This is a genomic window from Escherichia sp. E4385 (genome assembly GCF_963883145.1).
Taxonomy (GTDB): domain Bacteria; phylum Pseudomonadota; class Gammaproteobacteria; order Enterobacterales; family Enterobacteriaceae; genus Escherichia.
The window spans coordinates 1-57,671 of sequence record NZ_CAWOOJ010000005.1; the positions used below are offsets into that span (position 1 = coordinate 1).

Annotated in this window: 46 protein-coding genes and 8 pseudogenes (1 of these 54 running past the window's edge); 43 read left to right on the forward strand and 11 right to left on the reverse strand. The window is 48.0% G+C overall.

What is annotated here, in order from left to right; all coding sequences use genetic code 11:
* Positions 1 to 227: 227 nt before the first annotated feature.
* From fliD to AACS80_RS05800, 4 genes are read left to right on the forward strand one after another with little or no spacing between them, the layout of a single operon-like run.
* Complete coding sequence (gene fliD / locus AACS80_RS05785; RefSeq protein WP_135411009.1) at positions 228 to 1,730, forward strand: flagellar filament capping protein FliD; 1,503 nt, start codon at positions 228 to 230, stop codon at positions 1,728 to 1,730.
* Between the two features lie 51 nt (positions 1,731 to 1,781).
* Positions 1,782 to 2,189, forward strand: coding sequence for a flagellar export chaperone FliS (gene fliS, locus AACS80_RS05790; RefSeq protein ID WP_135411008.1), 408 nt, complete (start codon positions 1,782 to 1,784; stop codon positions 2,187 to 2,189).
* Positions 2,173 to 2,517, forward strand: a complete 345-nt coding sequence (locus AACS80_RS05795) for a flagellar protein FliT (RefSeq protein ID WP_135411007.1) — start codon at positions 2,173 to 2,175, stop codon at positions 2,515 to 2,517. The genes fliS and AACS80_RS05795 overlap by 17 nt, the downstream gene beginning before the upstream one ends.
* Positions 2,489 to 4,003, forward strand: a complete 1,515-nt coding sequence (locus AACS80_RS05800) for a sigma-54 interaction domain-containing protein (RefSeq protein ID WP_240730927.1) — start codon at positions 2,489 to 2,491, stop codon at positions 4,001 to 4,003. Before AACS80_RS05795 ends, AACS80_RS05800 begins: the two co-directional genes overlap by 29 nt.
* Before the next feature lie 34 nt (positions 4,004 to 4,037).
* Here the strand turns inward: AACS80_RS05800 and AACS80_RS05805 are convergent, their stop codons facing one another.
* From AACS80_RS05805 to AACS80_RS05820, 4 genes are all read right to left on the reverse strand, one after another.
* Positions 4,038 to 5,336: an aromatic amino acid transport family protein gene (locus tag AACS80_RS05805; RefSeq protein WP_135490182.1), complete on the reverse strand. Its 1,299-nt coding sequence runs from the start codon at positions 5,334 to 5,336 to the stop codon at positions 4,038 to 4,040.
* A 94-nt stretch (positions 5,337 to 5,430) separates the two neighbouring features.
* Positions 5,431 to 6,627, reverse strand: coding sequence for a methionine gamma-lyase (megL, locus tag AACS80_RS05810; protein ID WP_138183694.1), 1,197 nt, complete (start codon positions 6,625 to 6,627; stop codon positions 5,431 to 5,433).
* A gap of 457 nt (positions 6,628 to 7,084) precedes the next feature.
* Complete coding sequence (locus AACS80_RS05815) at positions 7,085 to 8,218, reverse strand: glycosyltransferase family 4 protein (protein ID WP_135490184.1); 1,134 nt, start codon at positions 8,216 to 8,218, stop codon at positions 7,085 to 7,087.
* An 82-nt stretch (positions 8,219 to 8,300) separates the two neighbouring features.
* Entirely contained in the window at positions 8,301 to 11,048 is a 2,748-nt protein-coding gene (locus AACS80_RS05820; RefSeq protein ID WP_240727316.1) for an autotransporter outer membrane beta-barrel domain-containing protein, read from the reverse strand.
* 641 nt (positions 11,049 to 11,689) lie between these two features.
* Here AACS80_RS05820 and AACS80_RS05825 point away from each other — a divergent pair.
* A complete protein-coding gene (locus tag AACS80_RS05825) occupies positions 11,690 to 12,679 on the forward strand; it encodes a tyrosine-type recombinase/integrase (RefSeq protein ID WP_135411005.1) in 990 nt (329 codons plus the stop codon).
* Positions 12,680 to 12,818: 139 nt separating this feature from the next.
* Here AACS80_RS05825 and AACS80_RS05830 read toward each other — a convergent pair whose 3' ends face one another.
* Entirely contained in the window at positions 12,819 to 17,273 is a 4,455-nt protein-coding gene (locus tag AACS80_RS05830) for an autotransporter outer membrane beta-barrel domain-containing protein (protein WP_167852447.1), read from the reverse strand.
* A 402-nt stretch (positions 17,274 to 17,675) separates the two neighbouring features.
* Between AACS80_RS05830 and AACS80_RS05835 the strand changes: the two genes are divergently transcribed.
* The 33 genes and pseudogenes from AACS80_RS05835 to tssE all read left to right on the forward strand — a co-directional run bounded on the left by AACS80_RS05835 (position 17,676) and on the right by tssE (position 47,990).
* Positions 17,676 to 19,247: a hypothetical protein gene (locus AACS80_RS05835; protein WP_138183695.1), complete on the forward strand. Its 1,572-nt coding sequence runs from the start codon at positions 17,676 to 17,678 to the stop codon at positions 19,245 to 19,247.
* A complete protein-coding gene (locus AACS80_RS05840) occupies positions 19,216 to 19,863 on the forward strand; it encodes a hypothetical protein (protein WP_135411001.1) in 648 nt (215 codons plus the stop codon). The genes AACS80_RS05835 and AACS80_RS05840 overlap by 32 nt, the downstream gene beginning before the upstream one ends.
* 609 nt (positions 19,864 to 20,472) lie before the next feature.
* Positions 20,473 to 20,739 (forward strand): annotated as a pseudogene (locus tag AACS80_RS05845) (type VI secretion system contractile sheath small subunit); the annotation flags it as partial.
* A 53-nt stretch (positions 20,740 to 20,792) separates the two neighbouring features.
* On the forward strand, positions 20,793 to 22,142 hold the full coding sequence (tssK, locus tag AACS80_RS05850; RefSeq protein ID WP_135411000.1) for a type VI secretion system baseplate subunit TssK: 1,350 nt from the start codon (positions 20,793 to 20,795) through the stop codon (positions 22,140 to 22,142).
* Positions 22,139 to 22,828 (forward strand): type VI secretion system protein TssL, short form, encoded by a 690-nt coding sequence (gene tssL / locus AACS80_RS05855; RefSeq protein WP_135380928.1) that lies wholly within the window; start codon positions 22,139 to 22,141, stop codon positions 22,826 to 22,828. The genes tssK and tssL overlap by 4 nt, the downstream gene beginning before the upstream one ends.
* Positions 22,828 to 24,474, forward strand: a complete 1,647-nt coding sequence (locus tag AACS80_RS05860; protein WP_135410999.1) for an OmpA family protein — start codon at positions 22,828 to 22,830, stop codon at positions 24,472 to 24,474. Before tssL ends, AACS80_RS05860 begins: the two co-directional genes overlap by 1 nt.
* A gap of 119 nt (positions 24,475 to 24,593) precedes the next feature.
* A pseudogene (locus AACS80_RS05865) lies at positions 24,594 to 24,707 on the forward strand (type VI secretion system tube protein Hcp); the annotation flags it as partial.
* A gap of 160 nt (positions 24,708 to 24,867) precedes the next feature.
* Positions 24,868 to 25,011: pseudogene (locus AACS80_RS05870) on the forward strand (Clp protease N-terminal domain-containing protein); the annotation flags it as partial.
* 71 nt (positions 25,012 to 25,082) lie between these two features.
* Positions 25,083 to 27,440 (forward strand): type VI secretion system Vgr family protein, encoded by a 2,358-nt coding sequence (locus AACS80_RS05875; protein WP_135410997.1) that lies wholly within the window; start codon positions 25,083 to 25,085, stop codon positions 27,438 to 27,440.
* Positions 27,441 to 27,449: 9 nt separating this feature from the next.
* The gene (locus AACS80_RS05880) at positions 27,450 to 27,989 is read left to right on the forward strand and encodes a DUF3828 domain-containing protein (protein ID WP_138183697.1); all 540 of its coding nucleotides are present in this window, start codon (positions 27,450 to 27,452) and stop codon (positions 27,987 to 27,989) included.
* A gap of 13 nt (positions 27,990 to 28,002) precedes the next feature.
* Positions 28,003 to 30,681, forward strand: coding sequence for a glycoside hydrolase family 24 protein (locus AACS80_RS05885; protein WP_240730929.1), 2,679 nt, complete (start codon positions 28,003 to 28,005; stop codon positions 30,679 to 30,681).
* Positions 30,678 to 31,121, forward strand: coding sequence for a hypothetical protein (locus AACS80_RS05890; protein ID WP_135410996.1), 444 nt, complete (start codon positions 30,678 to 30,680; stop codon positions 31,119 to 31,121). Before AACS80_RS05885 ends, AACS80_RS05890 begins: the two co-directional genes overlap by 4 nt.
* Positions 31,122 to 31,191: 70 nt before the next feature.
* The gene (locus AACS80_RS05895; protein WP_135410995.1) at positions 31,192 to 31,620 is read left to right on the forward strand and encodes a hypothetical protein; all 429 of its coding nucleotides are present in this window, start codon (positions 31,192 to 31,194) and stop codon (positions 31,618 to 31,620) included.
* Between the two features lie 118 nt (positions 31,621 to 31,738).
* Positions 31,739 to 32,140, forward strand: coding sequence for a lysozyme inhibitor LprI family protein (locus AACS80_RS05900; RefSeq protein ID WP_138183698.1), 402 nt, complete (start codon positions 31,739 to 31,741; stop codon positions 32,138 to 32,140).
* A 59-nt stretch (positions 32,141 to 32,199) separates the two neighbouring features.
* The gene (locus AACS80_RS05905) at positions 32,200 to 32,463 is read left to right on the forward strand and encodes a PAAR domain-containing protein (RefSeq protein WP_135410994.1); all 264 of its coding nucleotides are present in this window, start codon (positions 32,200 to 32,202) and stop codon (positions 32,461 to 32,463) included.
* A gap of 2 nt (positions 32,464 to 32,465) precedes the next feature.
* Entirely contained in the window at positions 32,466 to 33,674 is a 1,209-nt protein-coding gene (locus AACS80_RS05910; protein ID WP_135410993.1) for a hypothetical protein, read from the forward strand.
* On the forward strand, positions 33,667 to 37,038 hold the full coding sequence (locus AACS80_RS05915) for an ImcF-related family protein (protein ID WP_135410992.1): 3,372 nt from the start codon (positions 33,667 to 33,669) through the stop codon (positions 37,036 to 37,038). The genes AACS80_RS05910 and AACS80_RS05915 overlap by 8 nt, the downstream gene beginning before the upstream one ends.
* Positions 37,039 to 37,148: 110 nt before the next feature.
* Positions 37,149 to 37,315: pseudogene (locus AACS80_RS05920) on the forward strand (type VI secretion system protein TssA); the annotation flags it as partial.
* Positions 37,316 to 37,348: 33 nt separating this feature from the next.
* A complete protein-coding gene (tssF, locus tag AACS80_RS05925) occupies positions 37,349 to 39,118 on the forward strand; it encodes a type VI secretion system baseplate subunit TssF (RefSeq protein ID WP_135410991.1) in 1,770 nt (589 codons plus the stop codon).
* Positions 39,082 to 40,164, forward strand: coding sequence for a type VI secretion system baseplate subunit TssG (gene tssG, locus AACS80_RS05930; RefSeq protein ID WP_135410990.1), 1,083 nt, complete (start codon positions 39,082 to 39,084; stop codon positions 40,162 to 40,164). Before tssF ends, tssG begins: the two co-directional genes overlap by 37 nt.
* Before the next feature lie 35 nt (positions 40,165 to 40,199).
* On the forward strand, positions 40,200 to 40,724 hold the full coding sequence (gene tssJ, locus AACS80_RS05935; protein ID WP_135410989.1) for a type VI secretion system lipoprotein TssJ: 525 nt from the start codon (positions 40,200 to 40,202) through the stop codon (positions 40,722 to 40,724).
* 4 nt (positions 40,725 to 40,728) lie between these two features.
* Positions 40,729 to 43,050: a type VI secretion system Vgr family protein gene (locus AACS80_RS05940; RefSeq protein WP_135410988.1), complete on the forward strand. Its 2,322-nt coding sequence runs from the start codon at positions 40,729 to 40,731 to the stop codon at positions 43,048 to 43,050.
* Positions 43,047 to 43,550: a DUF4123 domain-containing protein gene (locus AACS80_RS05945; RefSeq protein WP_135410987.1), complete on the forward strand. Its 504-nt coding sequence runs from the start codon at positions 43,047 to 43,049 to the stop codon at positions 43,548 to 43,550. Before AACS80_RS05940 ends, AACS80_RS05945 begins: the two co-directional genes overlap by 4 nt.
* Positions 43,544 to 43,888 (forward strand): hypothetical protein, encoded by a 345-nt coding sequence (locus AACS80_RS05950; protein ID WP_135410986.1) that lies wholly within the window; start codon positions 43,544 to 43,546, stop codon positions 43,886 to 43,888. The genes AACS80_RS05945 and AACS80_RS05950 overlap by 7 nt, the downstream gene beginning before the upstream one ends.
* On the forward strand, positions 43,888 to 44,658 hold the full coding sequence (locus tag AACS80_RS05955) for a Tox-REase-5 domain-containing protein (RefSeq protein WP_135410985.1): 771 nt from the start codon (positions 43,888 to 43,890) through the stop codon (positions 44,656 to 44,658). Before AACS80_RS05950 ends, AACS80_RS05955 begins: the two co-directional genes overlap by 1 nt.
* Positions 44,655 to 45,431 (forward strand): Imm52 family immunity protein, encoded by a 777-nt coding sequence (locus tag AACS80_RS05960; protein ID WP_138183699.1) that lies wholly within the window; start codon positions 44,655 to 44,657, stop codon positions 45,429 to 45,431. The genes AACS80_RS05955 and AACS80_RS05960 overlap by 4 nt, the downstream gene beginning before the upstream one ends.
* A 63-nt stretch (positions 45,432 to 45,494) precedes the next feature.
* A pseudogene (locus tag AACS80_RS05965) lies at positions 45,495 to 45,590 on the forward strand (type VI secretion system lipoprotein TssJ); the annotation flags it as partial.
* Between the two features lie 4 nt (positions 45,591 to 45,594).
* Positions 45,595 to 46,239, forward strand: a pseudogene (locus AACS80_RS05970) (type VI secretion system Vgr family protein); the annotation flags it as partial.
* A gap of 168 nt (positions 46,240 to 46,407) precedes the next feature.
* The gene (locus AACS80_RS05975) at positions 46,408 to 46,545 is read left to right on the forward strand and encodes a hypothetical protein (RefSeq protein ID WP_339374552.1); all 138 of its coding nucleotides are present in this window, start codon (positions 46,408 to 46,410) and stop codon (positions 46,543 to 46,545) included.
* On the forward strand, positions 46,546 to 46,842 hold the full coding sequence (locus AACS80_RS05980; RefSeq protein ID WP_135410983.1) for a bacteriocin immunity protein: 297 nt from the start codon (positions 46,546 to 46,548) through the stop codon (positions 46,840 to 46,842).
* Positions 46,843 to 46,871: 29 nt separating this feature from the next.
* On the forward strand, positions 46,872 to 47,153 hold the full coding sequence (locus AACS80_RS05985; protein WP_138183700.1) for a bacteriocin immunity protein: 282 nt from the start codon (positions 46,872 to 46,874) through the stop codon (positions 47,151 to 47,153).
* Positions 47,154 to 47,230: 77 nt separating this feature from the next.
* A complete protein-coding gene (locus AACS80_RS05990) occupies positions 47,231 to 47,530 on the forward strand; it encodes a bacteriocin immunity protein (protein ID WP_135410981.1) in 300 nt (99 codons plus the stop codon).
* A 7-nt stretch (positions 47,531 to 47,537) separates the two neighbouring features.
* Entirely contained in the window at positions 47,538 to 47,990 is a 453-nt protein-coding gene (gene tssE, locus AACS80_RS05995; RefSeq protein WP_135410980.1) for a type VI secretion system baseplate subunit TssE, read from the forward strand.
* Here the strand turns inward: tssE and hipA are convergent, their stop codons facing one another.
* Both hipA and hipB read right to left on the reverse strand, forming a co-directional pair.
* Complete coding sequence (gene hipA, locus AACS80_RS06000; RefSeq protein WP_138183701.1) at positions 47,991 to 49,322, reverse strand: type II toxin-antitoxin system serine/threonine protein kinase toxin HipA; 1,332 nt, start codon at positions 49,320 to 49,322, stop codon at positions 47,991 to 47,993.
* Positions 49,322 to 49,587 (reverse strand): annotated as a pseudogene (gene hipB, locus AACS80_RS06005) (type II toxin-antitoxin system antitoxin HipB). Before hipB ends, hipA begins: the two are co-directional and overlap by 1 nt.
* Positions 49,588 to 50,036: 449 nt before the next feature.
* Here hipB and AACS80_RS06010 point away from each other — a divergent pair.
* The 3 genes from AACS80_RS06010 (at position 50,037) to AACS80_RS06020 (ending at position 51,565) form a co-directional block, all read left to right on the forward strand.
* A complete protein-coding gene (locus AACS80_RS06010; RefSeq protein WP_167852446.1) occupies positions 50,037 to 50,198 on the forward strand; it encodes a hypothetical protein in 162 nt (53 codons plus the stop codon).
* 303 nt (positions 50,199 to 50,501) lie between these two features.
* Positions 50,502 to 51,008 carry a helix-turn-helix domain-containing protein gene (locus tag AACS80_RS06015; protein WP_339374553.1) on the forward strand — a complete coding sequence of 169 codons (507 nt, stop codon included), beginning with the start codon at positions 50,502 to 50,504 and terminating at the stop codon, positions 51,006 to 51,008.
* A gap of 56 nt (positions 51,009 to 51,064) precedes the next feature.
* A complete protein-coding gene (locus AACS80_RS06020; protein WP_130224418.1) occupies positions 51,065 to 51,565 on the forward strand; it encodes a DUF6622 family protein in 501 nt (166 codons plus the stop codon).
* 557 nt (positions 51,566 to 52,122) lie between these two features.
* Here the strand turns inward: AACS80_RS06020 and AACS80_RS06025 are convergent.
* The 3 genes and pseudogenes from AACS80_RS06025 to AACS80_RS06035 all read right to left on the reverse strand — a co-directional run bounded on the left by AACS80_RS06025 (position 52,123) and on the right by AACS80_RS06035 (position 53,412).
* Positions 52,123 to 52,605, reverse strand: a complete 483-nt coding sequence (locus AACS80_RS06025) for a GNAT family N-acetyltransferase (RefSeq protein ID WP_135410979.1) — start codon at positions 52,603 to 52,605, stop codon at positions 52,123 to 52,125.
* On the reverse strand, positions 52,593 to 52,859 hold the full coding sequence (locus tag AACS80_RS06030) for a type II toxin-antitoxin system TacA family antitoxin (RefSeq protein ID WP_130209503.1): 267 nt from the start codon (positions 52,857 to 52,859) through the stop codon (positions 52,593 to 52,595). Before AACS80_RS06030 ends, AACS80_RS06025 begins: the two co-directional genes overlap by 13 nt.
* Positions 52,860 to 53,089: 230 nt before the next feature.
* A pseudogene (locus AACS80_RS06035) lies at positions 53,090 to 53,412 on the reverse strand (omptin family outer membrane protease).
* Between the two features lie 471 nt (positions 53,413 to 53,883).
* Here AACS80_RS06035 and AACS80_RS06040 point away from each other — a divergent pair.
* Together AACS80_RS06040 and AACS80_RS06045 are read left to right on the forward strand one after the other, a co-directional pair.
* Complete coding sequence (locus AACS80_RS06040; RefSeq protein ID WP_130224424.1) at positions 53,884 to 55,089, forward strand: AAA family ATPase; 1,206 nt, start codon at positions 53,884 to 53,886, stop codon at positions 55,087 to 55,089.
* Entirely contained in the window at positions 55,086 to 56,057 is a 972-nt protein-coding gene (locus AACS80_RS06045) for a ParB family protein (protein ID WP_240725810.1), read from the forward strand. Before AACS80_RS06040 ends, AACS80_RS06045 begins: the two co-directional genes overlap by 4 nt.
* Positions 56,058 to 56,852: 795 nt before the next feature.
* Here the strand turns inward: AACS80_RS06045 and cadA are convergent.
* Positions 56,853 to 57,671 carry the 3' end of a lysine decarboxylase CadA gene (cadA, locus tag AACS80_RS06050; protein WP_135491320.1) on the reverse strand. The gene runs 1,314 nt beyond the window's last position, so only the last 819 of its 2,133 coding nucleotides appear in the window; its start codon lies beyond the right edge, outside the window; it ends in the stop codon at positions 56,853 to 56,855.

Consider the following 57,671-nt stretch of genomic DNA (forward strand, 5'->3'; position numbering starts at 1 on the left):
GCGTTATAAGTGGCGCATACCCTATATATCGGCGTGAAAATAAAGAGGCTAAAGCGTGTAAGATAAAAACTGAAAGCGCTTCGAAAATGTAACGGGGTAGATTAAAAAGAGGATTAATAATTTCACTCAGGTTTTGTTGGGGAAAAGTTAAATATTTATCCAGCCTGTTTTTATGCCGATATAAGGTAGAGATTCTTAAAAATCATAACCCCCTCGGGAGAAACTACATGGGTATATCATCACTGGGAATCGGTTCAGGGCTCGATACCGCAACAATGCTTGAGCAACTTAAAGCTAGCGAGCAGCAACGTCTTGTTCCCTATACCACCCGTCAGAACAGCTATAAAGCGAAGGTTTCCGCTTGGGGATTGATCTCCAGCCAGTTGGCTACACTACAGAAATCGGTAAAGTCATTAAGTAGTGAAGCGTTCAATACACTGACAGTCAGTGAGAATAAAGCCTTTACCGCGACAGCGGACGCAACTGCTCTGGCGGACACTCATGAAGTTACTGTAGAACAAATTGCCAAGGCACATAAACTGAGAACAGCAGCGCAGACCACTAGTGATCAGCCGCTGGGATCTACAACCGGAGCTACCAGAAAGGTCACCATCACTCAAAAAGATGGCAAAACCACAGAGGTTGAGCTTAAAGATGATGAGACTTCGTTAGACGACATTGCCAAAGCGATCAACAGGCAAAATGGCGAAGTCAGAGCCAGCGTTCAGCGTTCAGACGACGGTTATCAACTGGTTCTTAGCTCTAAAGATACTGGCACTGATGGCGAAATGACTGTTAAGGTCGACGGTGACCAGAAGCTGGGTGACATAATGAACACCTCGGCGGGCGGTCAGCATCTGGACGATTCAGGGAAACCTATCGCGGGTGATCCCGGTGCTGGCGATAAGATGGTCGTGGTGTCGGATGCTGAAGACGCTAAACTGCGTGTTGATGGCACTGAATTTACCCGTTCTTCTAACAGTATTTCTGACATCATTGAAGGCGTGACGCTGAATCTGAAGTTCGTTTCTGAAGCCGATAAAAACGATCCAAGCAAACTTCAATCAGAGCAGTTGACATTAACAACGGATCCGTCGGCCATTAAACCCGCTATTCAGGATTTTGTTAAGCAATACAATGCGCTGCTGAAATTGACATCTGCAGCCAGTTTATATGTCAAGAATGATAACTCCGGTCTGGGTGATGATGATGTCGCAACGCCCAACAGTAAGTGCGGGCCGCTGATGGGCGATTCAATGCTGCGGGGAATAGTGAGTCAAGTTCGTTCTACGACAAACGGCGTTTATGGTGCTCCTGGCGCAGAGTTTGGCGCGTTGGCTGATCTGGGCATCAAAGTTGATTCTAAATCCGGACAGATGACGCTGGATGAAGATAAGCTGGATAAAGCTATCGCTAAAAATCCGGAAGAAATAGCTGAAATATTTCACGGGCATGGTGGTAGTGACGGAATGGCGGCTAAGCTGGATGATATCATCACTACCTACGTTGGTAGCACTAAAGATGATATAACCAAAACCGGGCTGATAAAGACGACAACTGACTCCCTTGATTTGCAAACCAAAGCGCTTCAGGATCAAATCGATAAAACCCAGAAGCTCATTGATGCTCAGGTTGAACGTTATCGTATCCAGTTTCAGAATCTGGATACCGCGATGTCAAAAATGAACAGCATGAACTCGCAATTATCTTCTCTTTTATCAACTATTTGATAGAGAAAAAGTTGACGGAGGGTAACTCCGTCAATCCCACAGGAGTCTGATATGTACACTTCACAGGGCGCAGAAGCCTACAAACAAGTTTCACTACAGAGCAAACTGGCAGCGGCAACGCCACATCAGCTTATTTCTATGCTGTTTGAGGGTATTCATAGTGCCATCCAGAAAGCGATTATCTATTTTGGTCAGGGTAATATTGCTCGTCGCGGAGAGATGATCTCGAAAGCAATTAATATTATTGATAATGGTTTACGAACATCGCTCGACCATGAGAAAGGTCTGCATATCGCGGAAGAACTAGAACAACTTTATGAATATATGTCGCGTACATTGTTTCAGGCTAACCGGACGAATGATCCTGAATTGCTGAAACATGTCGACCAACTATTAATGCGGCTTGCCGATACCTGGGAAGAAATTGGCCCCAGGAAAAGCCGTGGACGTCGAGGTTAATATGATTTCAAATTATGACAACTTGTTCGATATGAACCAGTCAATGTTGACGATGGTGCGTGAAGAAAAATGGGAGGACTTTTTAGCTCTGCTGGATAAATTTCTGGCGAAAGCGGACAGTTTAATAACTGGTACGAGTGGATTAACCTTGTCAGAAAGTGAGCGCGAACGTATCAGAAGTCAGGTTCGTGGACTTATTAACGGCACGGAAGAGCTGATGAGTAAAGTAAAAGTCAGACTCGAAACACTCAAGAAGAGTATGTCTTCTCTGCATCAGGGAGCAAAAGTCAGTCAGATGTATGCAGGTTTTAGTATGGCAAGACGCTAATTTAAATTGGTTATATTGTATTTCCTGGATGGCAAATGTGCTGATCCGGCGTTGGTTAATGTCCATCGGAATAATGGGCATTAACAATATTTATTCCTCTCATCATTTATATCACCACTTTTTCTCTTTCATCTCCCGAATTTTACGTTACGCGACATATTGTAACGTTGTTCTCATTATGATTTTACTTAACTCTGTGAAGTCATTAGCAGAACATCGTTCTTCTTGTAGTAAAATAGCTGCTGAAGTATTCAATAAATGCAATGGAGCTAATGTGTTTACGATACGTTGGGACATAAAAACCATTGACCGTATTTCGATGATAGAAGACGTTTTAAAAGTATTTTCGTTTTACAATGTTAATATTATATCGATGAAGGTGATAACTAGACGTATTTTGATTAAGTCAATATGTTATAATGTAGAGGATGTTAAAAAAATCATAAAACGATTGAATAACCTTCATGATATTATTGATGTAGGGCATTTTAGTATTGGCCGCACTATTATATCTACATTAACGAAGCAGAATGATTATTTTAATGAAATTATTGGCGAGAGCCAGCATATGCGCTTACTCATTGAAAAAGCGATGAAGTTTGCGCAAAGCAATTTTACCCTATTAATTCGTGGAGAAACGGGAACGGGCAAAGAATTACTGGCGCGAGCTATTCATAATTGTGGACCACGACGTTTACACGCTTTTATCCCGGTAAACTGTTCGGCAATTCCGGAAGAACTGATAGAAAGTGAGTTTTTTGGATATGAGAAAGGAGCATTCACCGGAGCTGATGGAAAAGGGAAGAAAGGACTGTTTGAAATGGCAGATAAAGGGACTCTTTTTCTTGATGAGTTTGGCGAAATGCCGTTAAGCATGCAGGCAAAAATGCTACGGGTTTTGCAGGATAGTTGTATCCGGAGTATAGGTAGCTCTCAGATCGTCTCTTTAAATACACGGGTTATCGTAGCCACCAATGCCAACCTGGAGGAGATGATATTGAACCGTCAGTTACGTGCCGATCTCTATTATAGAATTAATATTCTATCTTTAACGATTCCACCGCTTCGGCAGCATCCGCAAGATATTACATTATTAATTGACCATTTCTTGAAAAAGCATGTCTGCGAATTTAATCGTGCTCTGGTATTTGATAAACAAAGTCTGGAAATTTTACAAAATTACGCATGGCCAGGCAATATCCGGGAGCTGGAGAATGTGATTATCCGCTTGATGCATATGTCGGAAAGGGGAATAGTGACAAAGGAAGAACTGGAATGGATGAATTATTCTTGCGAGGACAGTCTGCAAGGTCACAATGGGAATAATAGTCCTTTAAAAGAACAAGTTCGTTTAACTGAACGTAAAATTATTGAAAAGATGCTGGATTATAATGTTTCTGCACGCGGCATAGCCAAAGTGCTGGGGGTTTCTCATACTACAGTTTTGAATAAAATACGTAGCTACCAGGAGGACGCGGTAAGTTAACGCATCCATTTGAAAGATGGATGCGTCAAAAATATTACTCAATGAGTTTTAATAGTGGTGACAGGCAAAGCAAAATACCGTAGAGAAATATCAGCCAGCTTCTGAACCCACGCAAGTTTTCTAATGCTTTGACACTGTAAATTAAAAACACAGGGATCAGACAAGAGACGATACCATACAATGGGCTACCAAGCTGGAAAAACACCAATACAGATATACGAAACGATACCCAGATAACAAGTGTTGCAACAATAAAAACACCAATTCCTGTTGTGAGAATTTGTGGACTGATTTTCTCAATATTGAATTTTCGGCTTAGAACATTGAGTATAATTCCTTTCAATGCCTCATGAAAGCCGAGATAGATACCGAAGAAAGCCGTCAGCACTGCAAAAATATTTAATATCGTTGCAGCAAGATGAATAATGTTCCCCGGTATCACCTGAGTTGCCAGTGCCAGGGCGGAAATATTCTGCTCAAATGCGGAAACAGCTTCTTCATGGCTGATAGAAAAAGTGAATGAGAATGAAAAGAATAATATAATGCTTATCAGTGCAATGTAGCTGAGTCGATGCGTGCGGATGGCCATTCTGGTTGCCATAACCCTGTCTTTTTCTCTTCGTCTATATGCGATATTCATCGGATTCAATACCTGAATAAAAACGGCTGAAAAGAAACAGAACGGGATGGTTAGTAGTACATCGCGTAGAAAGTCACTCATCGGGGGAAATGCGCTGATATTATTAAAATTCCAGTGTGGGATCATGATGAAGCCAAGTATAACAATAATCCCCACTTTGATGATTACCATTGGGCCGGAAATTTTGAATAATATTTTTTCTCCACGAGAGGCAATGGCAACTAAAACAGAAAAGACAATGATCTTATAGATAACAGAATGAGATAAATCGCTATCAGTTAACCCAAAATGTCTGATGTACGATGCGCTGTCAAAAATAACTGAAAGAGAATAAATAAAAATTCCATGTACAATCATCAAAAAATAAACAACACCTAAGAAAATGCCAAAGTTTTTCCCCAGATAGTGACTTATAATATCCGTGTAATCATTGCATGTTTCACTTTTAGATAGTGTTTTAAGATACATATCCTGAACAATGTAAGTCGCAGGATAGGCAATAATAAATGCCGTAATAAAAACCCATATGCCTTTTAATCCAATCTGCACTGGCATTAATACTGTACCTGCACCAATTGCCATACCAATGCATAACAAAACCCAGCCAAAATCATAGCGTGTAAAGGGTAACTTGTCGGTTTGTGTCTGAGAAATATTTATATAATTATCCGATTGCTGCGTGGTGACTTGCATAATGCGCCTCCATCCCAATCCCTCAGCCAATAAGACAGAGGGCGGGAGTTGATTTTTATATGCTGTAGAATTCTCACGTTGATAAAAACTAATTTCAGGCAATGGCTTTTTCTATTGCCTGTTGAAGGTCCTCAATAATATCGTCAGGATCTTCAAGACCAACGGAAAGTCGAATTAATCCATCAGTAATCCCCGCTTTCAACCGTTCTTCCGGCGGCACGGGAGAGTGAGTCATGGATGCCGGATGCTGGATCAGTGTCTCTGTATCGCCAAGACTTACTGCCAGCAAACATAAATTGACAGCGTTAATCATCCGCCTGCCAGATTCAAAACCACCGGTTATTTCAAAGCTGATGACGCCGCCGGGCAAACTCATTTGCCGCTTATATAAATCGTACTGAGGGTGAGTCTGTAATCCAGGATAATAGACATGGGTAATCGCCGGGTGTTTCTCAAGGAACTGAGCAATTTTCATGGCGTTACTGGAATGACGTTCCATCCTGACGCCGAGTGTTTTGGCGCCACGTAAGGTCAGCCAGGCATTAAACGGACTCATACATCCGCCTGTAATATCCTTAAGTCCAACGTAACGCGCTTGATCGATAAACTCTTTTTTACCGATAATGACACCGCCAATCACATCACCGTGGCCATTTATATACTTAGTGACGCTGTGTACAACAATATCCGCCCCAAGACGTAACGGTTGTTGGCCATAAGGCGACATAAAAGTGTTATCGACAATCAACAATGCACCGTGCTGATGTGCAATACCTGCCACCGTTTCGATATCAACCAGTGTTAACGTTGGATTGGCTGGCGTTTCGATATAAACAACTTTCGTCTCTGGCCGTATTGCTGCTTTTAGTTCAGCAATATTTGTGGCGTCTACAAAGCTTGTGTTAATGCCAAATCTCGGCATGCTATGGGAAAGAAAGGCGTGTGTGCAGCCATATATTGCATTGGCAGAGACAATGTGATCGCCTTGCTGACACAGGGTAAGCAGAGCTGTTGTAATCGCAGAAATGCCAGACGCTGTTGCCAGCGCGGCCTCACCACTTTCAAGAACTGCCATTTTTTGTTCAAGAGATTCTGTGGTGGGGTTACCCAGGCGGGTATAAATATACCCAGGTTCTTCAAGCGCAAAACGTGCAGCGCCTTGTTCAGCATTATCAAAAACAAATGTTGATGTCTGAAAGATTGGGGTACTCAGTGATCCTGTAGATGGATCGGGGTGTTGCCCTGCGTGAATAATTTGGGTAGCAAATCGATAATTGCGATTATGAGACATACTCTTTCCTTAATTTTATAAACGACTCGAGAATGACGAAGCAATTGCCATGCCAGATAAATAATTATTTATATTCAAAGCGTTATGTTATTTTGTTTTTTATGTGTGTTCTGAATATTTCCACCATGGCAATTTTCTTGCCATGGATGCACGTTTTTATAATTAGTTACAACATGCTTTTTTATATGTTAACTTCAGCGCAAAATTCAAAATCTGAACATGCTTTTTTGTCTGACAACAATTGAGGGGCACCACCACTTTCACAATGTCCTTCTCTGAAAAAGCCAATTATATCCGGATACTATGCTCCGGATATTTCTCAGAAAATTTTTCCGATATCTACGGTGGGGGCTGCCTGCGTGTTAATATATTCGGTCCCGTATTCAACGGGACGATAAGGTTATCCCTATATTTATCAAGTGACCGTATTACCCATTGAATACTTGATCAGGGGGCATCACTGTGGTTCTTGATGTAACTTCTTGTGTAATTCCTGCCATACTGAAATATATGACTCCGTCATCTTGCCTAACGTAAACTCCGATCGATTGACACTATTGCGGAATTTATTCTCTTTCTGGTCTTTACGCAGTTGTTCCACATCCGACAGATAAACAATTATTCGCCCTTGTATCGTGGCGACCGTCGGTTCGCAAGCGTATTCTGGCTGCATATAACTATCCATACCTAATCCCGGTGTGGCTATCAGCGCGCAATTTGATAGCAATGCTTCCAGGCCAACAATACCGTAGCTTTCCTGCGTGCTTGGGAAAACCACTATATCGGTTTCCGCCAGTGCCCGCCTTTTCTCTTCTCCCTGAACAAAGGCTAAACCTTTAAAGCCTTCTTTTTCCATATAATCAGGGATCTTTTCAGGACCATAAACCCGGGCTTCAACACGCTGTCTGTAGATTGGCGGAAGTGTGTTGATTGCATCACGGAAAATCTGAAAATTCTTCACAACATCGGTAAAGCGGCCAAAGAAGCTAATTACCACTTTGCCTTCTGGATGAACAATTTTATCCGCCGGATAATCAGCAAAATTTACACCAATAGGAAAAATATGAGGAGAAACGATATCCGCCGAAACATGCTGAATAACAGAGCGGTTAGCCCAATCGCTATGAAGAACCACCGCCCCACTTTGTCGTACAGCGATCCTTTGTTCCCAATAATGCTGCATTCCTTTTTGCGTACGAGTCAGATAGTGTTGCATGCCGATATAGCTTGAGTGCAGAGTAAACTGAACCCGCTTTAGCTCAAAAAAGAACGGTAACAGCGCTGAGTTTTCATGCACTGAAATTACGTCGGGTTTGAACTCATTCAGTATCGGCTGAATTTTTTGTGATGTACTCCAGGCCACATTAAGGCTAAGTGACTCCAGCGATAAATCAAAGGGTAAGGCTGGTTCTACCGCAATTTCATAATCAGCTAACTGAGAACGTGCCGTCTTTTGATTATTCAGATACAAAACTTTAAAAGGATAATTACGACGGTTCAGTTCTGCCCAAAAGTGCTCATTAAAAAAGCCAAGACCACTAAACAGTACGTCCGGGGCTTCCGTTGTAACAATTAAAACTCGGGGTTGCATGCCAGATCCTATTATCAAACGCAACAGAAAACCTGCCGGTGAATAAAATACTGGCAGGTTTTTATTTAATGATGACACTCAGCTAGAATCGGTATTTAACACCTAGTATAGCCACTGTATCACTATAACCACTGTACCCTATTTGCTGTGCGACGTTACCCCAAACATCCAGATGATGAGATAACTGACCTTCTAGACCGATTTTCACTTCACAAATATTTTGGGTGCCATCAATATTATCGCTATAGCCATTCATGGTTGCACCAAAGTTATGAGTATTGTGGACCCAGTTGGCTTCAATAAATGGCTGGAAATTACGATCTTTACCTTTATCTCTATAACTATGGCCGTTAGCATAGGCTCGAATACCAATACGACTTTGAATATTACCATTCCCCTCAAAGGAAACCCGGGAACTGCCACTACTCGGATGTTCAATATGGTCATTAGCCCGAACGTTCATCCAGGTTAATTGTCCCTTAGGCTGTAGATAATATTTCACACCGTCAGAGATTTTTTCTCCCAGTTTGAACGTATAACCAGCTTCGAACGATGCCGTTATACCACGGGATTTGTATTTTTCCGTCGCTAGTTGGTCGCCTTTAACTTCATTATCAAACCAGTTATATAAAGCCCAGGTATCAAGATAACTCCCGGTTTTATCTTCTTCATTGGCATACCATGTACCATAAAATCCTGCACTGTAACCTTCAACAGAACTCCTGGATTGATATCCGGAATATTGCGACTCCGTTTTGCCGGTTTGTCTGGCGTATCCTGCCATTACTCCCAAGTGCCAACGGTCGAAGCCATTACTACTCCATTGAGCAACATCTCCGCCTATTTGGGTGACGTAACGATTACCTTTGTTTTTTAACTGACCGCTAACATCACGAGAGCGGTTAAGACCGCCAACCTGACGTAACCACAAACTGGTAACCTTTTGCTCACCAGTCAATGCATCAGTATATTGAGTTTCACCCATACGATCGTGAAGGCGCATCAGGAACAGGCTGTTGGCCGCCATGTGGTTAAACATGTAGCTCCCCGGTTCAGGTCGATTGATATTTTCTGGCGCTGGCACTGGTTTGGGGTCTGGGTCCGGTACAGGTACCGGTGTCGGTACTGGATCTGGAGTGGGAATTGGACTCGGATCGGGTTTTGGTTCTGGTTCTGGGTCGGGATTTAGCCCTGGAACTTCGGAAATTATTACTGGAAGCTTTGAACGTAGATACCAGTCGCCATCCTGATTATTCACGCCATTTTTATGCAAATAGTATTCATGTGCACCACCAACGATACGGCCTTGCTGGATGAAATCACCCGTTGAATCACCGTTAATTTCGATAACTTTAATCCCTTCGCTGGTTTTCGCCCCGGTTCCGCCAAGATTATCAACGACCAGATAACTCTTACCGGAGGTTGAGCCATTAATAATGACTCTGTCTGTGAGAGAAGTATCATCCCCAAGATATGTATCCAGCTCGATGGTGCCATTATTACCCACATAATCACCGTCAATGGTAAAACGGTCGCCTACAACGTTATTAGCGAGTATTAAACGTCCCTGGTTTTTAAATGTGTGCAAATTTTGCAACAGCGCGCTATTTGCGCTGCCATCAATATTGGCCGTCAGTACAATTTGCCCGCGGTTCTCTAATTCCGTCGTTCCACCACCAAAATCACTGGTTGCGACAGAAGCAATGGTGTCCCTGACACCATCCCGATCGGTATCTGACCATTGACGAATATTCCAGACGCCAGTGGTATCATTTACGATATTATCCTGACCACTGGTCAATTGGATAACACCGGTAAGGGTTCCTGCATTAGTGATGCTGGTAGCAGCCCCAGAGTATTGATATGTATTTATACCAGACGGATTATTAGTATAGTTAAGATCATAATAATCATAACCAGTGGCACTAATCGCTACGTCAGACAATGCGTCCAGCATTGCACCTTCATCAATAGTAATATTAGAGGTTGCTCCACCGATAGTTTTAATTCCCGAACCTTCAGAGCCACCTTCAACGTGACTACCTGCCTGCAGATGAACATCAAAAATACTCTGCGGGTCGAGAATTATGTAGCCACCGCTGCTATAAGAATATTGAGGACCAGTATCCTGTAAACGAACCGCATCCCCAACCTGAGAACGAATAACCCCCGAGGTGGTCACCCGTGATTCCAGTGCCTGAGAATATATTGCGGCAGTATCCTTACTGTTGCTCTTGTTAATAATTTGGCTATCAGAATTTTGAATTACGGCACCCAGCGCCAGAAGACCACCGGATGCACCTGCCAGATAAATGCTGGCGTGTTGTGTCTCTCGTACGTTCGTATTCTCATAGATAATTCCGCCAGATGGCCCACTTATCGGGGCCTGAGGATCTTGTGCATCAATATCGGTTGTTTTACCGGTATAAATATTGCCAGAGGTACTCACTTCTATTTCAGTATTATCATACCCCAGTGATTGAATGCCTGTTGCAGCCGAATTAATTGTAGTACCTGCTTCTAAATTGATTACTGATTTATCTGTGGTCGCATAATCTGTTTCATATTCATAGGCGGGGGTATTGTTTGTATTATTTATATCAGTATGAATATGGATGTTTATTTTATTATCAATATAGACACAACTCGTCTCAGGTGTGGTACTTACATAATCACAAGCATCTGCAGCATGAGCTGTGTTGATAGCAAGAAAGATAGAACCTGCAATCAGGGTTTTATTAAAGGAATTTTGGCTGGCGTGATAGGGTGAATGTTGTATCGCTGGTTTAGGTTTTGAAGAACGCTTTCCTGAATGACAATTATTATCCATAATGGTTTATCCTGATGACATTTGTCCATTTAATAAAATCGATTAAAACAATACAACAAGTGAAGCGTTTTATTTAAGTTTCAGATTCTATACATATCATTAATTTTGTAAATAAGAAATGTTGAAGTTTTCAGCAAAATTAACCTTAATCTTATTTAGTGTTAAAGACCACTATGCTTTAGCTAAAAAAATCATAGATTCATATGATGTATAATAACTAACATATACTTTTCAATAGGTTGAGATAGATGATTGTCATATTTAAGTGTACGTAACTAAAAAACTAGCAGCGTAATAATATGTGTGGAATATAATGAAGACTCTTAACACCCAAAGATATTTATACACGACAATCAGAAATTATTAAAATAAACTCGGATAATTTTTTTTATTTAAAAATAAAAAGTGAACGAATATCCCATATGGGTGACATTGGTAACGTCTTGTGCAAGTTAGGCTGAATGACATCTGGATTTGCCTGCTTCGGCATAACCTCCGTGAATGATGGTCCTTCACAATCACGTCTACTTATTAAAATGTACCTTTGAAAAAGTAGATTTTCCGAATGGTGCTTGTGTGGCACACTATGGTTAACTTTTTACGTAGCGCATCTGACGTTTTTCGCTGTTGTGAGGTCCTCTATGACCCATCTGTCCGACATTGATCCTGAGATGAATGACTTTCAACCTCTCGTGCCCTCAGAGATCGAGTTATGGCCAACATCTGTAGAAAGTGGCAATCCCCTTAATCCGGCAAGAGCATATTTACTCTCTCTAAATTCGCCACGCAGTCGGCAAACGATGGCATCTTTTTTGGGAATAGTTGCCAGAATGCTCGGAGCCGCCAATGCAGAAACTTGCCCGTGGGGAAGCTTACGTCGCCACCACATCATGGCGGTGGCTGAATTGCTACGGGATACGGGGCGGGCGACGGCGACAATCAATACCTATTTGTCTGCACTTAAAGGCGTAGCGAAAGAGGCCTGGATGTTGAAGCTGATGGATGTTGAAAGCTTCCAGCACATTCTTGCAGTACGTAATTTTCGCGGTAGTAAACTTCAGCGAGGACGCGCGTTGCATCGAGAGGAGGTCCGGCAGTTATTTCAGGTCTGCGAAACCGATCGTAGCTGTCGTGGTCCGAGAGACGCCGCGATGTTGGGGGTGTTATTAGGCTGTGGATTGCGTCGTTCCGAGGTGGTAGGGCTTGATTTAAGTGACATTGTCACTTATGAACGCGCATTGCGTGTCTTAGGAAAAGGGAATAAAGAACGGCTGGCTTATATGCCGGAAGGGACATGGGCAAGATTACAGACCTGGATTGAGCAGGTAAGGGGAGAAGCACCGGGACCGTTGTTTACGCGCATCCGCCGTTTTGATGATGTGACCTGCGCAAGACTCACTGACCAGGCGGTTTACCACATTTTGCAGGTAAGACAAAGTGAAGCGGGAATTGAAAAATGCGCCCCTCACGATTTGAGAAGAACGTTTGCTACTGCGTTGCTTGAAAACGGCGAAGACTTAATCACAGTAAAAGATGCGATGGGTCACGCCAGTGTCACAACAACGCAAAAATACGATCGCCGTGGCGAGCAACGGCTTCGTCGCGCCCGCGACAAACTGAATTTTGATTAGCGAGGCCCCCGTTTTCTGACAACGTGCATTTTGTTCATGCCGGATGCGGCATAAACGCCTTATCCGGCCTACAAAGTCGCGCAAATTCAATACATTGCATTTATATGTAGGCCTGATAAGCGTAGCGCATCAGGCAATGTTAGCGCCAACTGTACTTAACCCCCAACATTCCCTGAGTGTCACTATAGCCTTTGTCACCTGTTTGTACACCAACGTTGCCCCAGATGCTCAGGTTAGCATTCACTTTGCCTTCCACCCCGGTACGGATTTCGCCCAGATTACGCACGCCGTCACGACTGATGCTTACGCCATCCATCTTCACGCCAAAGGTTTCGGTATTGTGGATCCAGTTTACTTCCACAAATGGCTGGAACTCACGCTGCTTACTCTCATCCATTTTGTGGTGACTGTTCAGGTAAGTTCTCACACCCAGGCGCGTCTGGATGTTACCGTCGCCCTGGGTTTCAATACGGGTCCCGTCGTTTCGGTTGTGCGCATTGTCCTTCACGCCCATCCAGGTAACCTGCGCCTGCGGCTGGATATACCAGGTGTTCAGCGTGCTCCGACTGCCGGAAAACTCTCCGGCTTTCAGGGTATAACCCGCTTCCAGTGAGGCAGTCAGTCCTTTCGAACTGTAACTGTCGCTGGCGCGGTTATCTGCTGCCACACTGTTATCAAACCAGTTGTACAACATCCAGCTATCGACATACACCCCGATTTTATCCGCCTCATTCTGGTTCCAGGTGCCGTACAGCCCGGCGCTGTAACCATTGATACGCCCGTCAGAGCCGTAACCGGCGCGGTCGCTGCGGGTATTGCTGCGCGCGTTTGCATAACCTCCCATCACCCCCAAATGCCAGCGGTCGGTGCCGTCGGTACTCCACTGTGTGATATCCCCACCCAGTTGCAGCACATAACGGTTGCTCTGCGTTTTCAACTGACCGTCACCGGCAACAGAGCGTTCATGACCGCCGACATGGCGCATCCACATGCTGGCTGCCAGTCCGTCCTCTTGCAGCGCATCGGTGTAGTGCGGTTCACCAAGACGATCGTGCAGACGGTGGTTAAACAGCGTGTTGGCGGTTGCAATATTGCTGATATAGCTACCCGCTTCCGGGCGCAGCGCGTCTGGTGCCGTCGGATCCACTACCGGTGGTTTGACCGGAGCCTCCGGTACAACGGGTAGAACGGGTCGAACAGGTAAAACGGGACCTTTCCACTTACTGGTGAGATACCAGTTTTGCGCCGCACTGTCAGTGCCTTTCGCCAATGTATAGACATAAGCACCAGCTTCCACAGTGCCAGTGGTCAGGGCGAAGTGACCGGAAGAGTTGCCATCGACATGGACCAGTTCAATACCATTAATGGTCTGCGCTCCGCTACCGCCGACATGATTCACTGCAAGGCGGGTGTTACCGACCGTGTCGCCGTGAACGATGAGTTTGTCGGTTTGAGAATCGTCGCCCCTCAGTTCCGAATTCATCACAATCAGGCCGTCGTTGCCAGTGTAGTTGCCTGCCACGGTCAGGGTTTTGAAATCATTATCGGTCGGTGTGGAAATCGCGATCGTCCCGGCACTGCTCAGATGGTCAACCAAAGAATCAGCAGTCATACTCCAGCGGCTGACAGCATCAATGTCGACATTCGCCGGGTCGATCCACCCGGTCAGTTGTGCGCCGTTTTGTAGAGTCAGTCGGCTGCCGTTATTACCAATAATATTGCTGGTCAGTTGTGCGCCACCGTTGCCGCCATCAAGGACAAGCTCACCCGCGTTCAGTTCCGTATCTGTAGTCCAGGCCGTCTGTCCCGCCAGCGTCAGGCTGCCATCGCCGTTCTTGATGAAGCGGCCGCCAGCCACATTGCCATCGATGATGTCACCGTCAAAACGCGAATTATCACTGTCCGTGGCGTTAACGGCGGTCAGCGATGCGCCGTTGAGCATCAGAATGCCACCGCTGCCGCTCAGGCGGTTAGCCTGCTGATTGTTGCCGTTCAGATCGAGTACACCACCGTTGACGATAATATCGCTGCTGCTGTTCAGTGTGTCGGCGATATCGGTCCGCAGTGTGCCTTCATTAACAGTCGTGCTACCGGTATAGCTGTTGATGGCGGAGAATATCAGCGTACCGCCACCTGTTTTGCTGAGGCTTTTGCCGTCCCAGCCGAAACCATACGCGGTGGAGTTCAGATTATCTTGCAGCGCGTCTCCCAGGGTAAAGCTGTGACTGTCCGTTACGTTGAACGTACCGTGAGCACTGGAGTCTTCGGTGTTTAACCAGACCAGACCAAACTGCGCAATAACATTTTTGCTGTCGTCATCTTTCTTCGCCCATCCGATCAGAAAATGGTCTGTATCGACATAATCCTGCAAAGCCTGTCCTGCGACGGTATAGCTGAAATCGCCGCTAATCCCGTTCCGGGTGCGGATAAGGGTATACTGATTCTCATCGGTAACGGGGGCATAGCCGGAGATATCCAGCGTATTATTCCCGGTAAGCTGGAGAGTATCGGCACTTAGTGCCGGGTCACTGGCAATATCAACCTGCGCTGTTACACCGCTGCCAAAATTTGCGTCCGCAGCGACAGTCAGCGTTTCACCGGAATCAACTTTCAGCGTACCGCCAGACATATCCAACCGGTTAGCGCCTACAGAATTAGCAATCTGCAGCTCTCCACTGCCTGATTTGTTCAGCGTCTGGACGTTTTCCAGCGTACCGGCAATCATGGCGCGATCGGTGATCGACAGGTTTGCGCCGCTGTTGCCCATCGTCATCAACGCGTCATGCTGGATATCCAGCGAACTGAAACTCTGCGCCATGTTCTGCGCGTCCAGTGTCCCTTCTTTGACATTGAATCCACCTGTGTTGAGGAACTGATTGGCGTTAGCCGTAGATAAGGTCCCCGCACCAATCTTTTCCAGCTTACCAGGGCCGGACAGGACTCCGCCGAGTGTCAGTTGATCGGCTCCGTCGGTTTCAATCGTTACCGTGTCACCTGCTGCAGTACCAATCAGCCGACTACCGGCATTCAGATTCAATTTGCTGTCGCCATTGCTCTTAATCAGCGAACCATCGGCAAAATTCATGGTGCCGGATGAAAGCACATTCACGGTATTCGCCGCCGTACTGGTTGACAATAAAGTGGCACCGTCCCGCAATGTAAACCGCGTGCTGCTGGTGTTTATGCCATACTGAGCATTATCTTTAAGCTCCAGTACGCCACCATAAACGGTGGTATTGGCATAAATCCGCGATTGTGTATTTTGAGAACCGGGCGTGAAATCTTCGCCACTAAAAGTCACTTTCCCATCGGTAGCATCGCTGCCGTTGGTGGTATTAATTCCAACAATGACATTTATTGCCACGCCAGTGGAGTTGAAACTGGTTATCGGATCACGAAACAGAATCTGACGCCCAGCGTCAGCAGCAATATTCAACACACCATTCGGCTGGCGGATATTAATCGCATTGGCAACCGCATATGTCATATTGGGCGTTAAGAGATTTCCGACTCCGGTGAAATTATTATAGAACTGAATATCGCTATTTTTCGCATGTAGCAGACTCGTGCCGGTAAAATTCGCGCTGTTGCCGATAAGAATAGCGCCTGCATACTGGCCATTGGAATAGTTTCCATGCACTTTCATGCCATTGATACCGTTCGTCTCCATCACCAGTCCGGTCTGTGCAACGATAGCTCCCGCAGTATCCCTGACAGCCCGGTTACCATAGATATCAGCGTTACCATAAAGCTGCACACTTCCGTCAGAAAATAGTCCGCCGCCCGAACTTATTGCACTGTTATTACCGATAATAATGGAGGCATCTGTACCACTAAAAATCAAATTGCCCGAGTCATGTAACCGAATAACGCCGCCGGCAATAGCGTGATTGACATTATTGGTCAGCGTGACGTTGCCTTCAAATATAATGTTGGCGTTAGTGGTATCTATCGCGGGGTCATAGGAGTAGGCGCTGTTATTGTCAAAAACAACAGTACCGTTCGCACCACGGAAAAGCACATCTGAATTTGAGATGATAAGGCCACGATAGCCATTATTGGCACGGTTATCGACAAAACGGAGCTGACTGCCATTGCCGAGTTCATACACAATTCCCGAAGCAGTCCCGGAATTATAAACAGCTCCCCCTGTGGAGTTGCTTATTGTCATATCAATACCGTCCAGCAGCTTAATCACTGCTCTTCGAGTTCCACTCAGACTAATTAAGTTAACGGCATTACCGGTGGCATTAAACAACCAACTGTCTGTCCCCAGTGGCGTATTGCGGTCAACAATAAGCGTTGCCGGTGAAGAGCTGGTACCATTAAAAATAAGATCAGCTAAACGCGTTGTCTGATTTGCGCCTGTGCCATAGATTTGTGACAGATAGACACTCTCTCCCGGCAGGATCGACACTGTTGCGGCGAGCGACGATGTAACACAGTTCAGTGTCAATACGAAAACAACCAGCATCATCGCAGAGCCAGCCTGCACACGACGTCCGGATCGTTTTCCCCGGCTCTTTGCAAACTCAGATACCGCAACCCAGACGCCAGTAGATTCGTTCCGGACAACACGGAATACGTTGTTCATGTTACTCATCCTTTAATTATATGAACATCTCCATCTGGTACATTATTTCTATAGCATTTTACTTAAGGACTACAGATTTATTTTATAAATAAAAGGAGCAATATTCTTATTTGCAGGGATAAATACCTGAAGATGCCAGACATGACTGAAAAATGAGAACTCAGTGACACGGAATAGTAAAATCATCGATAGCAACTGTTGGATAAACAAAAAACGCCCTCCGACATCACTATAAGAATATAATTTATTTATAAGTAGTCATTTTAATAACGGTGCGCTATTAATTACCCACGCCATTAACCGGTGTTATAACGGCAAGCAGGAACAGACGGAGTACGAACTATTATTTTATAGTTCCTTACCATGTATTAATAATGAATAAAACAAAAACAGGATATAACAATGTCACTTTATGTAATTAATACTACATACCAAAAGATAGAGAAAGATGGACTGACAATGACTATCAGTCAACGGAAAGGCCCAGAATCTGCAACCATCTATTCAACAGACGGAAGCAACCTTGAAAATAATCCAGTAAAAAAAAGCCCATTTAAATATCATGTTAATGTAATCACCAAAAATGATTGGGCCTTACTTGATTACGACCCAATACTAATAACATCCTATGAGGGTGATGCAAAAAAATTACAACCGGATAGTTATGGTTTCTATAATGCAGAAACAGATCAAAATGGAGAATTTTTATTTGGGGTTTTACCTTATATCTTTCTGGATAACGCAAAATCTCTGAGAACAATAACAACCGTACCTTACGTGCAAAGTATAACTCTTACCGTTTATCTTGATGATGTAAGTACCGATCTCGTCGTTGAAATTCCATTTATATCTGAATTATGTTCAAATAAAGAATTAGACATCGTTGTCAATAACACAGGTGATTTCCATGATTTAACCGACACGGTCATGTTGATCCCCGGAATAAATAAATTCTGTGGCCGTGTCGTATGTTTTTGTTTTAGTGGGGAACTGGAAATGGAAATGCCACAACTCAGGGATGATGTTATTGTTGTTGGTATCGATGAAAATAATCGGGCCACGATGCCCTTTACAGAAGAAGAAATTGCCAACAGAGAGGTTTGGGCATATACAACTTATGTTGGTTATATGTTCTCCCCACTGCGTATCCGCGAAGCCAATTCATCCCGACAACTGCATATCAGCCCGCAAAACAACAGTAATATCTTTCCCGGACAGACGGTTTATGCCACTTTTCAGTATCAACTGAAAGCCGGTGAACATTTTTCCGGAACGGGAAGTCCCTTTAAATTAAACCGGGGGAATTTTTATCCTCCTGAAATCTCCTGGTGGCAGGACGGCAATACCTTATATGGCGGCTGTTTACTGACCGTGGATGACAGCCTGATGAAAGGTGATCGGTTGTCGTGGACGGTTTCTTGCTGCCTTGATAATACCGGAGTTCCGGTGGCCTCTGAAACGGTGAACTGGAATGTGGCCTGGGATGCCGATATCGATGTTGAGGTCACTTTTGTTGCCGATACGCCCGCGTTAATTGATTACAGCAATGATGACTCGCGACCATTATCCTCACGCCCCACCATGACCTGGCGGCTGACTGTACCGGGGCTGAGCAACACCCAGGCCTGTTTTTATCCCCTCGTGACCCGCATTACCGAAGACGCCATCATCAGCGACGCCTCGTTCAGTGAAATTGCCCGCTGTGCGGTAGACGAAATCAGCGGAGATTATTTTTACATCATGCTGGACGACCAGGGGAGCGCTGTCATTAACGTGCAACCCCGGGAAAACCGCACGCTGCTTACCGCATTCAGCGCCGGGATTTACGGTGTCGGGACGATGATTAGCACCGCGAACTTTTTTATTAACAGCGCCTGGGGGGCCGCGAAGATGCCAGCTGTCAGCGTGACGGAAGGACAGAATCCTCAGGCACGCCCCGCTGATGTTACTGGGAAAAATGCAGATCCCGCTTAAAGCCGATGGTGGCGCGCCCGATATCGCCCTGTATTTTACCGAGTCTAATTTCGAGGCCGGAAAGACCTATTACATCCATGCCTGTCTTGTCGAAAACGCTTATCTGCACAAGGGGGTGAATTACCTTCGTCTGCAGGATATCAAATTTGAAATTCCACAGGAGCAGCCCGCCGTGCCGGAAGGGGTGAAGCGGACATACCGGGCGCCGGAATTTGTCTGTAAAGACGGCGCGGTAATTGATGAAGATGACGTCCTGCTCGGGCGCAATGAGATCGGTTTTCAGGGGCTGGAATACCGTATTCCGTTATCCGGCGGGCAAAAACACCTGGTGGCGGGCGATCAGATAATGGCCACGGCATATCTGCACGCGTGGAATAAGCAGACGCAGGAAATGGAAAACAGTAACCCGCTGTTGAAATTAAATCAGCTTCATACCGTGACAGAAGCCGATATAAACCAGGGCTATCTAACAGATATTATTTCCTCAGATGATCTGGCGGGCTGTGACACGCCGCCGCAGGGCGTGGATCAGAGTACGCTGAGAGTGGAATACTATTGCCAGAATAAGCAGGAATACTCTTATCTGCGTGAAGTGTTCATTGATATGTATCCATAGTCATCGGAAATACCCAGCCTTTCTGGCTGGGTATTATCACGTGTGACATTAGCATGAACCATTACACAATATATCAAGATCCAGGTTCAGATTTCTGTTTCCGCCATTTCATCATCACTGATTGGCGTAGCTAACCCGTAACTTATTCAACGTCATACAAATCAGATTGTTTTTAAAACGAAATACCCTCCATTACTTACAATGTTTTTCCTATAAGTCCGCTTTCGGATTTTTATCACAACGACATGTAACAAAAAATGTAACTGTTACAGTGAGTTATCAGTGCAAAGGCACGCATCCGCACCAGGCAGCCATCACACTCATTGCATTGATCTTAACCAATAAAAGATCACATACGAAACATTCAACCGCCAAGGCACCTACTTATAGTTAATCCCCCTGTAAATGACGACATAAGCAGTGAACAAAAAAACCTTTACCCCAATACTTAGAGATGCGCCCTGTTACATAACAGATGAAAATTCTTAATAAAATTCTAATCATAGATTTTTGATCTGCGAAGTTGATATTTTTTAGCAAAACGTTCTATCATCGCTTTGTAAAGATACCTCGTGATAACTATCACCACTGCCCAACAAAGGGAATGATATGGCAGATTCCAGCTTCCAGAATGAAGTGCCAAAAGCACGCGTCAACATCCAGCCTGACCTGAACACGGGTTCTGCCCAAAAGAAAGTAGAGTTGCCCTTAAAACTTCTCGCGGTGGGAAATTTCAGTAACGGCAAAGAAACTCTCCCGCTTTCTGAACGCAGCAAGTTAACTATTTCAAAACACAACTTTAATAGCGTTCTATCCGAGCTTAACCCAGAGGTCAGTATTGATGTTGCGAACACCCTGAGAGGGTATGGACGTCAATCTGTCGCGGGTATCTCAGATGCCGAAAGCAAAAGCATAAGGCAGGCGCAGAGATGAAAATTTATCGTCCATTGTGGAACGAGGGGGCTTTACTGTCCCCTCAGCAGTTCCAGCAGCAGGCAGAATGGGAGTCTTTTCGCAGCGCCGGTGCAACCGCACTGGCATCTGCATTCCCCTGGGGTGTGGAAAAGATTGAGTTTAACGACAGTCTTCTTTCATCGGGTCTGATCCAGATTACGCAGTTACGTCTCTGGCTGGAAGATGGAACGCTGATTGATGCGCAAAGAAGCGATCTGCCTCCGGCGCCACGTGAGTTAGATGCCAGTCAGCTGGCAGGTCTTGATGCAGTAACTGTCGTTATCGCACTGCCTCATATGCAGCCGGGTGTTGCCAACGTTGAGCAGGAAGGCATCTTCCCGGATCGACCGCTTCGCTATCGCGAAGAATGGGTGACGTTGCCGGATGCATTTGGGTCTGAAGAAGAATCAATGGCAGTTGCCCGGTTCAATTTCTCCATCCGGTTTGCCCATGAAAGTAATGATTCCTGGAAAGTCTGCCCTGTAGCAAGGCTAATCCGGGACGGACATAATGCGTGGCTACTGGACCCGTCTTTCATTCCTCCCGTTGCGTCATTTTCGGCAAGCCCGGTTCTTCGCGAACGTCTGGCGCTGTTAAATCGCCAGTTACGTTCCCGACGCCAGCGTCTGATGACAATGCGTCGTGAGAGCAACGAGAGACTTGCCGATTTTGCCGTCGCCGATGTTTCCCTTTTCTGGTTGCTGAATGCGCTAAATTCCCACGCCAGGGTGCTGACGGAATACGAACGTTTTCCTTCCCGTCCGCCTGAACAGGTGTGGGCTGAGCTTGCTCGCCTGGCTGGAAGCATGCTGACCTTTTCCCTGGACCATGATCTCGACGCCATACCGGGGTATGACCACGAGGATCCCGCCAATACGTTTCCTCCGCTGTTTGACCTGATCTCGGGGTTACTTGAGGCAAGTCTGCCATCCCGGGTCATTGCTCTGGAAATGTCCCGTCCGGACGGCCAAACCTGGAAAGCAAACCTTCATGATATTCGTCTGCGCGAAGAGGCGGACCTCTACCTCTCTGTTCGCTCAGACATACCGACCTGGCAGGTTGCCGATAAATTCCCGGCACTTTGTCAGGCGGGTTCACCTGATGACGTCAATGAGATCTATGGTGTTGCACTCAAGGGGATCCCTCTGATCCCTGTCAGCAGGGTCCCGGCGGCTTTGCCTGTACGCATGGAAAACCAGTACTTCGCGCTTGATATGGAAAGCCCCGCTGCGCATGAAATGCAGGAGCAGGGCGTGTGTATGTTCTACGTGCCTGAAATGCTTGGCGCACTGGAACTTGAACTGTTTGCGGTATTGCGCTCATGAAACAGGATATCGATATCGACCAGCTGATGACAGAGACCTGGCTCACCGTCACCATGCTGAAGAAAGGCGCCGTCACGCTCAATGGTAGTGCGCTTTACGACAAGTGCGTTAAACAGGTTGAAAGTGTGCGGGAAGCGCTGGAGCGTGCCGGTTATGACGAGGACAGTGTCGGGCATATTTCCTACGCACAATGTGCCTTGCTGGACGAGGCGGTGATGAGCCGTAAGCCTGAAAAGTGCGAGGAAGGAGAAGAGCCGAAAGTTGATGAGGGCCAGGTGGCATGGCGTAAAGTCCCGCTTCAGGCACGATTTTTCGGATCACTTCGAGCAGGTGAGGCTCTGTGGGATAGCATTGCAGAGGTCCTGCGTCAGCCCTCACCGAACCCGGCCGTTTTGACGTGTTATCACCGGGTAATTGCCCTGGGTTTTCAGGGAGTGTATGGACTGAAGGCAGTCAGTCAGTCGCAGCGGGATGAAGTCGTCAAAGCTCTGTCTGAGCGATGCTCTCCGCCTGATGCAGGCCTGTCTCTGATTGTTCACCGGATGGGGAAACATCGCTGGAGTCTGATGCGTTCAGTCTGGTTCTGGATAGCGCTTGCCATCATCCTTACCGGTGTTATCTGGTGGGGCGGTCATCTGTGGCTCCAGGCACTCTTGTCAGCACAAATACCGGAGCTACGTAACTAATGCGTAGATCAGTCATTATTCCGGTTGCCCTGCACACCTTTGCAGCTGTTGCCACATTGCTGTGGTTGCTCTGGTATTTCATCCCAACAGGGAACGTGTTTAAAGGCCTGACCACGGTGCTGATCCTCCTGCTGGCAGACTGGACTGTTTTTAATAACTGCAGCCGGGAGCAGTCGGTATCCGACACCTCTGTTTCAGCTGCAGACCTGCCACTACTCGACACCCAGGGCCCCGTTGTACTGGTATGCGGTGACGGGCTGGGTGCGCTGTTTCAGGGGAGTCCTCTGCGTAAAACAGCTCAGGGTTGGTGGCTCCGGGCCGATGACGTCAGCCGGTTAACGGATGTTGTCCGCAGCATACAGACGCAGTTCCCACGCCAGGTCGGTCAGCTTTCGGTTATGTACCGTTGCCTGCCAGACCATCATCAGGATGAAGCTGTTCTGCGCTCCACATTAAAGACGCTCCGCCAGCAGAGTAAACAAATCAAAACTCTGACGGGTTTCACTCTACCGGTTGTGGTGAGTGCCGAATTCTCCGGACCTGAGACTCCGTGGATAATCGTTCGTGGTGACAAGCCGATTGTATGTCCGGTAAATGATTCGCCGCAGGCTTTCATCGACTGGTTGCAGGCTAATGACAATATTACGGCGCTACCCGTGATCAGTCAGGCATTTTCATTTATCCGTAAAACCCTGACTGATGAGCTTGAGAAACCTGATCGGTTAACTCCGCCTGAACGAGCGTTTTCCGTGGCACTGCGCCTCGGTACCGTCCTTCCCGAAACCCAGTCAGTCTGGGCCGACTGGCTATATTCCCGCACCTGTTTGCAGTTTTCCCGAAAGCCTGGGCAGACAGATCCGGTAAGTTTATTTCCGGATGCGGTTCTGCCGCTGCTGGCACCTTTTGCATCAACGGTGCAGGGGGGGCACCGTACCCGTCGCCTGGTCCTGCTGATGTGGGTGTGTGCTCTGACCGCATTGGGTATTTCTGCGCTCAATAACCGTGACCTGATCTGTCAGGTGAGCACCGATTTGCAGCGCTGGAATGCAATCCCGATGAACCACTATCGCCCTAAAGCAGAATCACTGGTCGCCCTGAAGCAGGATGCGCTCCTGCTTGAACGCTGGCAGCGTCAGGGAGAGCCTTTGCGTTACAGCCTGGGCTATTACCCGGGGCTACGCCTGTGGCTGGCCTTGCAACAGGCTATCGATACCTGGACTCCACCACCAACACCTAAACAAAAACCAGCATCTAAACCAAAACCAGTACCGAAAATTGTTCGTCTCGACGGCATGTCGCTGTTTGATTCCGGCAAATCGGCACTCAAAGACGGCTCTACCAAAATACTCGTCAATGCACTGGCGGGGATCAAAGCCAGACCAGGCTGGCTCATCGTGGTCAGTGGCCACACAGACAATACCGGCAGCGTTCAGCTCAACCAGACCCTGTCTTTACAACGAGCGGAGGCCGTTCGTGACTGGATGCGTGATACCTGGGACGTACCGGAAAGTTGCATTGACGTGCAGGGTTACGGTGACAGCCGACCGGTTGCATCAAACGACACGCCTGATGGCCGTGCGCATAACCGCCGTGTCGAGATCAGTCTGGTACCCCAGGCTGACGCCTGTCGTCTGCCTGGCGCGTAACACACGTCACAGGATGTACGTGACGTTTCAACTAAAGAAATGGAGAAGTAAACATGGCAATCCCAGTTTATCTGTGGCTGAAAGACGATGGCGGCGCTGACATCAAGGATGCCTCCTTCGAGAAGTATAACCACCTTGAGCAGGTCGAGCTACGCTACGAAAAAATCACCTGGGCCTACAAAGACGGCAACATCATTCATTCCGATTCCTGGAACGAACGCACCACAGCATAAGACTCTGGCGGGCAGATCCTTTCTGCCCGCCTTTTTTTGCTCCGCACAGCGCCTGTCAGACGGGCGCTTTGCAGAGCAGTCTCACAATTTATCGGCATGAACCTTATAGGCATCGGTTGACGGCCAGGGGCGGTAGCGTGCCTGAACAAGAGGGAACGACATGGAACATCATTCAGCACTCCTGCTACGACGACTTACCCCTTATTGCGCCAGAGCACTGGAGGGGGCGGCTTTTTTATGTCAGACCCGTGCGCATACAGAAATCACGCCTGAGCACTGGCTGCTGAAACTGCTGGAGCAGGGGCTACCACTGACCTGGGATGATGGAGAGGGCATTATGCTGGCGTTTGATGTACAGGCAGAAGGAGAGCCGTCATGAGCAGTTCCCTCTTAAACAAGGCTACCAGCCTGGTACATCAGCTTTTAGGGCAATCACGGTACCGGGTTGAAGTGCATGAATGCGACCATTTCCTGGATGTGTTACGTTACAACGCCGTTGAATCACTCAGCCAGCCCTGGCGCTATAACGTGGCGGTCACCTGCTCTTCTGCGGATATTGCCTGTGACTCGTTACTGCTGAAGCCCGCTTCATTCACTTTCCAGACACCCGTATTTGACGGAACTCCGGCCCTGCCGGTCAGGACGGTATTTGGCGTAGTTGAGTCCTTTCGCCGCGTGTCCACCTCGAATGATGAGACCCATTACGCGCTGACGATCGTTCCCCGTATTGCCCTTCTGGACTATACGAAAGGGAGCGAGATCTACCTCAATCAGTCAGTCACTGAAGTGGTTGAACAGGTATTGCGTAAACACGGTCTGGAAGGGCCTGATTTTGAGTTCCGGCTCTCCCGCGAATACCCCTCCCGGGAGCTCATCACCCAGTGGCGGGAAACCGACCTTGAGTTTATCCAGCGTCTGCTGGCAGAAGTGGGCATTTACTGGCGCTATGAAATGGACAGCCGTCTTGAACAGGACGTGGTGATTTTCCAGGACAGCCAGCAGCAGTATGAGTTTGGTGTCACGCTACCGTTTCGCAACCAGGCCGGGATGAGTGACAGCGGGCAGGAGAGCATCTGGGATATTCAGACCGCATATAACGTGGTTAGCGGAAGTGTGGCCACCCGGGACTACAACTACCGTGAAGCGCTACAACCTCAGGACAGTATCGAGAGCATTTTCAGCAAAGAAGGGATCACCACCGGAGAAACGTACCATTATGCTGAACCCTTCCTGACAGCAGGTGACTCTGAAAGCCCGGAGACCGGGGCATACTTTGCCCGTCTGCGTCACGAACGCATTCTGAACGCGCAGTATCGCGTCAGCGGGCATTCCTCCAGTCCTCATCTGGCTCCGGGTCAGGTACTGGAAACTAACGGAACGCTTCCCGATACCGTAAAAGAAGGCATCGTCATCACCACGGTGCGCACCAGTGGTTCACGTAAAAGTAGCTTTACCCTGACCTTTGAAGGCATCCCGTATAGCGAATCCGTTTGCTACCGTCCGGCGCTGCTCAATCGCCCGGTGATATCCGGCTCGCTTCCGGCCCGGGTGGAAAGCACACAGAAAGGTGACACCTGTTCCTGGCTCGACCCGGAAGGGCGCTACCGGGTGAAACTGGACTTTGACCGTAACAGTCTTGAACAGGGTTATGCCTGTGTGTGGCTACGGCTGGCTAAACCGTATGCCGGTGATACGTACGGCTTCCACTCACCGCTTATCGACGGAACGGAAGTAGCCATCATTTTTGATAACGGGGATCCGGATCGGCCCTACATCGCCTATGCCCTGCACGACTCAGAACATCCGGATCCTGTCACCAGTGACAACCATACGCGAAACGTGTGGCGCACTCCTGCGAACAATAAGTTGCGGATGGAGGATAAGCGCCAGGAAGAGCATATCAAGCTCGCGACGGAATATGGCAAAACGCAACTGAACCTGGGACACCTGGTCAACAGCCAGCGTGAAAAGCGTGGTGCCGGTTTTGAACTGCGAACGGATGAACATGGTGCTGTACGTGCGGCAAAAGGGCTGTTCCTGACGGCTGATGCCCAGGCCAAAGCCCAGGGACCGGTACTGGAAATGGCACCTGCGATAAGTCAGATTAACCAGGCCAACAGCCAGATGCAGGCGCTGAACAGCGCCGCTGAAGCCGCTGGAGCCCTGGTCTCTGATATCAATACTCAGATTAGTTTTGTGACCGACAAAATCAGGGACCTCCAGTCTGCGGTCCTGCTGGGTAGCGCTCCGCAGGGGGTGGCGTTTACCTCAGGTGAACATCTTCAGCTCAGCAGTACCCGCAATACCATGATCAATGCCGGTCAACATCTTGATATCGGGGCGATGAAAAATCTGTCGGTAACGGTGGAAAAAGCCCTTGGTCTGTTTGTCCATAAAGAAGGGGCGAAGCTGGTTGCCAACCAGGGAGACATCGAGATTCAGGCTCAACACAACACGATGGCCCTGTTTTCTGAAAAGCAGCTGACGGTGACCAGCAGTAAAGACGAAATTATTATCAGCACCCCGGAAACGCTGACGCTGAACGGTGGCGGGTCTTACCTGAGGCTGAGTAAGAACGGGATTGAGCATGGTTCATCTGGTGAGTTCATTATGAAAACATCGAACTATCTGGTACCAGGCTCGGGCGCAAATCTTCCCAACGAAACACCCAATTTCAGCCTGACGGATATCACTCAGGAAAGCAAAATCAGCAGTAAGTCATTTAATGATTGAGGGGTGAAAATGAAATCATTAACTCACAACTTATTTTATGTTTTTATTTCTGCATTCCTGATTGCTTGTTCGCATTTAGTGTTTGCTGCTGAATCAATAACACCTGAAGATATTGTACATGACTTTTACTCTGAGTATCTTAAGAATGACGCTGAAGATAATGACATACTGGTCAAAAAATATGTTTCTGATCAGTTATTAAATAGTATTGCCGATTCTGCGATATGTAATTACGACTCTGATGATTCGATATCAGCATCAGAATTAAAAAAAATATGCTCACAGGAACGCGAATGTAAAAATCATAAAGGGAATTACATTTGTAACTGGGGCGGAGTATGGATTGAGTCTGACGTAGATTATTTTACGAAGTCTCAGGATATATATCCCTCCTGGAAGTTGAATATAAAAACCAGCACTATTATGAAAGATGAAAGTAAATCTGTCATTGAAGTTGTTCTGGGGAATGGTCCTGAACCTAAAAATACACTTAAAGTTTACCTTAAAAAAATAAATGCTGACTGGAAAATCATCAGTGTAACGGAATAAAAAGGCTGAATTCATGTGGAATAGTAGTGCATCAGTTAGTTACATAAATAGCCATGCTGAGCCAGGAAGTCTTGGGAAATGCGCTGCATATGTCAGAAGGGCAGTTGAAGCAGGTGGCGTAAAAATAAAGATCCCACCACCAAGGATTGGAAACTCCGCATCAGCTTGTGATTACGGCCCATCTTTAGAGGCTGCAGGTTTTAAATCTGTTTATTCTTATACAGGTTCTGGTCTCACAGATACAGCAATCATACCCGGACAGCAAGCAGGTGATATTGTTGTAATTCAACCTGTTGCTGGACATCCTCATGGTCACATTGCTTTATTCAATGGAACTAACTGGGTTTCGGATTTCATTCAACTCAGAGGGTTTTATCCTGGAAAGAAATATCGAGATATAAAACCCGCATATATTCTTTATCGTTTCACTGACGATTCTGCTTCTGACAGTAATGTTGGCGGGAAAAAACAACCTGTCAAAATTGTCTGGCCGCTCCCTTCCAACAGTCGGGGAAGTGAGTTCAAAAATCAGGAAGAGATCCTCTCTCATGTCGGGGGGGAATCCACCGGGCAGTATATGATTGGCCGCAGTGGCATGTGGCATGGCGGGCTCCATATCACCGAAGCAACGACCCCGTGGTGTGCGCTTAGTGGCAAGTCTCCTCTTGAAGCAGTGGATTTCCCGGTTCCCTTTAAAGGTGAGCAGGCAATTCGATGCATGGCTGACGGAGAAGTGATTGCTTACCGCATCTGCAGGGATTATCTGACGATTGCATGGGAATCCGGTCCGCTGAACTTTTCCGGCTCATTTGTTCTGGTGAAACACTATATCCAGCCGGGTGAGGAAGAAATCAGCGGACTGCATTTCTATACTCTGTATATGCATCTTGCGCCGTATTCAGCTTATGAGGCTGAAGCAGAAAATCAGTGGGTTATTCAGGATACTCTAAAAGCATATTCTGAAATGGACTGGCTGACGGCGAAACTGACTTCAGATAAAACTTCTCCACAAATTGCAGGGCACATGCCTGAAGGGGCCAGAGTGGAGTGGGACCCGGCAGACAGCAATCTTAACGCCACAGGAAGTAACAAGAGAAAATACGGTCTTGTGACGCTAAAGGGGTTACCAGAAAAAACCAGCAGTACCCTCACACCCGGCCAGCGCTACTGGATTGTTGTGGATAACAACAATGTTAAGTCAGCGCCGGGGGCCGGGCCCGACTGGTGGCGACACTTGCTTCCTCCCGCAAAGGAAGCCATGGTATTCGATAAAACAGTAAGTCTCAGTTCTCCATTGGCTATTAAGGCCGGTGACCCGATTGGCCACATGGGCTACTATCAGGCACCAAAGGACGGGGGATATGAGGCGAGATATCAGGTGCATATTGAATGTACCAGCATGGACGATAACCTGGAAAAATTCCTGACCAATCCAGAACAAGTGGGGGAGAAAAGCCCGCTCTGGTTGAAGTATTCTCCTGGCCTTGCTCTGTACACAAAAGACGTAGCGAAAGGCACCTTCACAAAGGGGGCGACGTCAACAACGCGGACAGGCATTCTACCGTTGAGCAAGATCACAACTGAAACTGATAGCTCAACAAAGCAAAAATACTGGCAGCTACGGCCGGAAAATGCCTATGTGCCCAAAGGCCAGGCGGAGCCACAACTGTTGTCACAGTATGATTTGGCAAAGTTGGGTTTCAGAACTGAAACCGCAGAGCCTGCCAGCTTTGATTACCTGGATGGAAAAAACCAGCCCACTGGATTCTTCCGCAGCCTTATCAACTCGCTCTACGAGGCTGCGACCGGTGATACGCGAACCAGTCATGCCCTAGTTAAGCATAATTATCAGCGCCTGCTGGATAAAATTGATAGTGGAAGCGACCGTTACTCTCCGATGGAGTACTGGAGAGCACTTCACAATCCCGACTATCGTGACGTTATTCAGAAAACAATAGTAAAACATCCCAGCGACTGGTACTTCAAAAAGGGCGATGCAATCTGGCAACCATTTCTGAATGCGCTGAAAAAAGATGCTCCGGAATGGAAGAAATACAGTGAGGATTTCTTGGACAAGATGGCCTGGATGCAGGATGTGACCACGGAGAAACTGGGCCCTTCGTTGTGGCATATGCATCCAATAATGTTTTTAGCCTCCCTAATTCAACCTAATGAAGATATTAGAATACTTCGTTTACGTGCATTTCTACGAATGATCCGCATCGGTGAGGGGACAATTCAGGAAGACGGATACAGAACGATGTTTACTGGTGCAAAATTTACAGATTTTAGTAAACACCCCAATATCAGACATGAAGCTAATGGTGTTGTTTCGACTGCTGCTGGAGCTTATCAATTTTTATACGGAACATGGAGAAATTTGCAACGTAGATATTCATTTCCAGATTTCAGTCCGAGCAATCAAGATCTCGGTTGTATAGCGCTCATTGCAGGTCGAAAAGCATTAGATGTAGTAATGCAGGGTAAGATTAGCGAAGCCATACATTTATGTCGTATTGAGTGGGCCAGTTTACCCGGTTCACCGCATGGTCAACCAACTGCAAATAAAAAAATGATTATGGAAAAAAATGAACTCTACTTAGCTGAAGAAAAAAAAGATAAAACAAGTTTACATGTCACCACAGAAAAAATAGTAAAATTTATTGAAGATAATTACCCAGAGTACCTATGAAAAAATTCATTTTCCTGTTACTAATTCCAGTGTTTTGTAATGCAAACACTCCTACTGTTTTCAAGTCTTCTTGCAGTGGTATTCAATACAGTATCGAATCATTTTGTAGTGTAAATAATCTCAATGGTGACCAGGATAAACTTGCCATACCAATTTGCAGCAAACAAATATTCATCCTTGGTAAGGAAAACCATGACCTATCAGAGTCTACAGGTTTTGTGGAACGTATTAACATTAAAGGCGAAAAAATAAAAATGATGAATTTCGTTTTCTACGGGGCCACATGTAAAAGTGATAGAATCATTTTATCCGGCGCAGGTGGCTGTAATTCATGTGGTGAAACGTTTAAGACATTTAACCTTTCAGGGAAAGAAATTAATGAGAAATCTACCATGCTAGATTTGGAACCTATGCAGGATATTATTCCCGATCTTTATTAGACTAATAATTGTCATGTTGGGAAAGGATTTAGTAAAGAATATTTATTGTATTCATAGGGAAATAATGAAAATGGAAATAAAACTCTCTTTGACAGCTTTAGTTTTAATGGCATCGACAACATATGCTCAATGTTCTCAAGGCAAAGATGTTGATATTCTGGTAACTGCAAGTAACCTCATGAAATCTGGTTTTGTCGACGGACAAACAGGTCGCGTGATTACTGACTTAAATTGCGACGGTAAAAATGATATCATCGAGTATACATTTGTTAGTTCAATGCCACCAGGAACCTGTGTTCAGGCAGATTGTATGTCTGATCTCGACCACTCTCCTGCTTTAACTTTTCAAATAACAATGCATGGTGGAGAATCAATTGACGCACCATATATGTGCAAATCAATTGGAATATCAAAAGAAATTCACAAGGGATTGAAAGTTATCTTTTGTGGGCTTAAATATACTTTGCACTGGAATGGGGAAGAGTATGATTCAGAATAAACAATTAAAGCCAGACATACGCTACTGAGTCCAGTGTGAATTTATTTAATAATAAAACACGGCGCTGTTGGTTGAATTTATTCATCTGTACTGTCACCAGAATCTTTAAGAGAAAAAAATGAAAGTTAAAAACAAAGCATTAGTTTTGCTTCTGTTAATCCCTTGTTTTACAAATGCCACACTCACCGACTATACTAAAATTGAAACAGATTGTCGTAAAGGAAGTCAAAATATAAATAACTCAGTTGTAATGGGGTGTGCCGATCTGGCTTCAGACGCAGCTAAGAAAGACATGAATATAGTTTATCAGAAAATATACAAAATCATTCAGATACGTGAAACTCCTGACATTACTCGTAAATTCGAGGTGTCACAAAAAAACTGGATTACTTTACGTGAAAATTGGTGTGACGTTCAAGGGTTTATAATCGGCACACCTATGTATAGTGTCTGCCGTATGGACATGAATATTTCAAGAGTGAATGAGTTAAATGACTTGCTGGAACAGATTCAGGAGTAATTATTGTTACGGCTAGTTACTCTAATCTAATAATTATTAAACGATATAGGTTTTTATTAATGCTCCAGATTATCCGTAAAGGCGATAAAACTACTCATGGCGGCTCGGTACAGACCGCTTCCGAAACGATGAAATTCGGTGGGATCGGTGTTGCCCGAAAAGGCGACAAAGTGTCATGCCCGGTTCTGGGACATGGCCTTACAATCATCGTAGAAGGCAACCCTGATTACCTTGATCATGGTATCCCGGTTGCGTTTCACGGTCACAAATGCGCCTGTGGTTGTACGTTGATCAGTTCATTTGCCGCAGCAAAGGTTGCCTGATTATGCCTGTCTGGCTGGATGCCATCCCTGAAAAGGCCCCAAAGATAGCGCGTCCCGATACCCGCCTCTGGCTGCTGTTCATGGCATTTATCATGCTGGGAGGGATAGCGCTCACATTATGGTGCTGGACATCAGAGCGAACCGGATTTGTCTTCTGGTTCACCGCTCTGGGCCTTCCATTTTGCACATGGGGGCTTATTTTCGGTTTACGCAGGGTTGCCTATAAAGCAGAGCAGGTCGGAGCTGAGTCGCGTAATGTCGACCGTGAAGCTCTTATTGACAGTGAAATTCTTCGCGGTCAGCGCTGCGCCTGGATCCTCGGTACATACATTCAGGCCCCGGCGGGAAACAAAACCGATGAGCTGCTTGAGGCAATGAAAGTCGCAGCACCCGCTATCGACTTCTCCCGCCCAAGAGGATGCGACAAACCGGTCAGATACGCAGCATTAACAGAATACCAGGCAGATTTAACAAAGGCCATGACAGCAGCGGTGACTAAACTGACCGCGCGTGTAGAAGGGATCGTTCAGCCGCTTCCGTCAGAACTGCCATGCTGGCTGGTGCTGGATTGTGATAACGACCTGTACCCCTTGATTGAAGAGCAGCTTAAAGCCGATCTATCACTCAAGACCGGCAGGATTTTTCGCCTGATGTCCGGAAAAGGGCTGAGCGCATTTGATGCCTGGCTGGACAAGCGATGGGACAATCCGGGCATTCTGGTTGCCATCACGCTGTCGTTACCGGCATCTCCCCGGGAAGATGACGCAGATGCCGTCTCGATGGTGGTATTGAGCAACCGTAAAGCCCACGCCTGGCCGGATGCACTCCGACTCCATCGTCCCGAAAGGGGAGCAGAAACAACGCTCACAAAGACACTCACCCGGGCGCTTCTCTGGGCGAAGACCCGGCCCAATGAACTCAAAGGAAGCTGGATCTCCGGTCCAACATTGACCTCTGGAAGCGGCTGGAATAATGCCTGCGAGCTGAGCGGGGTGGAATTTAGCCTTTCAGAGGACAACTTCAGTATCGATTCAATTCTGGGATACACGGGCCATGCTGCTCCATGGCTTGCCATCACGCTTGCCAATGCTGACGTTGAACAACACGGCCCGCAGGTTATCGCCGCCCAACCCGCCGCTGACAAGGACGACATCTGGGTCGCCGTCATCACCAAAGAAGAAGTTCGCAAGGAATCGCCCAAGAATGTCTAAGGTAAAAGTAAAAACACTCATCGGCTCCGTTGTAACTGTCGCCTTTTTCCTGACAGCCATCGTGGCATTTTTGTTTTATGCCTTTCCTGAAAATGTAGCCTCGGCCACCGGCTTCGGTCCGTATGACGGTCAGCGCATACTCACATTCTGCGCCATACTGGTTGCCACGTTGTTTTTACTCGGCTGGCTGACGGAGAAGGCTTTCGACTTCGCCGGTAAATCTGGATTGTATTTCCAGTGGGGACGGAAAAAGGCGGAGAGCGTCACTCCGGTAATGAACACCATTCCCGGTGAAGAAGACGACGATGAACCGGTCTTCAGCGAAGACGCTGTATCCGAACACCTGCGCTTTCGCTATGGACGTCGCTGGAAGCATAAAGTGCGACTCCTTCTGGTGATGGGCAACCAGGACGACGTCCACAAAGCTGCCCCGGGCCTGTGTAATGACCTCTGGCAGGAAGGCGACGGCAATGTGCTGATTTATGGCGGTGACACGCAGTCACTCCCGGATGAGATCTTCCTTTCAAAACTGAAGCGCCTGCGATCCGGGCAACCGGTTGATGGCATCATTCAGGTGATGAGTATTTCAGCACTCCCGACGGATGGCGAACGGGATGCCCTCCTGCGTTACCGTCAGAAAGCCGACCATCAGTTGGGCTGGCAGGTGCCTGTATGGCTGTGGCTGACTGACAACGCCACCGATGCTCAGCAGGGCGCGGAAACGGCTGCGACAGGGGTCATATTCGGGCCTGACGGCACCGTGAAAGGCGCGGGTGAAGGGTTTTCTACACTGGCACTGCATCTGCAAAAAGCAGGTATGGCACAGATACTGAATAATCCGGCTGATTTCGGCCTGCTTCAGTTATCCCTCCGACTGCGGCAGGAGCTGAAAGCCAGTCTGGATGTTTTGCTCGGCGGGCTGATGCAGGGATCTGCGGCCTTTCGTTTACGAGGGGTCATGTTCAGTCCTGAAGTGGCCGTTGTCGGTTCGGTCCCAAACACACGCCCCGACACACTGACCTGGAAAGCCGTCATTGATGACTGTGATGCCGTCAGCGGCAGGAAGCTGGGCTTCGACTGGCTGAAGATGATGCGGTTAATTCTGCTTTCCCTGATTGTCCTGTGGGGAGCCGCTACACTGCTGTCTCTGAGCGTTAACCGTACCCAGATTTTTCAGGCGCAGGAAACGGCAAGACAGGCAGCGGATACTGCAAAACCACTGGCTGAACGTCTGCACAATCAGCTCGTACTCCAGCAGGCCATTGCCCGTCTGCAACATCGTGAGACGACCGGCGCGCCATGGTACACCCGCTTTGGTCTTAATCAGGACAGCGATACGCTGGCTGCACTCTGGCCGCTGTATGCGAAAAATAACGCACAGCTGATGAGGGATGCTACAGCAGACAGTCTCAGGCAGAAGCTGAATGCCTTTGTGCAACTACCTCCTGCCAGTGATGCCCGTACGCAGGGCACACAGCATACATATGACATACTCAAAAGTTATCTGATGCTGGCGCGTCCGGACAAAGCGGACGCCGGCTGGCTGGCAAAAAACGCGCTGAAAGTCTTACCGAAACGCCAGAATGTGCCGGCTGGCACATGGCAGAACATCGCACCGAAACTGCTGGGTTTTTATGCGCAAAACCTTCCGGCTCATCCGGAATGGAAAATTAAGCCTGACGCTGAATTAATCAGCACGGTCCGTCAAATTCTGCTTAAGCAAATTGGCCAGCGGAACGCTGAGTCCGGGTTATATCAGGAGATGCTTAAGCGCGTGGCCAGCAACTGGCCTGATTTAACGCTTGCGGATATGACTGGCGACACCGATGCCTCAACGGTATTCAGCACTGACGAAGTCGTCCCGGGAATGTTTACGCGTCAGGCCTGGGAAGAGCAGGTACAGGATGCGATTGACGAGGTCGTGAAAACCCGCCGCGATGAAATTGACTGGGTACTGTCGGACAAGACACATCAGACAGGGAGCGATATCTCCCCGGAGGCGCTGAAAGCCCGCTTGACTGAACGCTATTTCACCGATTTTGGTAACGCCTGGCTCAACATGGTCAACAGCATACAGTGGCAGGAAGCCACGTCACTGTATGAGGCGATTGCCCAGCTCAGTCTGATCGGTGATGTCCGCCAGTCCCCGCTAGTGGCACTGATGAACACGCTGAACTACCAGGGGAAAACGGGGCAGAAAGGTGAGGCTCTGGCTGATTCGATAGTGGACTCAGCGAAAAAGCTGATCGGTCAGAAAAAAAATGCCAGACAGTTTATTGAACAGGCACAGGGCCCTAAAGGTCCGCTTGATGGCGTGTTTGGACCGCTGATGGGGCTTATGGAAGGTAAAGAGGGTACCGGTGCCAACGGTAACCTCAGTTTCCAGTCCTGGCTGGCCCGCGTAACTCAGGTGCGGCTGAAGCTTCAGCAAGTCACCAGCGCCCCGGATCCGCAGGCTATGTCGCAGATGCTGGCCCAGACAGTATTCCAGGGCAAAGCCATCGATCTGACCGATACCCGCGACTACGGCAGTCTGGTTGCGGCGAGTCTGGGGCAGGGGTGGAATGGATTTGGCCAGTCGTTATTTGTGCAACCGCTTGATCTGGCCTGGCGGCAGGTAGTTGCCCCGGCTGCGGGTAGCCTCAATGCTCGCTGGCAGACAACCATTGTCGATCAGTGGAATAAGGCCTTTGCGGGACGGTACCCGTTTAAAGCCACTGGCAGCGATGCCTCCCTACCGCTACTGGCTCAGTTCCTGCGTAGCGACTCGGGTCGAATCACTACCTTCCTGAAAACTAATCTCGGCGGGATCCTCCGCCAGGAAGGGAATCGCTGGGTCGTTGATCCTTCCGCAAGTCAGGGGATGGTTGTTAGTCCGGATTTTCTCCGGGCGATTAATCAGCTGGCGGAACTGTCAGATATCATGTTCTCTCAGGGCGATGCGAGTGTTCACTTCGAACTGATGGCGCGTCCTTCACGGGATGTTGCCAGAGTGCAGCTTACCCTCGATGAGCAGAACCTGGATTACTTCAATCAGATGGAAAGCTGGCAGAGCTTCACCTGGCCGGGGAATACTTACTATCCAGGTGTGTCGCTCATCTGGCGTAGTGTAAACAGTGGTATGCAACTCTTCGCCAGTAACCAGGGTAACTGGGGCTTCATTCGCCTGCTGGACAAAGCCCGGATCACTCCACTCGATGCCAGCCGTACACAACTGGTGTGGATCACCGCCGATGGCAATCCTTTGAAGTTCATCATACGCAGCGAGTTGGGCGACGGTCCGCTTGCCTTACTGAAGCTACAGGGATTTACGCTGCCAGCGTCCATTTTTAACGTTGCCGCTGGCACTGAAGGCGTTGAGTAACCTGCGCAGGCCTTTGCTAAACAGGTAGATGGCTGGTCTTCAGGTGTATTCAATCAGGTTGATAAGTGGTGGGGGACCGATTCACTTGCCCCATGGCGGTAGATGACGTTTCGCCAGTGCTGACGCTGGAAGACTCGGAGCTCGCGCTGTTGTTTGAAGTCCTGGCCCGACGCCTGAAGCTGCTACGAATGAAAGCCGATCACAGTGAATCTGATAAAGCCCGTTGGCGGGTCTGATCGCCATTGACCCGGCCAGTGCCATGGTGCTCTGTGGCTAATATTCTCTTTAATAATTTTCAGGAATGCCATGCATGGATGATTTAACCCTTCGTTATTATGAAGCTGAGATGCGCTATCTGCGTGAGGCGGGCAAAGAGTTCGCCCGTGCCCATCCGGATCGGGCAGCGATGCTTAATCTGGATAAACCCGGCGCTCGCGATCCTTATGTAGAGCGACTGTTTGAAGGTTTTGCCTTCCTGATGGGCCGTTTGCGTCAGAAGCTGGATGATGACCTGCCGGAACTGACCGAAGGGCTGGTGAGTCTGCTGTGGCCACACTATATGCGGACCATCCCGTCGCTGGCCATCGTCGAATTCTCTCCTGACTGGCGTGGCCTTCGTCAGGCTGAACTTCTTGCCGAAGGTTTCTCCGTACAATCACGCCCTGTCGGGCCGCATAAAACCGCCTGCCAGTACCGGACAACTCGCGATGTACCTCTGCAACCACTGCATCTTGCGGATGCCCGCCTTCATACTGAAACTGATGGCCGCTCTGCTATTCGTTTGCGCTTCGAATGCCCTGAAAAAGTGGACTGGAGCAAAGCCGGGATCGACAAAGTCGCCATATTCCTCAACGCAGAGAGTCCGATCAGTTCAGCACTCCACCTGGCATTGACCCGTCGCGTTCACGCCATGTACGCCCGCCATTCAGGGACATACACCGAACGTCATCAGTTTGATGGCTGGTGCAAACCCATGGGCTTTGACGACAATGACGGCCTGTGGAAGAAAGCCGATACTGCCTTCAGTGGTTACCAGCTGCTGCTGGAGTATTTCAGCTTCCGACCGAAATTTATGTTTGTTGAGCTGCGTGGCCTCGACACCATCGGGCTAACTGAAGCCAGCTCCTGGTTTGAAATCGACATCGTGCTCAGTGAAGCCTGGTCATCCGATCTGCCTTTTGAAACGGAAAACTTCCGGCTGCACTGTGCACCGGTCATCAACCTCTTCACCCTGGAGGCCGATCCGCTGACGCTTAACCCGCTGGATAACGAATACCTGCTCAGGCCGTTACGTCTTCAGGATGGTCACACCGAGATTTACAGCGTCGATGATATCCATGGCGCGGTAAAGAATGGCAAACACCCCTATGTACCGTTCACCAGCTTCCGGCACCGGGGCGGTATGATGCGCCACGATGCCCCTGAACGTTATTACCACACCCGCGTGAAACGCGGCCCCTCTGGCCTGTATGACACCTGGTTGATTCTCGGGGGGCGTTCGTTCGAGCTGGAGCAGCTGTCCGATAAACCAGAATCCCTTTCGATGCGAATAACCGGTACCAACGGGCAGTTTCCGCGCACTGCGCTGGAAAGTACGCTCCTGGACAGGGTGGCAAAAACCGGCAAAGTGCCCGTCAGGGTACTGAACGTCACAGCACCGACGATACCGCTGTATCCCCCTGCAAACGACCGTTTTCACTGGCGGGTGATGAGCCACCTCGGCTCAAACTTCCTCAGCATGATGGACAATCCGGAGGTCCTGCGGGGAACGCTGGCTCTGTACGACTGGACCGATGATGAAATGAACCGACGTCGGCTTGAAGCTATCGTCGCCGTGAAGCACACCCTGATCCGCCGTTTTGAGAAGGGCTTTATGCTCCGGGGCGTAGACATAGAGGTCACGCTAAACATGGATAATTTTGCAGGCGAGGGGGATGTGAATCTCTTCGGCGAAATGCTGCACCGGTTCTTCGCGCGCTATGCTGATATTCACCTCTTCAACCAGCTCACGCTGGCGCTGCAACCGACAGGAAAACGACTGAGATGGCACGAGAATCACAGCCAGTACGTACCGGGCTAACACTAGTCCTGAGCAAAGATATCTGGCGGGCCAATTTTTATCGTTTCTGCCAGCTGCTGGAGCAGGAAAATCCGGACGCGCCGAAACTGGGCGCCTCCAGCCATCCAGCCAACGATCCGGTCCGCTTCAGGCCCTGGCCTGGTATGGGTTTCCCGGTCAGTACCCTCAAAGCGGTGGAGACTGACGAAGACCACCCGGCATTACCCCCAACGGTCCGTACGACATTTTTGGGGATATATGGCGTGGACTCCCCTCTGCCGACGTCCTGGCTGGACGACATTGCGCAGCGCCGCGAAGGGCACGAGGCAGTTACCTCGTTTCTGGATATTTTCAGCCACCGCATCACCACCCAGTATTATCGGATCTGGCGGAAATACGCCTGGCCGGCCACCTTCGAGGCAGGTGGCCGCGATGCCACATCACAGTGTCTGCTGGGGCTGGTCGGCCTTGGTATACCGGGCACCGCTGAACAGGTGGCAACGCCGGTTTCACGCTTTCTGGCCTTGCTGGGTACCATGCGATTACCCACCCGCAATGCAGAAGGCATTCGGGCCCTGGTGAGCCTGCTGGCACCGAATACCCGGGCAATTATCACCGAGCCAGATCCGGTTAAGGTCCATATCGATAACCGTAGCGGGTTGGGTACCGGGAACCGCATCTGTCTTTCTCAGCGAGCCACGCTGGGTAAAACGGCAAAGGAAGCATGCAGTCGGGTACTGGTGACGCTGGAGACAGAAGATCCGGAGGAAGCCGAAGGGTGGTTACCTGGTGGTTTTATCCATACCGATTTACTGGTCCTGCTGCGCGTTTATCTCGGCTACCGCAGTGACGCCCGACTGCGCCTCACCGTCCCCGTACGATTGCTGCCTGAGCCACGCCTTGGCAAAGGCAGACGTATCCAGCTGGGCCGCACCGGCTTGCTGGGCCTGAAAGCAGGCAAGCTCAGCAATAGTCGGGGGAGTCTGACCGTCAGTCTGGGCTGCTATGAAGGGTTGCAATGTTCTGCGCTACAGTCCGCTGAAGACGGGCACTACCGCTTCGAATAATCACGTACTCCCACTCTCAATAAAGGAACTTTTGAATGGCAACAGTAACCCGTTGGTGGGCGCTGACGCTTATTGCCTGTAGCCTGCTCGCTGGCTGCGGTCTGACTCAGACTGTCACGGACGGTACGGTCAGCATCACGAAATCCATCTTCTACAAGAAAATCAAAACGCTGCATCTGGATTTTACCCCGCGCACGGCCATTAACGCTGATGGCGCACAGACACCGCTGGCGACGATGGTGAGAGTTTATCAGCTCAGGGATCGTAAAGCGGTTGATGCCGCCGATTACCAGACACTGCTGCGCAATGCCGATACGGTACTTAAAGACGACGTACTGGCGTCTAAAGAGCTGCTGGTGATGCCAAAAGGCAGCATGACACTCAATATGCCCATGGATGAAGACGCTCAGTTCGTGGCGGTGGTGGGATTATTTAACCGCCCGGATCAGAAGGACAACCGCTGGCGCCTGGTGCTGACCCGTGACGATCTGGACCCGGACACCCCACGCACAATTGAACTGGGTGATGGCTGGCTCAGCCTCGTGCCGGTGAAGGAGTGACGTGATGGATAACTGGTTAGCGCTTTTTGACGGACAGACCCGATATTTTCTGGATATTTTTGACAGTTCAGTGAAGCCGGATGTTCTGCGCTTTTACGGCAGGGAAGCACTGAGCGAACCCTTCAGCTGGGATATCGAGTTCACAACGCTTCAGGCGAATATCCCCCCGGAACAGGTGCTGATGAAATATGCCTCTTTCCGGATGCGGAGCGGTAAAAGTGTCCACGGCATGGTGACCCGCCTGGAATGGCTTTCCACCTCAAAGGACCAGTCTCACTACCGGCTTACGATCAGTTCGCGCCTGGCGCTCCTGGGATATACCCGACAGTGCGCGGTCTATCAGAACCAGTCCGTTCCTGAGGTGGTTGAGCAGGTGCTGCGTAAACACGGTCTGGAAGGTCCAGATTTTGAATTCAGACTGGAGCATACCTACCCGCCGCGTGAAATTATCACTCAGTGGCAGGAAACGGATCTGCAGTTCATCCAGCGCATTCTGTCTGAGGTGGGTATTTACTGGCGCACGGAGATGGACGACGTGCGTGGTTTGGACACTTACATACTGGCCGACAGCCAGCTTAACTATCAGTTTGATGTGCAGTTGCCCTACAGCGAGCCATCAGCCCTGTTCGACGGTGCGGCAGAATCGGTCTGGGATGTGCGGACCTGGCACAACATTGCCACCGGCACTGTCACCACGCGTGATTACAACTACCGGACAGCCACCATGCCGATGGATGCTGCGGTCAGCGTGCGTAATGATGCGGTCACCACCGGGGAGCATTACCATTACGCGGCACCTTATCGTGAAGCGGGAAACGATGCCAGCCCGGAGCCGGAAACCGAATCTGGCGCGTTCTACGCCCGACTTCACCACGAGCGGGCGCTCAACAAGTCGGCCCGTATTCACCTGTTCAGCAATGCTGCACACCTCACACCCGGGCAGGTGCTGGAGCCGCAGGGCAACGTCATTACGGCCCTGCAAGAGGGCGTGATCCTTACGCTGGTGACCTTCCGGGGCGCCCGTGATTCCCGTCTGCATGTGTCGGTCTGGGGCCTGCCTTACACCGAACGTTACTGCTTCCGTCCGGAAGAGATCCCACGCCCGGTCATCGCGGGTACGCTTCCGGCCCGGATCGAAAGTCGCGAAAAAAATGATACCTACGCACACCTGGACGAGCAGGGGCGCTATCGGGTGAAGCTGGACTTCGACCGGGAGGGGACAGAACCCGGTTACGGTTACCTGTGGCTGAGAATGGCGAAGCCTTATGCCGGTGAAACGCTGGGCTGGCATACGCCGCTCATCGATGGCACCGAAGTGGCGATTGCGTACAGCAATGGCGATATTGATCTGCCGTACATCGCCTGTGCTCTACATGACTCCGGACATCCCGATCTTGTGAACCGGGACAATCACTCCCGGAACATCCTCCGGACTTCTGCCAACTCAAAATTGCGCATGGAAGACAAGCGTGGTGAGGAGCACATCAAACTCGCCACGGAATACGGTAAAACGCAGCTCAACAACGGGCATCTGGTGGACAGCAAGGGGCAACTACGCGGTAAAGGTACTGAGCTGCGCACCGATGAGTGGGGAGCCCTGCGAGCAGGGAAAGGACTATTTGTCGCTGCGGATGCCCAGGCGAAAGCGCAGGGTGATGCTCTGGACATGGATGCCGCGCTGAAGGAAATCGACAGGCTTAATCAGCAACTGCAACAACTGGAAATGGCCGCAGAAAAGGCCCTGGCGTTGAAAGGTGATGTCGACAGCCAGATACAGATGTTTGAGCAGCGGCTGAAACCGCTCAATGAAGCGGTGCTTTTCTCGGCGCCGGAAGGCATGGCCATGACCAGTGGGGAAGATATGCAGCTGGCCGCTGGCCGGAACCTGGCGCTTAACGCCGGGGGCGATATCAGCGTCGGAACAATGGGCAATACGACCCTGCTTACCGGGGAGAAACTGGGGCTCTTTGCCCGCACCGGTCAGCTGAGCCTGAAATCCGGAGAAGGGCCAGTGGATGTCCAGGCGCAAAACGCTAACATGCGGTTGTTTGCTGAGAAGAAGCTGACGCTGAGCTCAGCGAGTGACATCTCCTTTGCCGGAAAAAAACGTATCACGCTGATTGGAGGCGGAAGCTATCTGAAGCTTGAGGCCGGGAAGGTCGAGTATGGTACGACAGCGTCGTATGTACGGAAGGTGAAAAGGACGATGGCGGCGGGGGCGGCAACTATGCCGGTTAAAGCCGTGACGGGCGGAGGTATCTGTTTGAGTTGCTTGATGAAGGCGGCGATGAATGGAAACACTTTTGTCGTAAGAGGCGAATCATGAGCAACCTCAGCTTCAGTCTTGCTGTGCAACACATGCTCCACTCATCAGACGTTTCAGTCTTTGCTCTGGTGGATGGACTGCAATATGAGCGCTTTACTGGTTATGAACTGAAAATAAACCAGGATGTTGTGTTTCCTTTATTCAATACCTGGCCGGATTCACGTATAGCTTTTGCCGGACCGTGGCTAATCAGGATGAGTGAAGGGATGGAAAGGAGAGAGCAACTGGAAGCACTGGAAATCGCGCTCCCCGGCGTATCCTGGATAGTGTCAGGCTCCATGCCGGAGGAGCTGGTTGCGCATTTACAGCGATATATGAACGCAGAACTTCCGGACGGGCGGGCGGCTTTACTGCGTGTTCAGGACCCACGCGTTCAGGTTCGTCTGGGGACGATGCTGAATGACCTGCAACACCAGGAGCTGACCGGTTTAATGCAGGAATGGCTGACAATAGTGGACGGGAAAGTCTGGTCATTTAAACAAAGGGAATTCATATGCTGAAGCTGTCTGAAGAGCAGTGTGCCGGTGTGGACAAAATGGAAGATGATGATTTTGTTCGTGATACCACACAGAGGCTGAAGAAGAAATTTCCGGGGATTAACGAACCGGATGACACGTTCCGTGTTCGCCTGAGAAAAGCCCTGGATTATGCGAACACGCTACCGTTGAAAGAGAAGAATGTGAAGCGGGATTTTTTGTTCCTGGAAGCGTTCTGGCCGGGTTTCTATCTGAATCCTGAAGTGGATAAATGGCTAAGAACACCGAATGGTTATTCAGTTGATCAGCGTGTTGAAGATTATATGCATGTGATGATAAACAGGGAAAGGAGAGGACTCTGATGGTGATGATCCCACCAGTGATAACAGGGGGAATGGGCGGAGCCGTAACCGGAAGCGTCGGTGTAGCCGGTGGCACAAGCGGAACAGCAAGATTTCCCGGAGCAGGAAGCGGCCATGGAGGCTGGGAAGATGAGGATATGTCTTATCCGGGGTCAGAAGGTGCGCAGTCCCGGAGTCAGGGAGGATTTGATTATCAGGGAAAACAGTATGATCCAATTCTGAATGAACCGATGGCCGTAAGCGCAGAAACTCACGGTGATTTCTGGGAAGACGATATGGATCACTCAGAAACGGTAAGTTATGAGGGAATCGAGACCAGAGCAGGAACACTGACGAAAACAGATGAAAAAACCTGTGAGAACTGCCCACCAGAAGGGAAAGTGATGCCGATGGTGAGGCGTTGTTCGCGCTGGAGTGAGGTGACGATTAATTACCAGACGAGAATATGTGGCACGTTCTATAATACAAAAACTAAACAGATACAGGAATTTAAGTATTGTGGTGTATCGTTTGATGGCTGGAAAGACAAGTTGTGTCAGTTCTGGGAGGCAAAGGCGCGGTATGATCAGTTTTTGATCAGCTCTCAACAAAAAAAACATTGGTGGAAAGGTGACAGGAGTGCAGTGAATCAGGCTGCCCGCCATCAGGCAGTTGCAACAATAAATCAACCATTGAAAGTGGTTTGGATTTTTATGCAGCCGATTAGTTTTGCCTATTTTCAACGGATGTTTATAGGATTTAAAGACATAATAGTAAGGTATCAGCCATGAAATTAAATTTCAGAATAGAGCATGAGTTTGGCCGCAGCGAATCAATAAAACCAGTGGAGCTTGCAACTCTTTTTCAGGGAGTCACAAAACAATTGGATGAACTTTTAGGGACTAAAAGATCATGGTATGAACAAGGATATTCAAGAAAGCAGGCCTTGCAATACAAAATATTTACCGAGGATGGGTTGCTATCCGAAGATGTTCTTGGCCGTTGGGAGAAAGAGTATAAAAAAGACTATCCGAGTTGGACCACTGGTATTTGGGATGGTGGGTCTGATGAAGATAGTGCAGGAGTGGATTGCTATCTGTCATATTCTAGTACCCACCGCAGGAAAACCCCTTTAAGCTTGGTTATCAGTTTTTCTATAGAGTTGGATCAAACAAGACTGAACGCTGAGAAAATGATTAATTTTCTAACTTTTTTGTTACATTCAACCGATAATTGTACTTATTCTTGTGTGGAGTCTGGTGGTTATAGTTTCTCCGAGATAATCCCTAAAGAAAATGGATATGACGAAGTATATAAAAAAGTATTTCCCGATAGAATATCTTGCGGATGGATGTTATTCATACCCGCCATTGTTTTACCTGACTTGATTCCAGAAGCAGCCAGAGTTATTCCTGTTCTAAAGGATAACAAACAGATCGGAACAATCGTTGTTTCAACTGAAGAAATATTTGATGGAAATAACAAAGAACACATAGGCAAAGCTAACGACATTGAAATTAAGTTGCTAGATCTTGGTTTGTTACCGTTGATGACAGAGCTTTAATTCAGACAGCCACAAAGTAGGAATTTACTGGCGCACGAAGATGGATGGAAGGACAACCGCTAGCGCCTGGTGCTGACCCGTGACGACCTGGACCCGGACAAACCCCGCACGATTGAACTGGGTGATGGCTGGCTCAGCCTCGTGCCGGTGAAGGAGTGACGTAATGGATAACTGGTTAGCGCTTTTTGACGGACAGACCCGATATTTTCTGGATATTTTTGACAGTTCAGTGAAGCCGGATGTTCTACGCTTTTACGGCAGGGAAGCACTGAGTGAGCCGTTCAGTTGGGACATCGAGTTCACAACGCTTCAGGCGAACATCCCCCCGGAAGCGGTGCTGATGAAATATGCCTCTTTCCGGATGCGGAGCGGTAAAAATGTTCACGGCATGGTGACCCGCCTGGAATGGCTTTCCACCTCAAAGGACCAGTCTCACTACCGGCTTACGCTCAGTTCGCGCCTGGCGCTCCTGGGATATACCCGACAGTGCGCGGTCTATCAGAACCAGTCCGTTCCTGAGGTGGTTGAGCAGGTGCTGCGTAAACACGGTCTGGAAGGTCCCGATTTTGAATTCAGACTGGAGCGCACCTACCCGCCACGTGAAATTATCACTTAGTGGCAGGAAACGGATTTGCAGTTCATTCAGCGCATTCTCTCCGAGGTGGGGATTTACTGGCGCACGATGATGGACGACGTGCGCGGTCTGGATACGTACATACTGGCCGACAGCCAGCTTAACTACCAGTTTGATGTGCAGTTGCCCTACAGTGAGCCGTCGGGGTTGTTCGACGGCGCGGCAGAATCGGTCTTGGGCCTGCCTTACACCGAACATCCTGAATACTGGTTCAAAAATGATTCAATGTCTGACGTCAATTTAACTAATGATGAGATTTTGGGGTATTTAATGAAAAAATCAGGCCGTTGGTTACCAGACGTACCCGAAATTGATTTTCCTTATCCATTACCAGCATAGAGTGTGGAAAAATCAATATGGGCCGAAAACCATCACAATAAACCTATTGAGGAAGGGGGCGGAGTGTATGATATTGACAATTTAAGAATCACGCCCCTAAGCAACATAAATTTATTCACTACGGTAAATAGGAGACACTAAATGATAATTGTAACTGAGATAAGAGAAAACATTTCCGATTATACAGAGAGCGAATTTACCGAAATTGTAAGTGAATTCTATCCCGAGCAGGTATCAAAAAAATCATTAAGCAATACAGAATTAGAAAATTATTTGAACGAGCTTTTGGATAAAATCATTTACTTAGTTGGCTCAGTTACTGTGAGTGATTTTATATATTACCCAAACACCCCAGAAGAAGACAATCCAGAATCCGTAATTAAGGGAATAAAAAAATTAAGAAAAAACCAGGGATTGGCTCTTTTTAAAAATTCATAAAACCCCACGAAATGTATAGAAGGTGATTTATGAAACTTAAAAACTCATTTTCAGAATATACACAACAAGAATTTTTGCTTTTTTTGAATGAATTTTTTAAGGATTCAAGAAAAGCAAATCCAAAGGGGGAATCACTTAGTGATTATTTGACAAAATTATCGAATCACTTTGACAAAATCACGGAGCATCCTGAAAAGAGCGATTTAATATTTCACCCAAAGGATAACTCAAAATGTACTCCGGAAGGATTGATTGAGGCAGTTTTAAACTGGAGAAAGTCCCAAAGCCTTCCTCTTTTCATAGATAATTAAACTAGAACGTTATAATCCTATGTAATTCCAAGAGAGAATGACACTTTAAGAATACCTATAACTACAGGCAGGAAAAGATGTTTGAATTTAAACATACACTTAATGATTACACTGAAAATGAATTCCTCGAATTCTTACATGAATTTAGAAGGGAAACCAGGAAAGATAAATCTCTAAAAGGGAAAAAATTAGATTCTTACTTGGATAAACTCATGGACCACTTCATAAGTGTCACCGAGCATCCTAAACAAGGAGACCTAATAGCCTATCCTGAATCACCAGAAGACGGCAACCCCAAGAATATTATCAAAATTGTGAGGGTGTGGAGAAAATCTCAAGGCCTCCCGCTTTTTAAAGACTCAGAAGCTGAGTCGTGAGGTCAAAATGCCAGATAGAAAATCCGCATCTTTATATGAAATTCTTACGGGCAACTTTACAGGGGATCTTCCCCTTGAAGCAGTAAACGAAGAAGACCAGGTTATTTTATCCGTGCTGGATAACATCCAGCGTATTTTGAACGCCCGGGCCGGGGCTATATCCCATCTACCAGATTATGGTTTGCCGGATATGACCAAAATTCTGCAAGGCATGCCCGGGACAGCCCACGAACTGATCGATACGTTAGCCGGTGTCCTGCTCAAGTATGAACCCCGTTTGCAGTCCCTCAATGTAACTTTACTCGAACAACAAGTGCCCGGGGAGTTGCGCTACACCATTGATGCCGAGCTGAGAGGTATCGGACTTGTACGGTATGGGACCGAGTTTATGCCAGAGGGAAAGGTTATGATCAGGCATTTGAAACAACAGCAACATCTGGAAAACCAGCAGCTTATCTAATCAACTCTTACCCTCATTTCCATATTCTCGGCTTAACCGACCGTGCAACCTCAACACATTGGTTTCAATTGCCGTCAACACGTTCTCCGGAAAATCTGCCGGTAATGAAGTCTTCACCTTATCCAGTGCTGCGGGAATCATTCTGGCAAAGTCACTCAGGATTTCATTCATCTGCACTTCCGGGAATTTCAGCGCCTTTGCTGTCGCCAAAAAATGTCGCGGATATATTTTATCGATTGCCGTTTTTCTGCCTTTGGATGCATTAAGCCCCATTGCCAGTTTGAGATCGCTGATGTGTATTCCCGCGCCACCCAATACCGGAAATGCTGAAATGATATCGTAAAATGGCGTGAGTCGATAACTGCCGCCGGCCTGGATAAAAACCGAGAAATTTTTCGCATGGCCGTCCGTCGCGCCAATCAACCACTGGAATACCTGGAATTTCATAAAATCATAACGATCGCGAAGCGCCTCGCTGGCCCCCATTAAAAACGCCATGATCCGCGCGATGCCTGGGCCTCCGTCAGATTCATATTTCACCGATGAAGGTAAACCAAATGTCTGACACATATCCTCCTGCGGCAAGCGAAGTAAAACCGTTCGTTCAGTATTCCAGCGCCTGTCAAAGCGTTCGACCGCTAACGCGCGCACCTTTCCCGCTTTAATGATTTCTGCGTCGGGAACATTCAACCCGAATTCTTTTGCCAGCAGCAGACAGTAATACTCATTATCAACACTCTGACTGAGATCGAGCGTCGCATTGGGCTGTCTGATTTCACCAATCGGCAATTTAATGATATGCGTCGTCGGCGTTATTCCTTTCGGAATGCACCAGTCATTGCCCATTCTGAGCAGCGCGGTCTTCTCCTGCGCGCCAGCAACCGAGATGCGAAAGTCATCTTCCTCCCTAATCATGCCTAGCGGGATATCTGCTTTATAAGCCGTTAACACTTCTTCAAGTCTGGCTTCAGTAAGCTTTTCCCATGCCATTATCGGGCGCGTTACGGTTTCGTCTTCTGGTAATAACGTTACGGCGCCAACGCTGTCTCGCCCGATTTCTGACAATAAATCAAACGGTTGTCTGGATTTAGCATGATAACGTTTAACGATCCGGTCGCGTACAATCGGGCTATCGGGTAACAGGTTATCGAAGAAGTTAAATACGGCATCAGAGGTGATATTCCCCCTCTGCAATGGCAGCGAAAGCGACAATGGCCTGGCATAACGGTTGGCTAACCACTCCGGCGCATACTTAAAGGTATGGGCACCGTTGGCCAGCTTCGTCAACTCGCCTACCCGCTGGTTGTTCATCCACGTGACAAGTTTAGGCATTACCACTCCAGATCTTGCTGATCAGTTGATTCTGGCGAGGCATTTTTCGTGTCGCATAGCGTCATTGATAGCTTAAGCGACTGTAATATCTTAAAAAATGTTGTTAGCGTGGTGTTGTCAGGGTTGTTTTCGAAATTGGAAATGGTCGCCTGTTTTATACCGATTTTTTCGCCAGCTCGCTCTGCGTCCAGCCATTTTGCTGACGAACCAGTTTCATTGCATTTGCTAATTGCGTTGGGCTATAGATCATCGGAAAGCTCATTATGCCATACGTCCACAAGAAGTTTATCCGCTTTAGGGGATATTTTCAGTTTTATCCTTTAGTTAGGATAAAGTCAATCTGCAAACGCATTTTATCCGCTCTACGGGATAAACACTGCGATATCCGCGATCGAGGATAAAAACGACCATACAGGTATAGTGCATCTCCACTACACCGGGTGGCGTCAGCCCCATTACCCCGATGCAGTCCATTTTCTTCTGACTTTCCTGTGTGTTTTGTGTGTATTTTAGCCAAGAATGTGATCAGTACCCGGTATAGTGGATCACGTCATTGCCACCATACCTGATAGCGTGACGGCACGGTTAGGAAACTTTACCTGGTACAGTGTATCGTGAATGATGATCGGCTCTGATAACGCGATGATACTGAAGTGAAAACTGTACCCTGTGTAGTGGATCCAGTGAAAGTGCGCACCCGGTATAGTGTGCTTCATGGCTGAATCGGAGTTTGCCGCAGGTAGCCCTGCATCCATCATCATGACAGACACTGGTCGCAGGACTCGTGAGCCGTATGTAGGTAATCCACTATGCCGGGTGAATGATATGTTGACCCATGCTGACGGACACCTGGTTATCCACAAAAACGGAGCATAACCTTGTGACCGGAATCCGGATAAGACGAGATAATCATCATTACTGCGGCATCACCAGTAAGGGATAATCCTGCTCATCTTTTACTTCAGTTTCTCTATATTCAGCATAAATTCAGACGTTCCGCTGATGCTGGAAGTCGACGGAAAGATCGGGAAGCAGCGGCTGTCACCCAGACCCAACTGAATGTGTAGGGGTCCGACCTTATGACACTGGCGTGTCGACTTGCTGTCATGGTGGTGTCGTATACGGTGCCGGACTGATGTGCAAGTATTATTGTCACAAACATTGCAGAGAACGGGAACAATGATGACTGTTGCTGAAAAGGTGAAAACATATCGTCTGAGAAAGGCATGGTCGCAGGAACAACTGGCTGAAGTCGCCTCTCTTTCTGTAAGGACTGTGCAGCGAACTGAAAAAGGCCAGAAGCCGAGTCTGGAAACACTCAGTGCGATCGCTTCAGCCTTTGATATAAATGTTTCTGATCTCTCGGAAGAGACTTACGTTGCCAGCCAGGCTCTTGATGAACGCATCAGCGAAGCCAAAATTCAGGTAGGACAGGAAACCCGGTTTTATCGGATTCTGGTTACTGCTGTTCTGGTATGCACAGCATTAATGATAATTAACTATCTATTTACCCCGGAAAGTTACTGGTCCGTTGTGGTAGCTGTTATATGGGGAGGACTTGTCATACTCAGGGGAATACGCGTGTTTATCATGCGAGGGAAAATCGCCTTATGGCAACAACGCAGGTTGCAGAAAATTCTTCGGTCAGGAAATAAAATATCGAATAACAATACCACTGAAAAGTAATGGTGTGCCGATTGACCTGTACTGAAAAAGATTAACTTTCGTAACTGGGACAACTTATGAATATTGCAATCTTTTTAAGAGATACACCTGTCTGGGTATGGATCCTGCTGGCTTTTTTACTGCGACGCGGCTTTGCTGCTCTTTATGTCCGGGAGATGACAATCAGGCGGTTGTTTTTTCTCCCAGTGCTTTTTCTTGTCTGGGGGGCATATGGTGTTATCACTGAGACAGCACTTGCTGGCGCAAGCCTTTCAATGATGGCAGCAGGACTGCTCGCAGGTACCGCTCTTGGATACAGGTTGTGGCGCTTACAGCCACCGCTGAGAGATTCAGATAATCCGGGCATGATTATCAGGGCTGGGACGCCGCTGACCCTGGGGCTGATTGTGATTACTTTTTGCATGAAGTTCATACTTACTTCAGCCATTTATCTGCAACCGGGATTACGGTCATCCGCAAGTTTTTGTATGTTATTTGGCGGTGTAACAGGACTTATTGATGGCGTATTCTGGGGAGGAACCCTGAGACTTTTCATCCCTTGGTACAGCAGAAGATGATTAACCGTAACTACCTGTGATCGAAACCCAACGGACCCGCTATCCATTGTTGTTGGCTCACGCCAGATGAAACTGAAATTTTCGCTTGTGGTAAGCGGTGGTCGCACAGTTAGGGTATACCCCAAGGCATAAACGCTATAAGCGTTGTAGGATTGCTCTTGGATCTGTGACAATTGATAACTTACAAAAAGCTTTGCTTAAAATCCGGAAACCGTGGAGAACGAGCAATATCGTTAACCCGTCATTTATTTAATTAAATGTCTGCTTCACAGCAGACACTCAACAGCGCCGTCCGCGTCTATAACTGATCTATCGCGCTTAATGTTCTATATTGCTGTTCTGTTAACTGACTGGGGCCGAGTGACATTTATCGCAAGCCATGCCTAAGTGCGTACAATGAATCGCATAAATAAGTAACTTATTGATTTTAAAGTGCACACAACAAACATTATGTTAAATACAGTGTCTGATGAACTTCGGTATGCATATTTTCTGCCCCCTCTGTCGGACCTTTTACTCTCCGATATTGCCCTTTCCCCGAGTTAAAGAAGCCATTATCACGGCAGTCGGAGAAACAACGTTCTCTCCTGCGTTTGTGATGCTTTAAAACCATGATGCAGGTAAAAACGTCGGGCAGTGTCAGTAAGTGCATGAACCATAATGGCTCGAACACCAATATTTTCAGCGACTCTGTAGCATCGCAACACCGCATCATGAAGCAGATCGGCGCCCAGTCCTTTACCGTGGAACGAAAGATCGACCGCCAGACGAGCCAGGATAATCACCGGTATGGGGTCAGGCATATTACGGCGAATATTTCCCGTTGCTTCGATGTGATTCACACTACCGGTTGCGAGTGAGTAATAACCAACTACACGTTTTGTCTCTTGCTTGCAGATAACAAACGTCCGCGCAGCCCCAAGCGCCTGATTCTTTAACCCCCGGTGTTTTAACCATTCATCCAGAACAGCCTCACCGCTAACAAACTCCGCAAGTTGATGAGAACTAGATAAAGGTTCAGGCTGAGTTACAAATCCCACTGTGGTTTCCTTGCCAGAAGTTTTTCTAATGCTGGGTTAGATTCCACCGGCGCATCGATCATATCGATAAACTCGGCATACTGCTCCTCGTTCAGATTAAATACCCTGCGTTCAAGAATGACATTCTCTGCGGCCTGGCAAGCCATTTCGAGGATAAAATCCGTGCGCGACTTATGCAGAATTTCTGCTGCCGTATCTATCAGCGCCCGCTGGGATTCTCTGGCGCGAAGGTTGAGTTGGACATCTGATTTCATGGTAACACTCCGTATAGCATTTGCTATACAGCATAGCAGATTATTGCTGTGTAGCAATTGCTATACATAGCGGATAACTGAATTTTTCACCGGAGTGTTACTGACTAAAGGTACTTAATGTTGGCAAGACGACTGCTGCAACGGATGGGTAAATTATCAGGATGTTGTAACTACGTAATTTTTATTTAAATTCGGGGGCGTTTACTGCCCCCCGAAGACGCATTTAACCATCAGAAGCAGTACTCAATCCCTGCGCCAATGGCGTAGTTATAATTTTGAATACCTGCAGCATCATTGTAATGTTCAGAGTCACCTGTGACTTTATCATGCACAGTTGAGTCTCCCCTGCCTTCAGAGAAACGCGTCCAGCTCAATTCAGTGAAGACACGAGCCTGGGAAGTAATGTTATATCCCGCGTTGATAGTACCTGAGTAATAGTTTGAGTTACTGGCACTTTCGTTAAAACTCAGGTCACGCATGTAATGCTCATCGTGGTCGCGAGCTTCTACCCACTGACTGAAACATATTTCCCCGTCAGCCCTAAGTAAGGCACCCGGTATTTCTGCTGGTAACCAATGGTATGACATTCGCGCCGAAGGGTATTTATCCGTTTATTTACTGGAGTTATTCTCTGTAAATAAAAGGTTCTGTCGTACCAATGGCCTGCGCAACATTTATTGCGCAGGCTTTTTTTATCAAAAATACCCTGATATTACCGATGTTTTTGGGCTATAGCCCTGACGCGTATTGACTGAAAATAGTGCTATCAGAGTTCCATCAGGTTGAACGCAACGCAACAACGATATTATCCAGACGGACGCTTTATGTACGTCATCAGCACGACATAACTCGCCCTTCTGTCCCGCTCCGATCTGGCGAATAACGCCCAGAGACGCTCACTACTCAGCGGATAAGTGAGACACAACCCGCTATTTTTACCTTATTGCATCTGAAATGTTTACTTTGCCACTTGTATGTAGCATTCTTGACGAAATTCATCATTTCAGCATAAAGGCAGAAAATCATGGATACGCCTGTCCATCTGTTAAAAGTTGCGCAACGTTCAGAGAAAATGCTGTTTTCTCTTACCGAACAAATTCAGTCACAGAAAGAAGAGTTGCAGGAAAACAAGTTTTATCAGGTCTATGCCAAGGCGGCGCTTGCCCGGCTGCCCCGTCTCACGCGCGCCAGCGTGGACTACGCCGTCAACGAGATGGAAGAAAGCGGCTATGTGTTTGATAAGCGCCCCGCTGGTAGCTCCACCAAGTACGCCATGTCGATTCAGAACATTATCGACATTTACCATCACCGTGGGGTTCCCAAATATCGCGACCGCTATCCATCGGCATTTGCCGTTTTCATCGGCAACCTGAAAGGTGGCGTGTCTAAAACGGTTTCTACCGTTTCTCTGGCCCATGCGCTACGCACCCACCCTCACCTGCTTTATGAAGACTTACGCATCCTGGTGGTTGATCTCGATCCGCAGTCTTCAGCAACCATGTTCCTCAACCATACCCGGGCCATTGGCATGGTAGATGCCACATCCGCACAGGCCATGCTGCAAAATGTGTCGCGTGAAGAGTTGCTCTCAGAATTTATCGTGCCTTCCATTGTGCCGGGCGTGGACGTGCTGCCAGCCTCAATTGAAGATGCGTTTATCGCCTCACGCTGGGATGAGTTATGCGCCGAACACCTGCCGGGGCAAAATGTTCACGCGGTGCTGAAAGAGAATGTGATTGATAAACTGCGCAAAGATTACGATTTCATCTTTATCGACAGCGGCCCACACCTTGACGCGTTTCTCAAAAATGCTATCGCTTCAGCCGATCTGCTGTTAACACCGGTTCCGCCTGCGCAGGTGGATTTCCACTCGACGCTGAAATATTTAACCAGGCTCCCTGAACTGGTTGAAATTATTAATGAATCCGGCATGAAGTGTAATCTGCAAGGCAATATCGGCTTTATGTCAAAACTGTCGAATAAGGCCGACCATAAGCTTTGTCATAGCCTGGCGAAAGAAATTTTTGGCGGCGACATGCTTGATGTCGCATTACCGCGACTGGATGGCTTTGAGCGTTGTGGTGAGTCTTTCGACACCGTTGTCTCGGCAAACCCAGCCACCTATATTGGCAGCAGTGAGGCATTAAAAAATGCCCGCCACGCCGCCGAAGATTTCGCCCGGGCAGTCTTCGACCGCATTGAATTTATCAGAACCAATGGAGGTGTATGATGAGCGCCAAGAGAGTCACCATAGGCCGTACCTTCAAAACCCCTGCACTGCACGAGGATGATGGCGGACCATCTCAGGAGCAAATCTTTACCCTCTCCACTGGGCGTCATGTTACTTTTTCGCTGCGCACCATCCCGGCCAACGAGGTTGAAAATGGGACGTATGTTATTCAGGAGATCAATGGCCGCGATCAGACTTCGCTGACCAGCGAGTCCCTGAAAGACATTACCCGTACGCTCCGCCTGCAACAGTTTTTCCCGTGTATCGGCATTGAGCGGGAAGACGGCGTGGAAATTATTGATGGTTCCCGCAGACGCGCGGCGGCAATTTTGTGCCATACCCCGCTGAAAGTGCTGGTCACCACTTCAACGGTATCTGCCGATGAGGCCCGTAAACTGGCGGCAGATATTCAGACGGCGAAAGAACATAACCTTCGTGAAGTCGGGTTACGCCTGATGGCGCTTAAAGCGTCTGGTCTGAATCAGAAACAGATAGCCGCACAGGAAAAACTGTCACCGGCCAAAGTCTCCCGCGCCATGCAGGCAGCCTCCGTTCCGCAGGAGCTGGTTTCACTGTTCCCTGTGCAGTCAGAACTTCATTTTTCCGATTACAAATTACTGGCGGCGGTGGACGAAAGTCTCGCCGAGAAAAATGTCGAACTGAGCACGCTGATCGAACAAATTTCAGAAGATATTGATCTTATTCTGAGCGAAGGTGGCCTTGCGGAAGATGAGATTAAAAATAAGCTGCTAAAGCTTATTCAGAAAAAATCGTCTTTGCTGATCTCGCTGCCTAAAAAAGAGAAAGCGAAGGTGGTTTCGCTGTGGGCTTTTGATGACAAAGACCGATACGCGCGTAAACGCGTTAATGGCCGAACAATCTCTTTTGAATTTAATCGTCTGACAAAAGAAGTTATGGACGAGCTGGAGCAGTCAATTAATGACGTGCTCGCCAGACATCTTGAGTAGGTGTTTTCGCGCGGACATCATGAATGTGCGCGGTAATGGCAAAATGGCTATTTAGCCCGACGTAGTTTCCTGCCGGATGCGGCGTAAACGCCTTATCCGGCCTACAGATTTATGTAGATGTAAACGCTTACTTCATGTAATAACCTGATGTTGCTGACAATTTCATCAAAAAATATCCCGTTAACATCAGATAATTCAACGAACTGACGTGCAGGAAAATGAATTACCCTTCACATCAGTTATATCAGCAGTCAAATACCTGGTGGTGAAACGAAATACTCAGGCATTACTATGAATTATAATTGTGCCACAACAGAACTATTCCTGCTATGACAACAAAAAAACCGATAACGCCGAGTAACAAACTTATCGATACCTGATGACTAAACTTAATTTTTCGGTTGCTGAACATAATCTCATATCCTTCCATCTTGCTTCTCCTTTTTCTGTGCTGGTTAATAGCGGGTATATCTTTTACAGAGCAACATTTATCTACAATACTTTTCTGGGTGAAAAGAAAGTTTTTATCTTATTTCTTAATTATGTTTAATTTTCTTCTCGAAATTAACTTTTTTGTAGTATGCGCACTATCACATACTGACACTCAGCGTAAGAGAAAACCATCAGGATTTGGCCTTAGTTTAACGGCCAGGAGATATTGAGAATATTGCTAAAGAGGAATGAGCAGCGGGAAAAAATAAAGCCGGTGAACGACAGCATGTATTCACCGGCCCCTTCCAATGGATCGATATAAGACAGAAGGAAATAAACTGTTATATCAACTTGTCACTTTAATTACTTGAGTACCTTCACGGTATAACGACCATCGGCCTGACGATACGCACCATGAATATCGGTTTCAAATCCCGGATAATGCGCGCCAATTTCACACAGCATCTGCAGGAACTCCAGTACCGGACGGCTTTCAGCGGTGATCATTTCGCCAGGCATCACCAGCGGTACACCCGGAGGATACGGCAGGATCATATTGGCGTTCACGCGACCGACCATGTCATCAAGATAAACTTCTTCCACTTCGCTATGCAGTTCTTTCTGGAATGCACGATACGGCGTTACCACCATTTCTGGCAGAACTTCGAACGCGCGATACATCAGATCTGGCAAATTATGGTGAGAAATCAGTTTATGAATATTCTGCGCCAGCTCCTGAATACGCATGTCTTCATAGAATTCAGGATCTTCCTGATACAGTGACGGCAGCATGTTTTTCACACGCAGGTTTAAATCAAAGGCGCGTTTGAACTCGGTCAGACCACGCAACAGGCTCAGAGCTTTGGTTTTATCGATACCAATGCTGAAGAGGAAGAGCAGGTTATAAGGACCGGTTTTCTCAACGATAATGCCGTGCTCATCAAGGTATTTAGCCACAATGCTAGCTGGAATACCGAAATCGTCCATCGTGCCATCTTTCGTCATACCCGGCGTCAGCAGAGTGACTTTGATCGGGTCCAGATACATATGCTCGTTGTCAATGTTCTGGAAACCATGCCAGCCGTTGTCAGAATTGAGCGGCCAGCATTCAACCTGGTCAATCTGCTCTGGCTGCCAGACATCAAAGAACCAACCGTCCGATTCGCCTTTTAAGCGTTTAAT

Excerpts from the sequence above, each read along its gene's own strand:
- fliD (WP_135411009.1), top strand. The coding sequence starts at position 228 with ATGGGTATATCATCACTGGGAATCGGTTCAGGGCTCGATACCGCAACA.
- fliS (WP_135411008.1), top strand. The coding sequence starts at position 1,782 with ATGTACACTTCACAGGGCGCAGAAGCCTACAAACAAGTTTCACTACAG.
- AACS80_RS05800 (WP_240730927.1), top strand. The coding sequence starts at position 2,489 with ATGCAGGTTTTAGTATGGCAAGACGCTAATTTAAATTGGTTATATTGT.
- AACS80_RS05805 (WP_135490182.1), bottom strand. The coding sequence starts at position 5,336 with ATGCAAGTCACCACGCAGCAATCGGATAATTATATAAATATTTCTCAG.
- megL (WP_138183694.1), bottom strand. The coding sequence starts at position 6,627 with ATGTCTCATAATCGCAATTATCGATTTGCTACCCAAATTATTCACGCA.
- AACS80_RS05815 (WP_135490184.1), bottom strand. The coding sequence starts at position 8,218 with ATGCAACCCCGAGTTTTAATTGTTACAACGGAAGCCCCGGACGTACTG.
- AACS80_RS05820 (WP_240727316.1), bottom strand. The coding sequence starts at position 11,048 with ATGGATAATAATTGTCATTCAGGAAAGCGTTCTTCAAAACCTAAACCA.
- AACS80_RS05825 (WP_135411005.1), top strand. The coding sequence starts at position 11,690 with ATGACCCATCTGTCCGACATTGATCCTGAGATGAATGACTTTCAACCT.
- AACS80_RS05830 (WP_167852447.1), bottom strand. The coding sequence starts at position 17,273 with ATGAACAACGTATTCCGTGTTGTCCGGAACGAATCTACTGGCGTCTGG.
- AACS80_RS05835 (WP_138183695.1), top strand. The coding sequence starts at position 17,676 with ATGTCACTTTATGTAATTAATACTACATACCAAAAGATAGAGAAAGAT.
- AACS80_RS05840 (WP_135411001.1), top strand. The coding sequence starts at position 19,216 with ATGTTACTGGGAAAAATGCAGATCCCGCTTAAAGCCGATGGTGGCGCG.
- tssK (WP_135411000.1), top strand. The coding sequence starts at position 20,793 with ATGAAAATTTATCGTCCATTGTGGAACGAGGGGGCTTTACTGTCCCCT.
- tssL (WP_135380928.1), top strand. The coding sequence starts at position 22,139 with ATGAAACAGGATATCGATATCGACCAGCTGATGACAGAGACCTGGCTC.
- AACS80_RS05860 (WP_135410999.1), top strand. The coding sequence starts at position 22,828 with ATGCGTAGATCAGTCATTATTCCGGTTGCCCTGCACACCTTTGCAGCT.
- AACS80_RS05875 (WP_135410997.1), top strand. The coding sequence starts at position 25,083 with ATGAGCAGTTCCCTCTTAAACAAGGCTACCAGCCTGGTACATCAGCTT.
- AACS80_RS05880 (WP_138183697.1), top strand. The coding sequence starts at position 27,450 with ATGAAATCATTAACTCACAACTTATTTTATGTTTTTATTTCTGCATTC.
- AACS80_RS05885 (WP_240730929.1), top strand. The coding sequence starts at position 28,003 with ATGTGGAATAGTAGTGCATCAGTTAGTTACATAAATAGCCATGCTGAG.
- AACS80_RS05890 (WP_135410996.1), top strand. The coding sequence starts at position 30,678 with ATGAAAAAATTCATTTTCCTGTTACTAATTCCAGTGTTTTGTAATGCA.
- AACS80_RS05895 (WP_135410995.1), top strand. The coding sequence starts at position 31,192 with ATGGAAATAAAACTCTCTTTGACAGCTTTAGTTTTAATGGCATCGACA.
- AACS80_RS05900 (WP_138183698.1), top strand. The coding sequence starts at position 31,739 with ATGAAAGTTAAAAACAAAGCATTAGTTTTGCTTCTGTTAATCCCTTGT.
- AACS80_RS05905 (WP_135410994.1), top strand. The coding sequence starts at position 32,200 with ATGCTCCAGATTATCCGTAAAGGCGATAAAACTACTCATGGCGGCTCG.
- AACS80_RS05910 (WP_135410993.1), top strand. The coding sequence starts at position 32,466 with ATGCCTGTCTGGCTGGATGCCATCCCTGAAAAGGCCCCAAAGATAGCG.
- AACS80_RS05915 (WP_135410992.1), top strand. The coding sequence starts at position 33,667 with ATGTCTAAGGTAAAAGTAAAAACACTCATCGGCTCCGTTGTAACTGTC.
- tssF (WP_135410991.1), top strand. The coding sequence starts at position 37,349 with ATGGATGATTTAACCCTTCGTTATTATGAAGCTGAGATGCGCTATCTG.
- tssG (WP_135410990.1), top strand. The coding sequence starts at position 39,082 with ATGGCACGAGAATCACAGCCAGTACGTACCGGGCTAACACTAGTCCTG.
- tssJ (WP_135410989.1), top strand. The coding sequence starts at position 40,200 with ATGGCAACAGTAACCCGTTGGTGGGCGCTGACGCTTATTGCCTGTAGC.
- AACS80_RS05940 (WP_135410988.1), top strand. The coding sequence starts at position 40,729 with ATGGATAACTGGTTAGCGCTTTTTGACGGACAGACCCGATATTTTCTG.
- AACS80_RS05945 (WP_135410987.1), top strand. The coding sequence starts at position 43,047 with ATGAGCAACCTCAGCTTCAGTCTTGCTGTGCAACACATGCTCCACTCA.
- AACS80_RS05950 (WP_135410986.1), top strand. The coding sequence starts at position 43,544 with ATGCTGAAGCTGTCTGAAGAGCAGTGTGCCGGTGTGGACAAAATGGAA.
- AACS80_RS05955 (WP_135410985.1), top strand. The coding sequence starts at position 43,888 with ATGGTGATGATCCCACCAGTGATAACAGGGGGAATGGGCGGAGCCGTA.
- AACS80_RS05960 (WP_138183699.1), top strand. The coding sequence starts at position 44,655 with ATGAAATTAAATTTCAGAATAGAGCATGAGTTTGGCCGCAGCGAATCA.
- AACS80_RS05980 (WP_135410983.1), top strand. The coding sequence starts at position 46,546 with ATGATAATTGTAACTGAGATAAGAGAAAACATTTCCGATTATACAGAG.
- AACS80_RS05985 (WP_138183700.1), top strand. The coding sequence starts at position 46,872 with ATGAAACTTAAAAACTCATTTTCAGAATATACACAACAAGAATTTTTG.
- AACS80_RS05990 (WP_135410981.1), top strand. The coding sequence starts at position 47,231 with ATGTTTGAATTTAAACATACACTTAATGATTACACTGAAAATGAATTC.
- tssE (WP_135410980.1), top strand. The coding sequence starts at position 47,538 with ATGCCAGATAGAAAATCCGCATCTTTATATGAAATTCTTACGGGCAAC.
- hipA (WP_138183701.1), bottom strand. The coding sequence starts at position 49,322 with ATGCCTAAACTTGTCACGTGGATGAACAACCAGCGGGTAGGCGAGTTG.
- AACS80_RS06010 (WP_167852446.1), top strand. The coding sequence starts at position 50,037 with ATGGCTGAATCGGAGTTTGCCGCAGGTAGCCCTGCATCCATCATCATG.
- AACS80_RS06015 (WP_339374553.1), top strand. The coding sequence starts at position 50,502 with ATGATGACTGTTGCTGAAAAGGTGAAAACATATCGTCTGAGAAAGGCA.
- AACS80_RS06020 (WP_130224418.1), top strand. The coding sequence starts at position 51,065 with ATGAATATTGCAATCTTTTTAAGAGATACACCTGTCTGGGTATGGATC.
- AACS80_RS06030 (WP_130209503.1), bottom strand. The coding sequence starts at position 52,859 with ATGAAATCAGATGTCCAACTCAACCTTCGCGCCAGAGAATCCCAGCGG.
- AACS80_RS06040 (WP_130224424.1), top strand. The coding sequence starts at position 53,884 with ATGGATACGCCTGTCCATCTGTTAAAAGTTGCGCAACGTTCAGAGAAA.
- AACS80_RS06045 (WP_240725810.1), top strand. The coding sequence starts at position 55,086 with ATGATGAGCGCCAAGAGAGTCACCATAGGCCGTACCTTCAAAACCCCT.